General features: G+C 46.6%; 48 protein-coding genes and 1 tRNA gene (2 of these 49 running past the window's edge). 27 read left to right on the top strand and 22 right to left on the bottom strand.

Going from position 1 to position 57,671, the window contains the following annotated elements; all coding sequences use genetic code 11:
* Together QUB68_RS15370 and QUB68_RS15365 are read left to right on the top strand one after the other, a co-directional pair.
* On the top strand, positions 1-331 hold the end of the coding sequence (locus QUB68_RS15370; protein WP_332993888.1) for a C40 family peptidase. Its footprint begins 497 nt before the window's first position; only the last 331 of its 828 coding nucleotides appear in the window; the start codon falls outside the window, past its left edge; its stop codon occupies positions 329-331.
* Positions 332-540: 209 nt separating this feature from the next.
* Entirely contained in the window at positions 541-1,545 is a 1,005-nt protein-coding gene (locus QUB68_RS15365; protein WP_332993884.1) for a glycosyltransferase family 2 protein, read from the top strand.
* A gap of 132 nt (positions 1,546-1,677) precedes the next feature.
* Here the strand turns inward: QUB68_RS15365 and QUB68_RS15360 are convergent, their stop codons facing one another.
* Positions 1,678-2,847 (bottom strand): IscS subfamily cysteine desulfurase, encoded by a 1,170-nt coding sequence (locus QUB68_RS15360; protein ID WP_332993882.1) that lies wholly within the window; start codon positions 2,845-2,847, stop codon positions 1,678-1,680.
* A gap of 96 nt (positions 2,848-2,943) precedes the next feature.
* Here QUB68_RS15360 and QUB68_RS15355 point away from each other — a divergent pair, with 96 nt between their 5' ends.
* The 11 genes from QUB68_RS15355 (at position 2,944) to cheB (ending at position 21,568) form a co-directional block, all read left to right on the top strand.
* A complete protein-coding gene (locus QUB68_RS15355; protein ID WP_332993879.1) occupies positions 2,944-3,591 on the top strand; it encodes a hypothetical protein in 648 nt (215 codons plus the stop codon).
* A 204-nt stretch (positions 3,592-3,795) separates the two neighbouring features.
* Positions 3,796-5,127 (top strand): four-carbon acid sugar kinase family protein, encoded by a 1,332-nt coding sequence (locus QUB68_RS15350; protein ID WP_332993876.1) that lies wholly within the window; start codon positions 3,796-3,798, stop codon positions 5,125-5,127.
* Positions 5,128-5,507: 380 nt separating this feature from the next.
* Positions 5,508-6,659: a circadian clock protein LdpA gene (gene ldpA, locus QUB68_RS15345; protein ID WP_332993874.1), complete on the top strand. Its 1,152-nt coding sequence runs from the start codon at positions 5,508-5,510 to the stop codon at positions 6,657-6,659.
* 164 nt (positions 6,660-6,823) lie between these two features.
* On the top strand, positions 6,824-8,596 hold the full coding sequence (locus tag QUB68_RS15340; RefSeq protein ID WP_332993872.1) for a R3H domain-containing nucleic acid-binding protein: 1,773 nt from the start codon (positions 6,824-6,826) through the stop codon (positions 8,594-8,596).
* 336 nt (positions 8,597-8,932) lie between these two features.
* A complete protein-coding gene (locus QUB68_RS15335) occupies positions 8,933-10,597 on the top strand; it encodes a CheR family methyltransferase (protein WP_332993870.1) in 1,665 nt (554 codons plus the stop codon).
* 117 nt (positions 10,598-10,714) lie between these two features.
* Positions 10,715-11,812 carry a chemotaxis protein CheW gene (locus QUB68_RS15330; protein WP_332993869.1) on the top strand — a complete coding sequence of 366 codons (1,098 nt, stop codon included), beginning with the start codon at positions 10,715-10,717 and terminating at the stop codon, positions 11,810-11,812.
* Between the two features lie 394 nt (positions 11,813-12,206).
* Positions 12,207-13,667, top strand: coding sequence for a methyl-accepting chemotaxis protein (locus QUB68_RS15325; RefSeq protein ID WP_332993867.1), 1,461 nt, complete (start codon positions 12,207-12,209; stop codon positions 13,665-13,667).
* A 171-nt stretch (positions 13,668-13,838) separates the two neighbouring features.
* Positions 13,839-15,635, top strand: coding sequence for a methyl-accepting chemotaxis protein (locus QUB68_RS15320; protein WP_332993864.1), 1,797 nt, complete (start codon positions 13,839-13,841; stop codon positions 15,633-15,635).
* Between the two features lie 4 nt (positions 15,636-15,639).
* Positions 15,640-17,637, top strand: a complete 1,998-nt coding sequence (locus tag QUB68_RS15315; protein WP_332993860.1) for a methyl-accepting chemotaxis protein — start codon at positions 15,640-15,642, stop codon at positions 17,635-17,637.
* Between the two features lie 151 nt (positions 17,638-17,788).
* Entirely contained in the window at positions 17,789-20,278 is a 2,490-nt protein-coding gene (locus QUB68_RS15310) for a hybrid sensor histidine kinase/response regulator (protein ID WP_332993858.1), read from the top strand.
* A gap of 201 nt (positions 20,279-20,479) precedes the next feature.
* Positions 20,480-21,568: a chemotaxis-specific protein-glutamate methyltransferase CheB gene (gene cheB / locus QUB68_RS15305; protein ID WP_332993856.1), complete on the top strand. Its 1,089-nt coding sequence runs from the start codon at positions 20,480-20,482 to the stop codon at positions 21,566-21,568.
* Positions 21,569-21,930: 362 nt separating this feature from the next.
* Here cheB and QUB68_RS15300 read toward each other — a convergent pair whose 3' ends face one another.
* Positions 21,931-22,320: a response regulator gene (locus QUB68_RS15300; RefSeq protein ID WP_332993854.1), complete on the bottom strand. Its 390-nt coding sequence runs from the start codon at positions 22,318-22,320 to the stop codon at positions 21,931-21,933.
* Between the two features lie 880 nt (positions 22,321-23,200).
* On the opposite strand from QUB68_RS15300, the gene QUB68_RS15295 reads away from it, so the two are divergent.
* Both QUB68_RS15295 and QUB68_RS15290 read left to right on the top strand, forming a co-directional pair.
* Positions 23,201-25,858, top strand: a complete 2,658-nt coding sequence (locus tag QUB68_RS15295) for a GAF domain-containing protein (protein WP_332993851.1) — start codon at positions 23,201-23,203, stop codon at positions 25,856-25,858.
* A 101-nt stretch (positions 25,859-25,959) separates the two neighbouring features.
* Positions 25,960-26,031: transfer RNA gene (locus QUB68_RS15290), tRNA-Gln, on the top strand.
* Between the two features lie 158 nt (positions 26,032-26,189).
* On the opposite strand, the gene QUB68_RS15285 is transcribed toward QUB68_RS15290, so the two are convergent.
* Positions 26,190-27,293 carry a serine hydrolase gene (locus QUB68_RS15285; RefSeq protein WP_332993849.1) on the bottom strand — a complete coding sequence of 368 codons (1,104 nt, stop codon included), beginning with the start codon at positions 27,291-27,293 and terminating at the stop codon, positions 26,190-26,192.
* Between the two features lie 586 nt (positions 27,294-27,879).
* On the opposite strand from QUB68_RS15285, the gene QUB68_RS15280 reads away from it, so the two are divergent.
* Positions 27,880-28,986: an N-acetylmuramoyl-L-alanine amidase-like domain-containing protein gene (locus QUB68_RS15280; protein ID WP_332993846.1), complete on the top strand. Its 1,107-nt coding sequence runs from the start codon at positions 27,880-27,882 to the stop codon at positions 28,984-28,986.
* A 165-nt stretch (positions 28,987-29,151) separates the two neighbouring features.
* Here the strand turns inward: QUB68_RS15280 and QUB68_RS15275 are convergent, their stop codons facing one another.
* The 3 genes from QUB68_RS15275 to QUB68_RS15265 all read right to left on the bottom strand — a co-directional run bounded on the left by QUB68_RS15275 (position 29,152) and on the right by QUB68_RS15265 (position 31,593).
* Positions 29,152-29,571, bottom strand: a complete 420-nt coding sequence (locus tag QUB68_RS15275; protein ID WP_332993844.1) for a ribosomal maturation YjgA family protein — start codon at positions 29,569-29,571, stop codon at positions 29,152-29,154.
* Positions 29,572-29,705: 134 nt separating this feature from the next.
* Entirely contained in the window at positions 29,706-31,061 is a 1,356-nt protein-coding gene (locus QUB68_RS15270; protein ID WP_332993841.1) for a D-alanyl-D-alanine carboxypeptidase, read from the bottom strand.
* Positions 31,062-31,248: 187 nt separating this feature from the next.
* Complete coding sequence (locus QUB68_RS15265) at positions 31,249-31,593, bottom strand: ribbon-helix-helix domain-containing protein (RefSeq protein ID WP_293181586.1); 345 nt, start codon at positions 31,591-31,593, stop codon at positions 31,249-31,251.
* Between the two features lie 569 nt (positions 31,594-32,162).
* Between QUB68_RS15265 and QUB68_RS15260 the strand changes: the two genes are divergently transcribed.
* Positions 32,163-32,678 carry an HNH endonuclease gene (locus QUB68_RS15260; protein WP_332993837.1) on the top strand — a complete coding sequence of 172 codons (516 nt, stop codon included), beginning with the start codon at positions 32,163-32,165 and terminating at the stop codon, positions 32,676-32,678.
* A 286-nt stretch (positions 32,679-32,964) separates the two neighbouring features.
* Positions 32,965-33,363: an alr0857 family protein gene (locus QUB68_RS15255; RefSeq protein ID WP_332993834.1), complete on the top strand. Its 399-nt coding sequence runs from the start codon at positions 32,965-32,967 to the stop codon at positions 33,361-33,363.
* Between the two features lie 117 nt (positions 33,364-33,480).
* Here QUB68_RS15255 and QUB68_RS15250 read toward each other — a convergent pair whose 3' ends face one another.
* On the bottom strand, positions 33,481-35,574 hold the full coding sequence (locus QUB68_RS15250; protein ID WP_332993832.1) for a ShlB/FhaC/HecB family hemolysin secretion/activation protein: 2,094 nt from the start codon (positions 35,572-35,574) through the stop codon (positions 33,481-33,483).
* Positions 35,575-35,779: 205 nt separating this feature from the next.
* Positions 35,780-36,640, bottom strand: coding sequence for a DUF928 domain-containing protein (locus tag QUB68_RS15245; protein WP_332993830.1), 861 nt, complete (start codon positions 36,638-36,640; stop codon positions 35,780-35,782).
* A gap of 197 nt (positions 36,641-36,837) precedes the next feature.
* Here QUB68_RS15245 and QUB68_RS15240 point away from each other — a divergent pair, with 197 nt between their 5' ends.
* The 4 genes from QUB68_RS15240 (at position 36,838) to QUB68_RS15225 (ending at position 40,417) form a co-directional block, all read left to right on the top strand.
* On the top strand, positions 36,838-38,082 hold the full coding sequence (locus QUB68_RS15240) for an RNA-guided endonuclease InsQ/TnpB family protein (RefSeq protein WP_442923088.1): 1,245 nt from the start codon (positions 36,838-36,840) through the stop codon (positions 38,080-38,082).
* Positions 38,079-38,255, top strand: coding sequence for a hypothetical protein (locus tag QUB68_RS15235; protein WP_332993826.1), 177 nt, complete (start codon positions 38,079-38,081; stop codon positions 38,253-38,255). Before QUB68_RS15240 ends, QUB68_RS15235 begins: the two co-directional genes overlap by 4 nt.
* 212 nt (positions 38,256-38,467) lie before the next feature.
* Positions 38,468-40,153, top strand: coding sequence for a transglutaminase domain-containing protein (locus QUB68_RS15230; protein WP_332994134.1), 1,686 nt, complete (start codon positions 38,468-38,470; stop codon positions 40,151-40,153).
* Positions 40,154-40,276: 123 nt separating this feature from the next.
* Positions 40,277-40,417 (top strand): hypothetical protein, encoded by a 141-nt coding sequence (locus QUB68_RS15225; RefSeq protein ID WP_332993823.1) that lies wholly within the window; start codon positions 40,277-40,279, stop codon positions 40,415-40,417.
* A 250-nt stretch (positions 40,418-40,667) separates the two neighbouring features.
* Here the strand turns inward: QUB68_RS15225 and QUB68_RS15220 are convergent, their stop codons facing one another.
* The 4 genes from QUB68_RS15220 to QUB68_RS15205 all read right to left on the bottom strand — a co-directional run bounded on the left by QUB68_RS15220 (position 40,668) and on the right by QUB68_RS15205 (position 42,962).
* On the bottom strand, positions 40,668-40,862 hold the full coding sequence (locus QUB68_RS15220) for a hypothetical protein (protein ID WP_332993821.1): 195 nt from the start codon (positions 40,860-40,862) through the stop codon (positions 40,668-40,670).
* An 80-nt stretch (positions 40,863-40,942) separates the two neighbouring features.
* Complete coding sequence (locus QUB68_RS15215; RefSeq protein ID WP_332993819.1) at positions 40,943-41,548, bottom strand: anti-sigma factor family protein; 606 nt, start codon at positions 41,546-41,548, stop codon at positions 40,943-40,945.
* A 144-nt stretch (positions 41,549-41,692) separates the two neighbouring features.
* A complete protein-coding gene (locus QUB68_RS15210; RefSeq protein ID WP_332993816.1) occupies positions 41,693-42,352 on the bottom strand; it encodes a sigma-70 family RNA polymerase sigma factor in 660 nt (219 codons plus the stop codon).
* A gap of 118 nt (positions 42,353-42,470) precedes the next feature.
* Complete coding sequence (locus QUB68_RS15205; RefSeq protein WP_332993814.1) at positions 42,471-42,962, bottom strand: molybdenum cofactor biosynthesis protein MoaE; 492 nt, start codon at positions 42,960-42,962, stop codon at positions 42,471-42,473.
* Between QUB68_RS15205 and QUB68_RS15200 the strand changes: the two genes are divergently transcribed.
* Positions 42,961-43,116, top strand: coding sequence for a hypothetical protein (locus QUB68_RS15200; protein WP_332993811.1), 156 nt, complete (start codon positions 42,961-42,963; stop codon positions 43,114-43,116). The genes QUB68_RS15205 and QUB68_RS15200 overlap by 2 nt on opposite strands.
* Before the next feature lie 453 nt (positions 43,117-43,569).
* Positions 43,570-43,947: an SH3 domain-containing protein gene (locus QUB68_RS15195; protein ID WP_332993809.1), complete on the top strand. Its 378-nt coding sequence runs from the start codon at positions 43,570-43,572 to the stop codon at positions 43,945-43,947.
* A gap of 141 nt (positions 43,948-44,088) precedes the next feature.
* Here the strand turns inward: QUB68_RS15195 and QUB68_RS15190 are convergent, their stop codons facing one another.
* A complete protein-coding gene (locus tag QUB68_RS15190; protein ID WP_332993806.1) occupies positions 44,089-45,069 on the bottom strand; it encodes an aspartate carbamoyltransferase catalytic subunit in 981 nt (326 codons plus the stop codon).
* Between the two features lie 631 nt (positions 45,070-45,700).
* Between QUB68_RS15190 and QUB68_RS15185 the strand changes: the two genes are divergently transcribed.
* Entirely contained in the window at positions 45,701-45,919 is a 219-nt protein-coding gene (locus QUB68_RS15185) for a DUF4327 family protein (RefSeq protein WP_006631282.1), read from the top strand.
* A 132-nt stretch (positions 45,920-46,051) separates the two neighbouring features.
* On the opposite strand, the gene QUB68_RS15180 is transcribed toward QUB68_RS15185, so the two are convergent.
* From QUB68_RS15180 to QUB68_RS15155, 6 genes are all read right to left on the bottom strand, one after another.
* Complete coding sequence (locus tag QUB68_RS15180) at positions 46,052-47,293, bottom strand: protein kinase domain-containing protein (protein ID WP_332994133.1); 1,242 nt, start codon at positions 47,291-47,293, stop codon at positions 46,052-46,054.
* A gap of 624 nt (positions 47,294-47,917) precedes the next feature.
* Positions 47,918-48,208 carry a hypothetical protein gene (locus QUB68_RS15175; protein ID WP_332993804.1) on the bottom strand — a complete coding sequence of 97 codons (291 nt, stop codon included), beginning with the start codon at positions 48,206-48,208 and terminating at the stop codon, positions 47,918-47,920.
* A gap of 7 nt (positions 48,209-48,215) precedes the next feature.
* On the bottom strand, positions 48,216-50,501 hold the full coding sequence (locus QUB68_RS15170) for a serine/threonine phosphatase (RefSeq protein WP_332993801.1): 2,286 nt from the start codon (positions 50,499-50,501) through the stop codon (positions 48,216-48,218).
* A gap of 310 nt (positions 50,502-50,811) precedes the next feature.
* Positions 50,812-53,379: a single-stranded-DNA-specific exonuclease RecJ gene (locus QUB68_RS15165; protein WP_332993799.1), complete on the bottom strand. Its 2,568-nt coding sequence runs from the start codon at positions 53,377-53,379 to the stop codon at positions 50,812-50,814.
* Between the two features lie 238 nt (positions 53,380-53,617).
* Positions 53,618-54,505, bottom strand: a complete 888-nt coding sequence (locus QUB68_RS15160; RefSeq protein ID WP_332993796.1) for a PD-(D/E)XK nuclease family protein — start codon at positions 54,503-54,505, stop codon at positions 53,618-53,620.
* A 175-nt stretch (positions 54,506-54,680) separates the two neighbouring features.
* Positions 54,681-55,178 (bottom strand): pentapeptide repeat-containing protein, encoded by a 498-nt coding sequence (locus tag QUB68_RS15155; protein ID WP_332993794.1) that lies wholly within the window; start codon positions 55,176-55,178, stop codon positions 54,681-54,683.
* Positions 55,179-55,287: 109 nt separating this feature from the next.
* Between QUB68_RS15155 and QUB68_RS15150 the strand changes: the two genes are divergently transcribed.
* Positions 55,288-55,653 (top strand): phage holin family protein, encoded by a 366-nt coding sequence (locus QUB68_RS15150; RefSeq protein ID WP_332993792.1) that lies wholly within the window; start codon positions 55,288-55,290, stop codon positions 55,651-55,653.
* Positions 55,654-55,660: 7 nt separating this feature from the next.
* On the opposite strand, the gene QUB68_RS15145 is transcribed toward QUB68_RS15150, so the two are convergent.
* Entirely contained in the window at positions 55,661-56,503 is an 843-nt protein-coding gene (locus QUB68_RS15145; protein ID WP_332993789.1) for a cobalamin biosynthesis protein, read from the bottom strand.
* A gap of 121 nt (positions 56,504-56,624) precedes the next feature.
* On the opposite strand from QUB68_RS15145, the gene QUB68_RS15140 reads away from it, so the two are divergent.
* Positions 56,625-56,990: a hypothetical protein gene (locus tag QUB68_RS15140; protein WP_332993787.1), complete on the top strand. Its 366-nt coding sequence runs from the start codon at positions 56,625-56,627 to the stop codon at positions 56,988-56,990.
* A gap of 8 nt (positions 56,991-56,998) precedes the next feature.
* Here QUB68_RS15140 and QUB68_RS15135 read toward each other — a convergent pair whose 3' ends face one another.
* Entirely contained in the window at positions 56,999-57,520 is a 522-nt protein-coding gene (locus QUB68_RS15135; protein ID WP_332993784.1) for a GNAT family N-acetyltransferase, read from the bottom strand.
* Positions 57,521-57,618: 98 nt separating this feature from the next.
* On the bottom strand, positions 57,619-57,671 hold the 3' end of the coding sequence (locus QUB68_RS15130; RefSeq protein WP_332993782.1) for a TetR/AcrR family transcriptional regulator. It continues 562 nt past the right edge of the window; 53 of the gene's 615 nt are visible here — the last part of the coding sequence; its start codon lies off the right edge, out of view; the stop codon is at positions 57,619-57,621.

Genomic DNA, 57,671 nt, shown 5'->3' with positions numbered 1-57,671 from the left:
CATTCTTAGCAACGGGCAAGATGCCCGTTCCACAACACATCAAGTTTCTTGTGGGGTGGGCATCTTGCCCGCCCATGAAAAACCTATTGACAATGGTGCAAGATGTCAGTTAGAACCGGGGGACTTAGTATTTTTTGGTACGCCAGAAAAAGCAACTCATGTAGGATTATATCTCGGAGATAATCGCTACATTCACAGTTCGGGACAAGCACAAGGTCGCAACGGTATCGGTATCGATGTTTTGTCAGAAAAGGGCGATGCAGTCAGTCAAGCTTATTATCAGCAATTGCGCGGATATGGTAAAGTTGTGGCAAGTTATCAACCTAGTTAGTTGATTCCTGGATACACTACCAACTAAGAAACCGGGTTTTTACCGAGATTGAGGATTTGAGCGAAGTATTTTCGTAAAAAACCCGGTTTCTGGCCACCACGCCTAAGTTCTGTAGTTGTTCATCAATGACTCATAACTAATGACTAATGACTAATGACTAATGACTAATGATTAATGACTAATGATTACTGATGTTATCTAACAAAACAATGGACGCTGCATTATTTTTGGAAAAATTGGCTGCACAGCAGGCTGCCGATCAGATTGTTCTCGATGTTTCGGTGGTAGTGCCGGTGTATAATGAGGTGGAAAGTTTACCTCATCTGATTGAGGCGATCGCCTCTGCTATTCAACCATCTGGACTCAGCTATCAAATTATTTGTGTAGATGACGGTTCTAAGGACGGTTCTGCTGACCTTCTCAAGCAATTAGCCAGCAGTCGCGATGACCTTTGTGCTGTGCTTTTGCGCCGCAATTACGGGCAGACTGCTGCCATGTCAGCGGGTTTCGATCGCGCGACTGGTCGTGCTATTGTTACCCTAGACGGCGATTTGCAAAATGACCCTGCTGATATTCCGATGTTGTTGGAAAAGTTAGATGAAGGCTACGATTTAGTTAGCGGCTGGCGCAAGAATCGGCAGGACAATACTATCAGCCGCTTGATTCCTTCTAAAATTGCCAATTGGTTAATTGGTCGCGTTACAGGCGTAACTTTGCACGACTACGGCTGTTCTTTGAAAGCTTATAAATCCGAGTTGGTGGCAGACTTGAATTTGTACGGAGAATTGCACCGATTTTTGCCTGCTTTGGCGTTTATTGAAGGGGCGAGAATTGCAGAACTTCCGGTGCGACATCACGCCCGCCGTTTCGGTCAAAGTAAGTATGGCATTTGGCGGACTTTTCGGGTGTTGATGGATTTGTTAACTATTTCTTTTATGAAGAAGTTCCTAACTCGACCGATGCACGTTTTTGGACTTTTGGGTATGATTTCGATGGCGTTCGGAACGGTTTTAGGGATTTATTTGACTTTCGTGAAATTGGGTCTGGGTCAAAGTATTGGTAATCGTCCTTTGCTGATTTTGGCTGTGGTTTTGTTGTTGACTGGTGTGCAGTTATTTTGTTTTGGTTTGCTGGCGGAAGTGATGATGCGGACTTATCATGAGTCGCAGGGAAAACCGATTTACCGGGTGCGTGAGGTGTTTGGTTCTAAATAATAGGAAATCGGCGGTTTCAACCGCCCCTTGTCAAAGGAAGTCGGCGGTTTCAACCGCCCCTACACACACGAAGTCCGCAGCAGAGGGGGACTGAAGAATAAAGGATGTATTTAGACGGACGCGATCTAACTCTTAACTCATGACTTTTTGAGCTTGGCGGAGAGATTGAATAGTCGCTATTGCGTGTTGAGACACTGCATCTATCTCTGCTTCGGTATTGAACCGTCCAATCCCAAACCGAATTGAAGCGTAGGCTAATTTGTCCGATCGCCCGATCGCTGCTAAAACATGAGATGGAGATATTTTCGCCGAAGTGCAAGCAGATCCCGAAGAAACTGCCGCCGCCGATTGCAAACCCAACATCAACGCTTGACCGTCAACGCCGCCTACACTAATATTCAGATTCCCAGGTAATCTCTTCGTCGCGTGACCGTTGAGAACAACATCACCCAATTCACTCAAATTTTCCCACAAACGCTGCCGCAAATTCACAACTCGTGCTGTTTCCGACTCCATTTCCGCAATTGCTAATTCTACTGCTTTGGCAAACCCGACTATTTGCGGTGGGTAGAGAGTGCCCGATCGCATTCCCCGTTCATGGCCTCCTCCGTGCATTTGTGGCGCTAGTTGCACCCTCGGTTTGTTGCGGCGGACGTAGAGAGCACCAATGCCTTTTGGCCCGTAGATTTTGTGCGCCGTCAAGGACATTAAATCAATGTTCATCTCCTGTACATCCAGGGGAATTTTGCCGATCGCCTGGGCCGCATCTGTGTGGAAAAGAATGTCATTTCCGCGACAAATTGCTGCAATTTCGGCGATCGGCTGAATCACACCAATTTCGTTATTAGCCGTCATCACGGAAACTAAAATTGTCTCAGCCCGAATCGCTTTGATCAAATCGCCTATATCAATCAGTCCGTCGCTTTTCACTGGTAAAACAGTAATGTCAAACCCCAATTTTTCCAAATATGTACAAGGGTCAAGAATTGCATTATGTTCGGTTTTTACTGTTATAATGTGCTTCCCTTTGCTGAAATACGCTTCAGCGATGCCTTTAATCGCTAAATTATTTGCTTCCGTTGCACCGCTGGTAAAAACAATTTCTTCTGGGGAAGCGTTGATCGCTTCTGCTATGATTTGTCGCGACTGTTTTACCGCTGCTTCTGCTTCCCAGCCGTAAATGTGGTTGATGCTGGCTGCGTTGCCGAATTGTTCGGTGAAATACGGCAGCATCGCATCAACTACCCGTTGGTCTACGGGGGTTGTGGCGTGGTTGTCGAGATATATAGGACGTGCGGACATAGTGGATTTTTGGTTGAAAAAGGTGTTAGGTTTATTGTAGACGAACCCTTTGTTCTACCACAAAACTTTATATTTAACAAATATTTGTGAAGATTTATGCGAGCTGACATTCAGGGATTAGAAATTACTGTCGGTGAGCTCAAGCACCTGTGCGGCGCAGGGCCCGATCGCGTATACCGGCCCGCGAGTGCGACTAAGTTTGCCCACGAAGCTTTGAAAACAGTCGGTTTAATTGTTTTGGTTCTAATCAGTTGTTGGCTGCTGGTGGCGATATTTCCTAGAGCTTATTTGGTGTGGTTGGCCCTCCACCTCGCTGCGATCGCCGGTTTGATCTTTGAGGATGCTTGGAAAATCTGGTGCAGCCAAAACAAACATTTAGTCAATCTTTTTGATGATGTCGATCGCTATAATGGTATAATTAGGGCGGTGGAAATTAATGACAAGATCGAAGATGCTGGCAATGCGTTCGTCAAAATAGGCGATCGCTCAAAAGTCATTCAAGCCTTGAAGCTGATTAGAGAGGATTTAGTTCGAGCTTTGAAAACAGAGAGAATTCTCAGGGAAAACAAAAAATTTGTCGCTACTAACTCAGAACTGTTTGCAAATAATTTGACAACTTTGAATGCCCTCCAAATTAGCGATCGGGCTACCGAACAAGGGCGATTACTCAACGAAGCTTTGCAGTTAGCTGTGGGAGTTCAAGCAGAAATGAAAAAGTTACAAGATCGAAATACTGCCCATTAAAAAAAATCGCAAATATTAGTAGGGTACTCAGGAGCGTACCTGATTTGGTAGCAACGCGCACCAACCGCGAACCGATCGAACTCCCACACATTTTTAAATTCATGAATTATGAGAATTGTTAAGAAAAATCATAATTGTAAATTTTTTCCTGTTGCGTAACAGGTAAGGATATCTTGGAAAGGTGACGTTAACAACCAGGTCAGTATGTCTTCTACCAAACCCAAGATTATAGTTCTCGATGACGATCCGACAGGTTCTCAAACCGTGCACAGTTGCTTGCTGCTGACACGTTGGGACGAAGAAACCCTGCGTTTGGGACTGCGGGACAAGTCCCCGATTTTTTTCATACTAACAAATACTCGATCGCTAACTCCCGAAAAAGCAGCCTCCGTCACCCGCGAAGTGTGCCAAAATCTCAAAAGGGCGATCGCGATCGAAGAAATCGAAGACTTCCTAATAGTTAGCCGTTCCGATTCTACCCTGCGCGGCCACTATCCGATCGAAACCGACGCGATCGCCGAAGAACTTGGCCCCTTCGACGCCCATTTTCTAATTCCCGCCTTTTTTGAAGGAGGCAGAATTACCCGCCACAGCGTGCACTACCTAATGGTTAACAGCGTCCCCACGCCTGTTCACGAAACCGAATTTGCCAAAGATTCAGTCTTCGGCTACAGTCACAGTTACCTGCCAGACTATGTAGAAGAAAAAACCAAAGGTCGCATCCCCGCTGATGCAGTCGATCGCATTTTACTCGCAGACCTACGCCACGGAAGTTTAGATCGGCTGATGGACATGACAGACAACCAATGTGCAGTTGTTGACGGCGAAAGCCAAGGCGATTTAGACACATTTGCCAAACACATTCTCAATGCAGTCAGTCAAGGCAAAAAGTTTTTATTCCGCAGCGGGGCGAGTATTTTAACATCCTTAGCTCACCTCGGCCACCAGCCAGTAGCAGCCGACGAAATGGCAAAATACGTGAGAGACCGCAAAGCGGGTGCAGTAATAGTTGGTTCCCACGTTAAGAAAACTACTGAACAATTGGAGCGCTTGTTAAAAGAACCCAATATAGTTAGCATTGAAATAGATGTATCTCACTTGCTAGAAGATTCACCAGAGTATCGCACCCAAATGCTCGATGAAATTCTCGAAAAAGTCCACAATGCTCATGACGAAGGCAAAACACCTGTAATTTTTACCAGCCGCAAGGAACTACAATTTGAAAACGCAGAAATCCGCTTAAAATTTGGCGCTGCTGTTTCTGATTTGTTGATGGATGTCGTGCGGGGAATGCCTGCGGATATCGGGTTTTTGATTAGCAAGGGCGGCATTACTTCCAACGATGTTTTGAGTACCGCTTTGTCGCTGAAAAGTGTCAGACAAATCGGTCAAATTATCGCAGGTTGTTCGGTGGTGAAAACCGAGGCTAATCATCCTCTTTTTCCCAATTTACCAGTAGTTCTGTTTCCGGGAAATGTGGGAGATAGCAATGCTTTGGCTACGGTTTACAAGCGCCTGAGCAAGCATTCTAGCTAGTAGAATCCCAGATTAACGCAGATGAATTTAGTTCTAGTCAGGGAGGACAATATTCATCTGCGGTTGGTCGTGAGCCACTCGACGGCAACTTAAAAAAATTCTCATCTACTTTTTGATTGCCAAAACCGCCAAAATATGCTAGTGTAAAAAGTCTGCCTTTAAATAAGACCATCGTCAAATAGCCAAATCGCCCCTCAGCAGCCACTCTCAAAAAAATGAAATTTCCAAAATAAAAATTAAGCCCGATCCTCTACATATAGGGCATCCACGGCAACCCCTACTGCTACCAGTAGCGTTTGTTTGTTGTACCCGCCTAAATTTTCAAATTAAGTAAAAATTTTCACATAGTAATTTTTAGCTGAAAGGATTAGCATATAAGGGTGACAGAACATTATCATCCACTAAACTCATTAAAAAGCGGCCATTGGTTCAAGCTGATCTGTGGGGCCAGTTTTCAACACCTGCCGTCGGTTCGGAATCTCACATTGGCTTACACCTTAGCAGGTGCTGACTGTATCGATGTCGCGGCAGATCCCGCCGCCGTCGCAGCAGCGAAAGAAGCCCTACAAGTTGCCAGCGAATTACAGGCAAAAACTCAAAACCGCAGGTTTGGCGGCCAAGGGTTGCCGCTGCTGATGGTGAGTTTAAACGATGGAGAAGACCCGCATTTTCGCAAGGCCGAATTCAACCCAGCCGATTGTCCGGCGGACTGCTGGCGGCCGTGCGAAAAAATATGTCCAGCCTCCGCAATAGTTTTTCAGAGTGCTGGCGGTGGTTTTTCCGGGGTGATAGACCAGCAGTGCTATGGCTGCGGTCGCTGTCTGCCGGTTTGTCCGAGCCAGTTAATTTACACTCGTTCTTACGTGTCTGCTCCCGCCGCGATCGCACCTTTAATCTTGCAATCCGGTGCGGACGCCCTAGAAATCCACACGCAAGTAGGCAGAGAGGCAGATTTTGCGCGACTTTGGTCGAGCATAGCTCCCTGGGTAGATCAACTCAAAGTAATAGCAATTAGTTGCCCCGATGGAGATGGTTTGATTGACTATTTGCGGACACTCTATCAAATAATTTCCCCCCTTCCTTGTCCCCTAATTTGGCAAACCGATGGTCGGCCAATGAGTGGAGATATCGGAACAGGAACTACTAGAGCCGCTGTCAAACTCGGTCAAAAAGTTTTGGCTGCCCAGTTGCCGGGATACGTGCAACTTGCAGGCGGCACTAACGATCGCACTGTCAGCAAACTCAGAGCCGGCGGACTGCTGTTGGAGGGCGGGAAAAATTTGTCAGTTCCCCCTGTCCAATATATTGCAGGTGTAGCTTACGGCAGCTATGCCAGGGTTTTGCTGTCGCCAATTTTAGAACAATTAGAAACCATGCAGACCGATCGAGCTTATGCCGTTCCGGTGGCAGCCGCTTGCAGCGCAGCCGAAGTTCCAACACCTCGGTTGACTCAGCTCGAAGCCGTCCCAGAACTTCTCTCGGAGGCCGTGAGTTTAGCTCGTTCTCTAGTTTCCCAGCTCAAAGAATTTTAGGCTGTTAACAGCTAACAGCTAACAGTTAACAGCTAACAGTTAACAGCTAACAGTTAACAGTTAACAGTTAACAGCTAACAGTTAACAGTTAACAGCTAACAGTTAACAGTTAACAGTTAACCGACTAAAAAAGGTTAAAAACGTCACCGAACACACCGAGGCGAATGCAGATTACAGACGACCTCAACAGACTATTAGACATCGTGCCAGATGAGATCCGGCAGCCCTTAGAGCAGCACCCGCAGCGCAACAATCTCATTGAGGTTGTGATGGATTTGGGCCGCCTACCAGAAGCTCGTTTTCCATTGTCGGCCGAATATCTTTCCCAAAAACCAGTTTCCAAAGCAGACATCAGCTATTGCATCGATCGAGTCGGCAGCTTCGGCGGCGACAATCGAGCCGGTATCGAGCAAACCCTGCACCGAATTAGCGCCCTTCGCAACCGCAGCGGCGAGATTATCGGCTTGACTTTGAGGGTGGGCCGCGCTGTGTTCGGGACGATCGGGATTATCCGCGATTTGGTGGAAACCGGTCAGTCAATTTTGATGCTCGGCCGCCCCGGAGTTGGCAAAACCACGGCTTTGCGGGAAATTGCCCGCGTGCTCGCCGATGACTTGGAAAAACGGGTGGTAATCATCGACACCTCCAACGAAATCGCCGGAGATGGAGATATCCCGCATCCGGCGATCGGCAGAGCTCGCAGAATGCAAGTTTCCCGTCCCGAACTCCAGCACCAAGTCATGATCGAAGCAGTGGAAAACCATATGCCCGAAGTGATCGTGATTGACGAAATCGGCACGGAATTGGAAGCTTTGGCCGCTCGGACGATCGCGGAAAGGGGCGTGCAGTTGGTCGGTACCGCCCACGGGAACCGGCTCGAAAACTTGATGAAAAACCCGACTCTGGCCGATTTAATTGGGGGCATCCAAGCGGTGACGCTGGGAGATGACGAGGCGAGACGGCGCGGTTCTCAAAAGACAGTTTTGGAACGCAAATCACCGCCAACTTTTGAAATTGCGATCGAAATGTTGGAACGCCAGCGCTGGGTGATCCACGAACGAGTCTCAGATTCGATCGACACTCTGCTGCGAGGACGCGAACCCAACCAGCAAACCAGAAGCATCAGCGACACTGGAGAAGTCATTATCGAGCGCGAGTCAGCCGCTCCCCCCGCCCGGTTTCCAGGGATGCCAGCTTCCGCCTCAGCCCCCGCTGCGGTATCAGGAATGCGGCCAGTCACACCGATTTCTGGGTGGCGGAGTGCCGGCAAAATGGTGCCGATGCCTCCTCAAGGCGAGAAATTCGCTGCTAACAGCGCGCCCGTGACTGAGACTCGGTATTTCGAGCAACTCCTCGAAGAATCCCTCTCCGTCGAACCGGTACCGCAGCACCGGGGACGTTATTCCCAGAATGTCGGCCCTAACGGCGAAGATTTGCCCCTCCACGTTTATCCTTACGGCATAGCTCGCCACCAGCTCGAACAGGTGATTTCGACCCTGAACCTGCCGGTGCAGTTGACGAAGGATATTGAAAGTGCTGACGTAGTGTTGGCTTTGCGATCGAACGTGCGGAACCAGTCAAAATTGAGGCAGTTGGCAAAAACTCGCCAAGTTCCCCTGCACACAATCAAAGCCGGCACCATTCCCCACGTAGCGAGAGCTTTGCGGCGTCTATTGGACATGGATGACCCGGGCACGCCGGAAGTGGCAGACCTCGCCTTATTCGCCCGCAGCGGTTCTTCTGACGAGCTCGAAGCTCTCGAAGAAACCCGCTTGGCTGTCGAGCAAATTGTCATTCCCAAGGGACAGCCGGTGGAACTTTTACCCCGTTCTCCCGACGTTCGCAAAATGCAGCACGAACTTGTGGAACACTATCACCTGAAATCCAACAGTTTTGGGGAAGAGCCCAACCGCCGCCTGCGGATTTTTCCAGCTTAAAAAGTTCTATACGCAGCATCTCTATACGTAGGGTGTGCCTGGACGCACCCTACCGCTAGAAGGCAGAAGGTAGAAGGCAAACGGCAGATTTTTTGGATGCTACTTTCACTTTTCTACCTTTTGCCTTTGATATCATCTAAGCTAAATTAACGATCGTTTTTGTAGTTGGGTTCACTGCCTCGACCCGAATCTTGCAGTCGAGCGACCGGACAGGATATTATTTCCATGGCTAAGATTTTTGTGTAAGTGCGATCGGCTTAATCCCCCATTACCAATACCCCATTACCAACGCCCCATCATAACAGATTATACCTGAGTTAATTTACCAGATTTGACATGAATGATGCACAAATTCAGCTATTTATTCAATTAATTGCAGCTCACACAGGTTTACAAATTCGCCCGCAAGATCGATCGGCTTTGTCTCAAAAACTTTTGAATCGGATGAAAGCTGTAAAAATAATATCACCCGAAAAATACTATAAAGTTTTAACCGCTCCGAGTCATGAAACTCAAACCGAATGGCGAGAATTAGCGCTGTTGCTAACAACGAACGAAAGTTATTTCATGCGGGACAAAGGACAGTTCTCGCTTCTGGAAAAAGTGATTTTCCCGGAATTGATAGCACACAAAATAAAATTGTACGAAACATTGGGAATTAAGCCAACACTGCGCATCTGGAGTGCCGGCTGCTCGACAGGTGAAGAACCTTATTCTTTAGTGATTCTTTTAAAACAGCTAATTTCTGATTGGGACAAATGGAATATTTTAGTTTTAGGTACTGATATCAATCAACAAGCAATAGAAAAAGCTCAGCGGGGAATTTATAGCCCTTGGTCGTTTCGCTTAGTTGACCCGGAACTGCAAAGGCAGTATTTCGATCGGCGGAAAACCGAGTGGCAAATCGACCATAAATTGCGTCAATTGGTGAGATTTAGCGGTGTAAATTTAGTGACAGATAATTTTCCTAATATTTACACAGATCTTCATAACATCGATTTGATTTTGTGCAGAAATGTTTTTGTTTATTTTGAAAATAAGTATATTTTACAGGTCTTGAAAAAGTTTGCCAAGACGCTGAGATCTGGAGGATATTTAATGACGGGTCATGCTGAAGTTCACAGTCACGTGATGAACGAGTTTCAACCAAAGGTTTTCCCGGAATCGGTTATTTATCAAACCAAGAATGTCCTAGGCGAGGAACAAGCTAAAATAATTTTTTTTATGGAGCATAAATTCCAACCAAAATCGGCATTTGGAGGATATAGAAAGACAGGAGAATTGGGCGAAAATAGCGGTCAGTTGCTAGGGGAGGATACGCTACCAGCTAGTTTTGGTAACGGCTATTTTGGGCAAAGAGAGTCGCTGTTGACAGCAGGTAGCGGGCTGGGAAAGATACTCGGAAATGGCTATGTCGAGGGCGATATGGTGAGCAACAAAGTGTCTGGTTTACTGGCCGAACCCGCAGCAGAAAAAGCCGCTCGCCCAACCTCTGGGATACTGATTTTAGAGGCAAAAGCTTGTTTTAAAAATAAAGCTTATCTTGAGGCGATTCAGAAAGCAAAACAGGCGATAGACCTACAAGCTCATAATTTTGATGCTAATTATTTGCTGGCTCAAATTTATGCAAATTTGGGCCAGTATTCTCAGGCGATTGAATACTGCAATCGAGCTAGCAAAGTAGATACAATGTCAGTATTTCCTTATTATTTGCAAGCTCAAATCGCTGAAGAACAAAATGATTTGGAAGCAGCTAAATTTTTTATAAAAAAAACGATTTATCTTTGCCCGTCTTGTGTTTCGGCTTATCTAGAACTCGGGAATATATACAATAAAGAAGGTAAGCTAAATAAAGCTATTAAAATGTACAATTCATCTTGCGAAATTCTCAAAAAACTACCGCCCCATACTCCGATCGAGCAACAGGGAAAAATGACAGCGACTCAATTATTGATGGAGATCAAAAAAAAATTGGTAAAATTGTACAGCCAACCAAACTGACGCGCCGGGAGAATCTAAACACCGGGTTTTTTTTGTAAGTGCCTCCGTGGCAAAATCTATACGATCGCAAAAACCAGTTTTTTCGCAAGTCCTACTAGATAAAGTGTCAGAATAAATATGGAAACTAAGCCGTATCTTATCTTTGAACAGAACGGTTTGCTGTGCGGTGTAGAAGTCGGCTGTGTTCGGGAAATTTTCTTTTTGCCGGAGTTGACACCGATCGCCCAAGCGCCTCAAGATATTGTTGGGGCGATCGATCTCAGGGGCGAAATTCTGCCCGTGATGGATCTAAATCTCCGCTTTGGGTACGTTTGGCAGGAGTATTCTGTGACAGATAGTGCGATCGTCATAGAATGGCAAGAGGTTCGACTTGGCATCATTGTCGATCGAGTTACCGAAGTTAAGCAGATCCCCGCAGAGTCAATAACTCCCCAGCTATCTTACGGGCGAGAGCAGCCATTCGCGCCCGATCGTTTTTTAGCTGGATTCGCCCGCTGTGACACCGATATTATCATGCTGATCGAGCTCGATCGCCTAATTCGATATTCTCCCGACAAAACAGAGGCCCAAATCCCAGTTTCTGCGGTAGGAAGCCAGCTAGAAGCGCCTGTTTTGCAGTTAGAAATAGAGCCAAAATTGTTAGCGGAAAATGCTAAACTTTTAAGCAACCCTCATGTTTTTTGTGCGAATGCTACGCCTGAAGAAAAGGCAATTTTTAGAGAGCGGGCTCAGAATTTGAGGCTCCAAGGCGATCGCGAAAATTCTGCCGCAATTAATATGTCCCTAGCCGTGGTTGCTTTAAATGGCGAATACTTTGGTATTAATCTAGCAGTAGTGCGCGAATTTACTGACATTAGCCAAGTAACTCCGATTCCTTGCACTCCCGATCGCATTATTGGCAATATGAATTTGCGGGGCGAGATTCTGACGCTAGTGGACATTCGGAATGTTTTAAATATGTCGCCGGATACAAAATCTCTATCTCAGGCGATCGTTGTAGAAATTGAAGATTTGGTCGCCGGTATAGTGGTTGACGAAATATTAGATATTATATATTTAAATTTATCGGATATTGCGACTATTCCTGCAGCACTCTATTCTGCCAACCGCGAATATCTGCGAGGAACCGCTTTTTACGAAGAAAAAATTATTGCTGTTCTCAACTTGCAAAAACTGCTGACAAAAGAAGGAGTTGTTGTCGATGAGGAGGTGTAAAGCAAGATTTTATGGCGAAATTGGGTTCGCACCTGCACAAACCATATTAGCCCCACCAGAAACTCAAGAAAAGAGGTTCATTCAGTTGACAGTTGACAGTTGACAGCTTGCCCGCTCGCGCAGTCGTTGGGTTGACAGCACTTGACAAAAGAAGGAAGAGGATTGGAGTAATGAATAGTCTGATTTTAATTTCTCGCCTTTAGGGCTTGGGGCTTTAAACCAATTCTTTAGGGTAAGAGAACAGAATTTGCTATGATCATATTTGCTACTGTCACTGCACGGCATTGATCCCAGAATTTTCCGGCTGGTTTCTATTGCCAAGGCGGGACTCCCAACGACTATCGCGGCGTCACAAAATTACTACAGAAAATCCTATCTTAAATTAAAGAAAAAAATGTTTGCTAAAATTAAAAAATTAAACATTAGAAACAAGATGCTGCTCGGATATCTAGCCCCAGCAGCTATCTACTTAGGATTGCCTGTCCTAGTTCTCGCAACTACAAGTGAAGTTTTTAACACTTTCAAAGAAGTGGAAAGGGTAGAAAATGTCATCGAAGAAACAAGTAATATGTCCGTAGGCACGGAGCAAATGGTACGGGGGATGCGCGGGTATTTAATTAATAAAAATCCGCAGTTTTTAACAGATTTTAAGACAGGTGCAGAGTTGGCTCGCCAGTCGGCGAATAATGTACAGCCAATTGTTAAAAATCCCCAACAGAGAATCCGTTTGGAGAAGATGTTAGAGCTAGTTAACGACTATTATGATGGTTCCAACGAAATAGTTCGCTTATTTCAGCAAAATCAGAAAACAGAAGCCCTTGCTTTATTTAATACAGGTAAGTACACAAAATTTGTGAATGAATTTGTGGAATTAAACCGGGAATTTCGGGAAACAGAATTAAAGATGATTAAGCAACAAACGCAAGTCACGAAAGCAGCTTTAAGCTTTTTGGTATCGATGCTGGTGATTGGTTCGATGCTATTAGTGGTGTTGGGTGCGACTGTTGCTTGGCTGATTTCGTCAGGAATTGCTGGATCGATCGATCGCGCAATTAGTTCGATCGCCAGTTCTTCCGCCGAAATTGCCAGCACAATTGAAGAACAGGAACGCATGGCCAGCCAGCAAGCAGTTTCAGTCAATCAAACCACTACAACAATGGACGAATTGGGCGCATCTTCTAGGGCGACTTCACAGCAGATAGAAACAGCAGCATCTCAAGCAATGCAAGCTTTAACTTTAGCTGGCGCAGGTACAAAAGCTGTAGAAGAAACCTTAGAAGCAATGGCAACGCTGAAAACCAAAGTGCAAGATATGCAAGGGCAAATTATGCAGTTGAGCGAGCAAACCGATCGCATTGGCAATATCTCAACTGTAGTGAGCGATTTGGCAAATCAAACTAATATGTTAGCGCTAAATGCTGCGGTGGAAGCAGTGCGGGCGGGTGAACACGGCAAGGGTTTCGGCGTTGTGGCGTCAGAAATTCGCAAACTTGCCGATCGCAGCAAAAAATCTGCCGCCCAAATTAATCTCTTAGTTGCTGATATTCAGCGGGCGATTAACTCAACGGTAATGGTAACAGACGAAGGAACTAAAACTGTGGACTCTGGCGTAAATATTGCGGAGGAAACCGCAGCGGCATTTGCCGGAGTAGCTGATGCAATTAACAACGTGGTTTTGAGTTCTCAGCAAATTTCGCTGAATGCCAAACAGCAAGCAATTGCGATCGAACAAGTGGTGGAAGCTATGAACTCCCTCAACCAAGCAGCAGCACAAACGGCTTGCGGAATCACTCAAACTAAGGTCGGCACACAAAAATTGAATGAAGCTGCTTTAGATTTAAAAGCAGTTGTTTAGAAGAGTTAAGTAGGTAAGCCCAAAAAAACAATCATATTTTGCCATAAATTGTAGGGGCGGGTTGAGCGCAGGATCTATACTAGGAGTAAGTTGACTGTTGCAAAACCCGCCCTCTCCCCATGTAATGTTTATTTACTTATCAGTTAGAATTTATCAGTTATGAGCAAAAAAATGAAAAAATGGTCTTTAAGAATTAAAGCGATTGTTTTTGCGATCGCCCTCAGTACCCTCCCAGTTCTATTGACAGGAGCGATGACTTATTTATTTGCCAGCGAGAACCTGACTAACTGCATAATTAAGTATCAAGAATCACGAGCGATCGCTACAGCAAATGAAGTCAGCAACTTTATTTTTGAACGCTACCTAGACGTTAAGGAATTAGCTAATTTAGGTATACTGAACGACCCCAGAGTCAGCGAAACTACTTCAACCAGTCAAAAACAAGCTCTGTTAGATAAATTTGTAAAAGAAGGGGAAGGCTACGACAGTATTGCAGTCGCCGATCTCCAGGGCAATACCATTTTACAATCGAGCGGAGAGCCAATTGTAGATTTGGGTAAACGCGAATATTTTCAGGAAGTAATTAAAACTAATCGTCCTACAGTTGTGCAGCCCAGAAAGTCATTGATCACTGGCAAATACGCCATTTTTGCTGCGGCGCCGGTTGTCGATATCAATACAGGAAAAACTATCGCCGTCATCAGAAGTCGCACGCCTACTACTTATTTAGAGCAGGCTTTTCACGAAAACACAGATAAATTAACCAGAGACTCGGAGGCATTAAAACAAGAGGAATACCATTTGATTGATGGCAATGGCAAGTTTTTCTCAGCAACAGAAAGCGCTCAGGTGAGCAGAGATGCACGGTCAGACTTTAGTGTTTTTGCCAAAATGCAAGCCAACAAAAAGATTAACAGTGCCATAGATATCGATCGCATTGATGGAGCTAAGCAACTGATTACTTACGCTCCTATTGATGAAACATTAAAAAATATGCCCGAATTGGGTTGGAGCGTGATTATTGCCAACGATACAAAAAATGTATTTGCTCCGCAAAAAGAGCTGCTGTATGCTCTGATAGTAGGAGTGGGAATGACGGCTGCTATTGTGAGCGCGATCGCCATTTCTTTGGCTAGTCGAACTACTCGCTCGGTAAATGAAATTGTGCGGGCGATCGCCTCTTCTTCCTCGCAAATTGCTGTCACCGTCGAACAGCAGGAACGCATCGCCAGCCAACAACTATCTGCTGTCGATCGCACTGCTACTACAATGGACGAATTGGGCCAATCAAGCCAAGCTTGTGCCTCGCAAGCCGAAGCCGCTGCTTTCGGGGCAGCCCAGGCTCTTCAACTCACGGCAGGAGGCAGTCAAGCGGTAGACAACAGCTTGAAACAAATGGCAAATTTGACAGCAAATGTAGGAGCAATTCAAAAGCAAATTTTGCATTTGAGCGAGCAAACCGATCGCATTGGCAATATCTCCAGTTTAGTCAGCGATTTAGCCAACCAAACAAATATGCTCGCCCTCAACGCTGCTGTCGAAGCAGTTAGAGCCGGTGAAAGTGGCAAAGGATTTGCTGTTGTTGCCAGCGAGATTCGCAAATTAGCCGATCAAAGCAAGGAATCTGCCAGCAAGATTAATGCTTTAGTTGCAGAAATCCAGAAAGCGATTAGTTCGACAGTAACCGTGACGGATGACGGCACAAAAACAGTGGAAAATGGAGTAAAAATTGCCCGAAAAACCGCTGAGGCATTTGCTGGAGTCGCCGGGGCGATCGATCGCATTGTTGTCAACAGCAAACAAATTTCTGTTACAGCGAAAAATCAGGCGATCGCCATTCAGGATGTAGTTGAAGCCGTCAACTCTCTTAACCTCGCCGCTCAAGAAACTGCCTCCGGCATTTCTCAAGTCAAAGTCGGCATTTCTCAACTCAACAATGCAGCCCAAGATTTAAAATCAGCAGTGTAGGAAGATGTTGAAGGAAGAAGGAAGAAGGAAGAGGGAAGAAGGAAGATTTATTGCCAATTCCCAATTCCCAATTCCCAATTCCCAATTCCCAATTCCCAATTCCCAATTCCCATTACCAATGATTAATAAGTTTTTCCAAAAATTCCAACACCGACTACTGCTACTCCTAATTTTAAGTACCTTGATTCCAGTATCTCTTGTCGGCTGGTATGGGATTTCTTCTTCGGCAGTAGCACTGCAAAACTTAGCCTTAACCAATCTTGCTGAAAGCGTCGCTTCCAGCGGAGAAAAGATTGTCAACAATTTAGAAAATATCAGTTACGATGTTTTGTTCCTTCGCAAATCTCCCCCTATTCAAGGAATGATTAGAGCCAAAGAGGGAAATGGAATAGACAAAGAAACTAATTCAACTTATCAAAATTCCGTCGCTCGAATGCAAATCATATTTTCAGCAATGATGGAAGTCAAGCCATATTATATGCAGTTGCGTTATATAGATGAAAAAGGTAACGAGATCCTGCGCCTAGATTCTGACGGCAAAAATATCAAAGTTATTCCAAATTTCCAACTACAAAATCAGGCTAATAGGGATTATTTTTACTTAACTATGAAACTAAAACCTGGAGAAATCTATGTGTCTCAATTTAATCTAAATCAGGAACGCGGCAAAATAGAAATTCCTGACAAGCCAACCATTCGCCACGCAACTCCAATTTTTAATATTAAAGGAGAAAGAAAAGGCATTTTGATTGCTAATTCCTTCAGCAGCAATCTGATTGATATAGTTAAAGAGATAAAGAATGAAAAATTAGGCGAAGCTTTTATGTTAAATCAAGATGGTAACTACATCTACCATCCTAATTCTACAAAAGAATGGGGTTCTGATAAAAAAACAGGTGAAAATATTAACAAATATTATTCAGCAGAGATAGTAACTCAAATACTTTCCGGTGGCATAGGCAACATTGATCTGAGCGATCGAGTTATTAGTTATAATACAATTTTTCCCAGGAAAGACAACAATAAAAGATTTTTTGTGATCGTGAAGCAAGTACCTAAGACCTTGCTATTTGATTCTGTTTTTGTTCTCAAAAAAATAGCTGCAATTATTACTATATTGTCCCTAGGTACTGTGCTGGCATTAGGATTATTTATGATCGCAAAACTAATTAAGCTGATTCGGGGACTCATCTACCAAATATCATCATTTTCAATGCAAATATTATCTAATATGAACGAGCAAGAGCAAGTAGTCGGCCAGCAATTTCTTTCTGTCAATGAAACAACTGCAACCTTAGAAAAATTGGGCATCTCTTCTCGGCACACAGCCGAGCAAGCTGAGGCTGTTGCCGCCGCTGCTCGCCAAGCTTTAACGCTGGCCCAAGAAGGTACTCAAATGGTTGAGCAAACTCTCAATCAAATGCTGAGTCTTAGGGAAGCTGTGGCGGCGATTTCTCAGCAAAATCAGCGATTGGGGGATAGCACGAGTCAGATTGGTAATATCTCGACTTTGGCAAATTTAGTTAGTGATTTAGCTAGTCAGACAAATATGCTGGCTCTGAATGCGGCTGTCGAAGCAGTCAGAGCCGGCGAGTATGGCAAAGGTTTTGCGGTGGTAGCAAGGGAGATTCGTAAGCTAGCAGATGAAAGCCAACAAGCGGCGCAAAAGATTAATGATATGATTCCAGAAATTAAGGGTGCGATCGACTCGACGGTGAAAGCAACGGAAAAAAGTCGGAAAACAGTCGCGGCAGGGGTGAAAACAGCGCAGGATACGGCAGAAGCTTTTACGGGTGTTCGGGAAGCTTGCAATCTGGTGTTTGCTAGCAACCAACAAATCTCTTTGAATCTGAAACAGCAGGCGATCGCGATCGGGCAAGTAGCTGATGAAATGAATTCTCTTAACCGCACTGCATCTCAGACTATCAGTGGCATTACTCAAGTCAAAGTAGGTACTCAAAAACTTAATGAAGCTGCTTTAAATCTCAAGTCTATAGTCTAAGAAGTCATTAGTCATTAGTCATTAGTCATTAGTCATTAGTCATTTTAGCCGCTCGCGAAGTCGAAGGCTAGTCATTAGTCATTAGTCATTAGTCATCAGGAAGAGGTAATATTAATTACCGATTACCAATTACCAATCACCCCAAATATATATGATTGAAGATGAAGAGCTCCGAGATGTATTTAAAATTGCTAGTGAAGAACACTTGCAGAAACTAGACGATGGATTGCTGTACTTGGAACAACACCCGGGGGACTCAGCTAAGTTAGAAGAATTGCTGCGGGAAACTCATTCTCTTAAAGGCGATGCTGGGATGCTGGCGGTCAAGAATGTAGCATCTTTAGCTCATCAAATAGAGCATATATTGGGAGCTGTCAAGCGGGGAGAGACTCAACTAAATCGAGAGATCGGCGATCGACTTTCGCAAGGTTTAGACGCCATCCGCAAGCTCGTTGACGAAGCCGTCACGGGCGAAGACTCCGGTATCAATACATTTTACGTCCTCGCTAGCATGATGGGTGCTTCTAACAAGCCCCAGTCAGACACCCTGACAGCAGAGCCAGAATCTGCAAAAATACCAGAACAAGAATTAGTGAAAACGCAATTTACTAATTCAGAAACTGCGCTACCAGAAACAAACAGTGAAACTGCTTCCGCCGCGAATTTAGATAATAATTACTCTTTTTCGACACTACAATCTGAGCAAGAATTGCTGTTGCAAGCTCAAAACTTGCCTACCGCTTCTGCACCCGCCACTGCATCGACTTCCCAACCCACTGTTAGTCGTGCTTCTAATTCGTCTTACCGCATCGAAACAATTCGCGTTGCTACCCAAAATTTAGACGATTTAATGACTCAAGCTGGGGAACTTACTGTCACTAAAACTCGGCTTGTACACCGACTTGCTGACCTGGAAAAACTCACCAATTTGTGGGAAAGTTGGAGCAGAGAAGCTTTTATTAATCGGTTGGCTTTTCATCAGATAGAATCGCATCGAAATGAATCTAAACAAAACGATCTCATTATGCAGTTACAGAATTATTACCAGCGTACAGAAGAACGTTTAGAACGCCTGGGAACTGTAGTAAATCGCTTAAAAAATCGAGTTGATGAAGATACTGCTAGACTCGAATTAATTGCGGAGGAATTAGAATCAGGAATTCGCACTCTTAGACTGCTGCCTTTGTCAACTATTTTTAATTTATTTCCCCGAGCGGTTAGAGAGTTGGCGAAGCGGGAAGGAAAAGAAGTTAAATTAGTCATTGAAGGTGGAGAAACTAGAGCTGATAAACGCATTTTAGAAGAAATGAAAGACCCTTTGATGCACATGATTCGGAATGCGATCGACCACGGAATAGAGACGCCAGACGAACGCGAAAAAATCGGTAAACTTGCCTCTGCTACTCTCCGAATTCAAGGCTATCATACTGCTAACAATATTATCATTGAAGTTGCCGATGACGGGCGAGGACTGAATCTCGATCGCATTAAAAAAACTGCTGTAAAACGTAACATCTGCACGCTGGAAGAACTGGCGGTGATGACAGAAACCCAAGTTCAATCGCTGATTTTTGCTCCGGGTTTTTCAACCAGAACATTTGTTACTGAAATCTCGGGACGGGGGGTGGGCTTAGATGTAGTTAGGACTAATGTTGAAGCACTAAAAGGTAGTATTCAAGTTGAATCTGTATTGGGAAAAGGATGCACTTTCCGGCTGCAAGTCAGCACCTCGCTAGCTACTGCAAATGTATTAATTGTAGCGGTTGAAGGTCTGGCTTACGCGCTACCCATTGAATTTGTTGAAAATGCCAAAATGGTGTCTAAGTCTGAAATTTTTGCCGTTGAAGGTAAGGCAACTATACTTTCAGATTCTCAGCCGCTATCAGTTGCTTATTTGGCTGATTTACTGGAGTTAAATAATAGAGACTTGCTGCCAAAAAATCGGGAGTGGAGACGGGGAAATTGGAGAGAAGTCAACCAAAAAATAGAGGGAGAGTCCCGGAATTCAAATTATCCAAAAATGTCTTGTATTGTGTTAAAAGTTGGGAAGGAAAGATTGGGATTATTTATAGATGCTTTGATCGATCAACAGGATGTGGTGATTAAACCTCAAAGTCAATTGCTGAAACGGGTGCGAAACGTTTCAGGTGCAACAATTCTCGGGACGGGGGAGGTTTGCATGGTACTCAATCCCCACGATTTGATAAAATCTGTACGGAAGCAAGTTTTGTTGGGTGGGGTTGGGAGTGCGCGATCGCCCATGGAGACAGTCAACCGAAAACAAGTTATACTTTTAGCAGAAGATTCGATCGCTACCCGCACTCAAGAAAAGCGCATCCTCGAAGGTGCAGGTTATGAAGTGGTGACAGCAGTAGACGGATTGGATGCTTTCAATAAATTAAAAACTCGCTATTTTGACGCTCTGATTTCTGACGTACAAATGCCTAATTTGGACGGCTTGGGACTGACTGTTAAAATTCGCCAGCAAAAAGAATACAGTGAGTTGCCGATTATTCTGGTAACATCTTTGGCATCGGATGAAGATAGAAAAAAAGGGGCTGATGCCGGGGCTAATGCTTATATTCCTAAAGGTACGTTCAATCAAGATATATTAATCGAGACCTTGAAAAGGTTAGTTTAGTTGTTAGTTGTGGGTTATGGGTTACTTGTTATTGGTTATTTGTTATTTCAAGACTTACGCAAATTTTAATTTTTTACACTACCAATAGTGTAAGGTGCGCAGTGCGCACCCTACAAATAGAGTTTGCACAGGACTGTATTTGTTATTTACTACAAATTAGCAATTGCCCAATGCCCAATTCCCAATTACCTAAAAAAACTGATGTTATCGCCGATTAAAGTATTGTTAGTAGAAGATTCGCCAGTAGCTAGGATCGTCCTCAAGCGCATTTTGGATGCTTCGCCAGAAATTCAAGTTGTCGGAACCGCTTGTAACGGCTTAGAAGCACTAGAATTAATCCCGAAACTTGAGCCGGAAGTAATCTGTACGGATTTAAATATGGCAGAAATGAACGGGTTAGAATTCACGCAGGAAGTGATGAAGAAATACCCGCGACCAATTTTAATAATTAGTGCTTCTGTACAAGCAAAGGATACTCAAAATGTATTTGAACTTATGAAAGCAGGTGCATTAGATGTTTTTCCGAAACCAATTGGCGGGTTGGCGTCAGATTACGCTCGCCTCGCGAATGAATTAATCGCTAAAGTTAAAGTTTTATCGGGAGTTAAAGTATTTACGCGGCATCAAAGGCTGGGATTAATCGAAACAGGATCTCGCCCCATCAAAAAAATCAATCAACTACCAATGCACAATTACCAATTATCCCGCAACAATCTTAATTCTCAAACTATTAAGTTATTGGCTGTGGGCGCGTCTACAGGCGGCCCGCAAGCGCTGCACTCGATTATTTCGCAGTTTCCGGCTAATTTGCCAGTGCCGGTAATTTGCATCCAGCACATCAGCGAAGGATTTTTGCAGGGATTGGTTGACTGGTTGGGTTTTGAATCTAAACTGCCGGTGAAAATAGCTGGTTTGGGGGAGTTGCCGCAAGCTGGTATTGTTTATTTCCCGCCGGAAAAACGTCATTTAGAATTTGATTCTCAAGGGCGATTTATTTATTCTGAAGCTGCTCATGAAGCGGGACACTGCCCCTCTGTAACGGTAACATTTAAGTCAGTTGCTAATTTTTACGGTTCGGCGGCGGCGGGAGTTTTGCTAACAGGAATGGGCAGAGACGGTGCTGAGGGTATGTTGGCGATCGCCCGACTCGGCGGTTTGACAATTGCTCAAGATGAAGGCAGTTGCGTGGTTTTTGGAATGCCAAAAGAAGCGATCGCCCTGGGTGCGGCCCAATATGTTTTACCCGTAAGCGCGATCGCTCCTCTGCTGTTGGCGAAATTAAAAGTTTAGGATTTAGGGAGAATGTGGCGGTTTGTAGTTGAATCAGGTATCGGGGAATTGGGAATTGGGAATTGGGAATTGTAAGATTGTACCTCACTTAATGGAAAAATACGACAATTTTGAGAGGAGGAGGGCGGGTTTTGCAGCAGTAAACTCGCTTGTGTCATAGATCTTTAGCTAAACCCGCCCCTACAAAATACTAGGTTTTTTTCCTAACCTACTTAGAGAGGAGGATGAGGGCGGGTTTTGCAGCAGTAAACTCGCTTGTGTCATAGATCTTTAGCTAAACCCGCCCCTACAAAATACTAGGTTTTTTTCCCTAACATACTTAGTTGAAACCGGGTTGCTAGCAATAGTAGGGCGGATGAATTTTATGATGTGATATCGATAAACTTACCAATTACTTCGCGCAATTTTTCAGCATCAAACGGCTTAGTTAAATACTCCGTTGCTCCCGCCAAACGCCCTTGTACCTTATCAAATGCTCCATCTCGTGCTGTTAGCATCACGATCGGCAAATTCTGAAATTGAGGCAAGCTGCGCACCGTGCGACAGAGTTCCAATCCGTCAATACCAGGCATCGAAACATCGAGCAACAAAACCGAAATTTGTTCGTGATAAATCGTTGACAAAGCATCCACTGCGTTGTCTGTGACGAGAACTCTAAATTCTTTGCTTAAAGCCTGTTTCACAAGTCCTTGCATCACGACGCTATCATCAACTGCCAAAATAGTTGGTACTTGACTGCTAGTTGCAGACATATTCTTCTCCCGGTTTATTTATAGTTCTTGAAAATAGAAAACATAATTCCCGCCGTCAATTTTTGAGAGTGCCTTCTGCGAAATAATTGCCAACTCCGTTGGAGCATTAGTAGAAACGTTACCCCGGTTTTTTTGACATCCAAATCGAAAAAAGGGATTGCCAGAGGGGTCGATCGGCAATTACAACAGTTGCAAAATGTGCATCCCAACCCAGAAACCCTTGATGGTGGAGTTTGAACAACTATTGTTACAAAGTTTAACATTTTGGCAATCTTTTGTACTTCATCTCCTAACTTTAGTTGAGCTGCCTGCAGCACAGCCCGGTAAATCGCACTGGTATTGGGGCACAAACCAATTATTTTAATGTACCAGCAACCCTGCTACCCATGATTAGAGAAGTCTGTTAAAATACCATTAAACTTATTAAAAAATTCTCTGTGTAAGATCGCCATCTATTGTTTAGCATATGCTTCACATCGCGATCGAGGCTCTGAGATTTAGCCCGCCAGAGGTATTTAAAAGCGCAGTCAATAGGAATTATAATTTGTACAGTCTTAGATCTGCGGTGCTCTAACTCCCATAACTCAACAGTTTCAATGTCAGTCAAGAGGTTGGTCTGAATTTGGCGCCAGCAGCCTGCGCGCGACTTGCGCCCACAGTCTCCCGGCACAAAATTCATAGCTCGTTTTTCTGGGCCAGTCTTGAGAATCACAATTGCCAGCAACTAGATGGGCAGTTATACATGACGAAAGCACCCTTGTTTCTTGGTAAAAAAGTATTGGAGTTCCCTAACATCGACTTGTATCAGCTTCTGGGTTCTGCTCCGGAGGCTTGCTTTGACGATTTGGTGGGCTTGGCTGCGAGGATCAGTAGAACTCCTATGGCACATCTGAGCTTGATTGATGCGAACCATGATTGGTGGTTGAAGTCGCAGTTAGGTATTGAGCGCAATTTGGCCCACCGTTACCTGAATTTTTGCGATCGCGCGACGCTAGACCAAACTTCCGAAGAGTTAGCGCTCGACTCAAACTCTCTCTCGGAATTCGATCGAGCAATTCCCCCACAAAAAACGTCGGTTGCTGCCGCAGGAGCGATCGAACCCCCGGCATATTCCTTCCACCAACAGCCACAAACCACCACGATCCCAGACGCTTCCACAGATGTGCGATTTGCGGATCATCCGCTCACTGTTTCCTACCCATTCGTAAAATTTTACGCCGGCATCCCCGTTGTTACCTCAGACGGGCAGATGCTGGGAGTGCTATCTGTCATGGACTCCGTACCTAGAGACTTGACAAAAGAAACGATAAATGCTTTAGAAGCTTTAAGCCGACAAGTTGCGAGTTTGGTGGAGCTGCGGTGGCAGTTAGTCAAAGCCCAGAAAGAGGCAGCAGAGGTAGAAGATATCACATCGGACGGCCAGCAAATCTCGGAGTTAGCTCGATCGAACCAGGACTTCTTTTGGGCAGTGCAGACGCCAGAGAGCGGCACGAGAATATTCCGCAAAAATAAGCTGCCGATGCTCGGGGAAATCGGCAAATCTGAAGGTTTACGGGAAACTTCAGCGCCCATCGAGTGCGATCGCGATACCAAACAAATTCCAGAAATAGCGCCCCTGCGCCAACCAACGGCAGACTTGCTACAGGAGCGATCGCGCTTGGGAGTCCTGCAAGCTAAAGTTGGTGCAGCCCTCGGACAAGGCGGAACAATACCAAGCACCCTCAACCGCTGCACCGAGGCAATGGTGGATTACCTCGACGCCACAGGGGCGAACATCTGGACGTTTCACCCGCAGACAGAGCGGTTAGAATTGCAGGCGGCTTCAGGACTCAGCAGCCAAGAGTGGGAACGGGAAATAGAAGATTTGATGCGAGCCGAACCGGGAAAAATCCCAGCAGCCCCGGTGTTCATGCTTTCGATCCCGTCGCTTTGGGCGATCGCCTATCCGCTGATTGTAGAGGAGCGGCTGGTGGGAGTGATGGCTCTGTGCAGCAGCCAAGCCCTAGCCGTCGGGGCGCTAGAAGTTCTGGGGTGGATGGCTAACGGCATCGCTGTGGCGATCGATCGCCTCAAGGCCCGAGAAGAATTGTTGAGCCGCCGGGAAGGCTTGCTGTTCGGCCTCGCCAGCCAGATGCGGAATTCCCTCGACCTCGACAAAATTTTAGATACGGCTGTCAACGAAATTCGCAACTTGTTACAGGTTGACCAGTGCTACTTTTTGTGGTATTCGATCTCGCGGCAAGGCGAGCCCAGCTTTGCGATGACCCACGAGGCAGCAAATCCCGAACTGCAAGAGCGGCTGGTAGAATATCCGATCGAACAAGTAACGCTGCTGGCTTTGAAAATTCGCCACCGCCAAACGCTCAGGATCGGCGACGCGGCAACAGCACCCTGTATCGAACCGCCCACGCGAGCTTTTTTGACCGATGTCGGGATTGTTTCTAAGCTGCTGCTGCCGCTCAAGACTCGCTCGGGTCAAATGGGGGCGGTAGTTTGCAACCATTACAGCAGCCGCCGTTCTTGGGCCGCGAGCGAAGTGGAGTTGCTGCAAGCGGTGGTGGATCAACTGGCGATCGCGATCGACCAAGCCGAACTTTACGCCCAAACCCGGGCGGCCGCCTTAGCCGCTCAAACTCAAGCCCGCCAACTGACAGAAACTTTGCAGAATTTGCAGCAGAAAGAAGCTCAGCTCATCCAAAACGAAAAAATGTCCTCTCTCGGTCAAATGGTCGCCGGCGTCGCCCACGAAATTAACAATCCGGTTAATTTTATTTACGGCAACTTGACTTATTGCGAGCAGTATGTCAAAGATGTGCTGGATTTGCTGCGGTTGTATCAAAAGCACTACCCCCAGCCTTGTGAGGAAATTCTCGACAAAAGCGAAGAAATCGATATTGATTTTGTAGTGCCGGATTTGCTGAAAATTCTGTCTTCGATGGAGATGGGAGCCGAACGCATCCGCAAAATTGTCCTGTCTCTGCGGAACTTTGCGCGGCACGACGAAGCCGAGATGAAGCCGGTGGACATTCACGAAGGGATAGATAGCACGCTGCTGATTTTGCAGAGCCGCTTGAAGGCAAACGGGCTGATACCGGGAATTAAGGTAATTAAAGACTACGGCGTTTTGCCGAAGGTAGATTGCTATCCCGGACAGCTCAACCAAGTATTTATGAATATTTTGGGGAATGCGATCGACTCTTTGGAAAATCAGCCCGCACCTAAGACGATCGCCATCTCGACGGCGGTGGTGGCTTCTGAGTCGCAGAATGGTGAGTCAGGAAAGTCGATCGGTAAACGTGCGGTGATTCGGATTCGCGACAGCGGGCCGGGATTGGCAGAAAAAGCTAAATTGCGTTTGTTTGACCCTTTCTTTACCACCAAGCCTGTGGGTAAGGGTACCGGACTCGGCTTGTCTATCAGCTACCAGATTGTGGTGGAAAAACACGGAGGCAGTTTGCAGTGTATCTCCCAAGCCGGACAGGGAGCGGAGTTCAGGATTGAGATCCCGCTGTCTCGCCCCGCTGCGGTCAAGGAATAAACCTGCGGGCGATCGGTTGCAAAAAGATTTTTTAAACTTTATTGTCAAAGTGCTTGACAGATTTGGGTGTTAGAGTGTTAATATGATGAAGGTTGAGACGTTGGGGCGTCGCCAAGTGGTAAGGCAGCTGGTTTTGGTCCAGCCATTCAGAGGTTCGAATCCTTTCGCCCCAGTTAAATGTTTTTTGCGATTGTTGATCAAAAAGGACTAAAGTCCTCACTACGAACCAATTTATTAGGTTTGTAGTGAGGACTTCAGTCCTTCTTCATCTGAGGACTAAAGTCCTCACGATCAAACCCATTTGATTGTGGTTGTTCGATCGCACATCATATCACTGCGAACTGCTGGGCCCGCGAGCGTTGAGCCGATCGAACACGTATCGCGAAATTGCCGGAAATACTGTTTCGTCCTTGGCATAAGCCGGATCGTCTGCGAAAACGACTAAGATATAAATCGCGCGATCGTCCAAAGTTCTGACAAATGCCGCTTCGCTGCGGGAAGTAGAGGTATAGCCAACTTTGGAACCAAAATAAATATTAGTTGGCAAAGATTCGCCCAGAAATCCTGCTATCGAGTTACTAGGGTCATTTTTCCAGGCCTTGGGGTCTAAATCTCTCGTCAGCAAGTAAGCCATTTTGCGGCTGGCGGTGCTGGAAACAGCTTGCCTAGTATAGATTTCATATATTAATCGGGCGGCTTGGTCGGTAGTTGCTTGATTGCGAATTGGCTGGGAAGGATCGCCCCGCAATTGCAAGTCCCGACCGATTGGCTGTTCTTGCTTTAAATAGTATATGGGATAATTTTTGGTGGTTATACGAATATCATTGTATCCTGCTGACTGGAAAAAGGTGTTAATTTGATTGCGCTTTTTCAGCCATGTTTGCAACTCTTCTCCTGCGAGCTGTCCGCCAGATTGTGTATCGGTGATTTTGTCTAAAAGCCGGCTGGCTGCATCGTTGTTGGAGACGCGAATCATTTGTTCTAAGTCGTCCTTAAAGGCAGATTCTTTTTGGGAAATTGTACCTTTTTCTGTGGCAGAGTAAAAGGCTGCCATCCAAAATAACTTGGCAACGCTAGCGGGAAATCTCAGAGTTTGATTTTGATATCCGGCAAAACTACTGTGGTTTTGGGAATTACTGACATCAAGCAAGCTAATTGATAGCGGTTCTGCGGGCAGTCCTTTGCTGGTCGCAATCTTCGCAGCTTCATCCACAATCCCTTGCAATTCTTGAGAGTAAACTGGATTGGGAGGTGTTTTGATGTTGTAGGTGAAGGTAGGCTCGCTTTGACGATCGACTAAATTTTCCGAGGTTTCAATTGTCGGCGGCGACATGGCTTCTTGAGTCAAAATGACTGGGGGTTCTGGGAGAGGACGACTTCTGAAGGGTATGGTGAGAATCCAACCGATCGCGATCGCCCCAGCAATTAAACACACGATGTTACGGTATTTTAACCGAGAAAAATTCGTCCTGACTCGGCGACGAGATGGGACGGGATGCTGGCTGCTTTGGCGTTCGCGCTGGACTGGGCGCTCGTTGCTTGGGCGTCGGGGCCCGACTGGACGGTTGCTTGGGCGTCGGGATTGGATGAGACCTCTTGCATTAATCTTTGATTGATAGGTCAACCGCAGATACAAGGCAGATGAACGCAGATCAACCCAGATAATTTCAAGAATAGCGAGCGACTTTTGCCAGATATCTATTAGTCGGGGCCCGATTGGGCGACGAGATGGGACTGGACGGCTGCTTTGGCGTCGGGATGGGACTGGACGGCTGCTTTGGCGTCGGGGCTGGATGGGGCGTTGGGGCCCGATTGGGCGGCGTCGGCGGTCTACTTGCATTACAGTGGGTGTGATATCAAACTCGCAGGATCAGTTTATAATAGGGCGGCGTCTAAATGACAAGTATGTCGATCGAGTCCGAGTAGTGTCAATTTAATCTGTCTAGTAGGCTGATTGAGACTTCTAGCAATTGTAAAAATTTCAGGATAGCACTGAGTTAAAGCAAAATCCTTTGAGAAACATGAGAAATTTTTGGAGTCTGGCTGTTTTGGGATTTGCGATCGCTGGCGTGAATATTTTTCTGATACCTGATGTTTGGGTATTTCAGTCTCAACCTGCTGCGGTCGCTATTGTCGATCGACAAACAGAAGCACACGGCGCGGATGTGACAACTCAGTTGACGGCAGAAAGCGAAAATCGGGAAGCAACAAACAAGCAAACTGTTTCCAGTTTTCCGAGTTTGTTTTGGGATTTGAACAATTTACCTGAAATTTCCTATTCCCAATTGCTGGAAGTGCTGGCGAGACGACCAGAATCCAATAATACTCCGGGAGAAACCGCTGCACAACCCGAAGACATAGCACGTTTTGATGAGATTGTACAGTATGCAAAACAGCAAAATTTGCCCGATCGCCCGATCGGAGAAATCGTACAGGCGATCGCCGATAATTTCCAAGGATTGCCCTACGCCGAGGGTTTGCTGGACAAATCCGGCGAAGAAAAATTGCTCGTAACGTTGAGTAAATTTGATTGCGTTTTGTTTGTAGAAACAGTGCTGGCTCTTTCGCGGGGCGTAGCAGTAAAAGATTACGACTATCAAAATTTTGTAAATCGCATAGAAGAGCAGCGCTATTTAAACGGTAAACTCAACGGTTATTGTAGCCGATTGCACTATTTTTCCGAATGGATTAACGACAATCAAAAACGGCAAACCGTAGAAAACATCACCGTTGAATTGGGCGGAGTACCCATGAATAAAACACTAAATTTCATGAGCCAGCACCGCAGCAGCTACCCGCAAATGGTGAAAGACGAAGCGACTTATCAGTGCATTGTGGGTGTTGAAGCAGACTTAGCAAAAACTGCTGTAAATTACATCCCCACAAATCAGATCAAAAGTATTTATTCCCAGTTAAAACCGGGGGATATTGTGGCGGTAGCCACCGATGTCAAAGGACTGGATGTCACCCACACGGGTTTTGTGTACAGGAATGCAGACGGGAATCTGGGCTTGATTCACGCTTCGCCGGCTGGGGCTGTGACGGTGGCTTACGACTTGCACAGATATATTAGCAGAGTCGAAAGTGCGATCGGCATTGTAGTAGCTAGGGCAAAAACACCAAATTAAATTGGTTTATAGTCGTAGGGTGCGTCAGCTTGAATTATTTTAGCTGCAAATTCAAAATGTCTATGCTGACGCACCCTAGCAACTAATTAAATTGGTTTATAGTCGTAGGGTGCGTCAGCTTGAATTATTTTAGCTGCAAAATCAACATCTATCTGCTGACGCACCCTACAAACTAATTTTTCGTTTCAGCCAAACAACCAAAACCCACCCCAAAGTACATCCGAAAATATAGCCAATAAAATCCTCCCAAGAAAAACCGCTACCGAGAAACAAACGTCCAAATAATGTAGCGCGAATAGCTTGTAAAAAAGCAGGCCGCCACAGTTGGCTAAATTCTATGATACAGTTAAAAATGAAAACTCCCCAGGCAATTTTAGTCGGATAAATTTGGGGAAATATGAAAACAATTAGCAGAATCAAGAAAATTTGGTAGAGAAAATCACCAAAATAATCGTTAAAAAACTCTCGCCCCGGCCCAGAATAGAATTCGCTACTGAAACCGACAATCAAAATGGGGATGATACTCAGAAAAAGAGCAACTCGATAGTTGAAAAAGGGATGCGCGCGATTAAAAGGTGATGCCATTTTAGGTATTAGTAGTAGGGTGCGTCAGTTGGCATTATTTTACCTACCCATTGAAAATCTCTGTGCTGACGCACCCTACAAACTATTGGCTATTTGCCCAGAATCGAACATGATATTATTCATCAAATCTGGTGTTATTGAACAATTTCGCTGCGAGAGACCTTACTACTTCTGGCAGGATTTGGGGTTAATTCGGGCGGTGAGGCTTGAACACTTCCCCAATCCTTCAAAAAGCTTTTCAGCAAAACCTCTTGCTGAGTGCGAAATATTTCGACATTTCCCCCACGATTCATAATCGCAAACCACACAGTTTGTTGTTTTTTAGTGGGCAGCGCTCCGCCCAAAGAGCTAACATTATCCAAAGTACCAGATTTGATTACTGCTAATTTTGGCAGCGGTCGTTCTGACAGTATTCCTTTATCTTTACCAACTACAGTTAAGACATCAGCAACTGTCATGTTGTAAGGTTGAAGATAGCGTTCTAAAGCGATAAATAACCCGCACGCAGCCCGGGGAGAAATGCGATTGTCTTCGCTCAATCCCGAACCGTTGACGAGTTGGATTTCTGCGGGAGGAACTCCCGTTGCTGCGGCTGCTTTTTGCGCGACTATTTTGGCGCCTCCGACAGTATCAGCTAGCATATCTGCCATGAGATTGTTGCTGTACTGATTCATTTTTTTGATCAGTTCGGCGAGGGGCAAAGAATAATGTTTAGCTAAGGGTACGGCGCTGGGACGTGCTTGGGAAACTTTGACAGCACCGTCAATTACTATTTGGGGTTTCGGTGTATTGGGAGGTAGTGTTTGATATTGGGCGGCGGCTTCGCTCGGCCAGATTTGACTGTTCAATGCTTGTTTGAGCAATTCTCCTGATTTGAGGGGATTTAATTCAAAATTCATGTAAAATTTATCGACAATTATCAAACTGCCAGTGACTCGCTTGATGCCTTTTTGATTTAAGATGTTACCCAGGGCGATCGCCTCTTCCCAAACAAATAACGGATCTTCGCTTCCCTGAACAATTAAATCGCCTTTTAACACGCCGTTTTTGATTTTACCGTTTGTGCCAATTAAGGTGATAAATTGATGTTCCGGCCCAAATTCTTGCAGCGCTACCAAAGATGTTGCTACTTTGGTAATTGAAGCGGCTGATAGAGGAACTGTACCTTGATGATTGGCTAGCAAAGTATTGCCAGATTGCATCCAGATTCCTTGGTCTTCTTGGGCAAAACCTTGGGTTTTCAACCCGTTGAGATATTGCTTGATTTTGGTGTTTGTAGCGGTTTGGGGATTGTTGACAGAGACTGTTAACGGCTGACTTGGTTTAACTGATGGCGCGGAAGATTCGGCTACAGGAGAGGGAGTTGCAAGTTGGGGCGATTCAGTCGCGGCGCATCCGGCGATAATTGTCAGGAGGACGATCGAACTTACAGCAGTCAAGTAGCGGTTTTTCAGCATTACCTTAATTTTTTCCATCAAATTTACCATCATCTTTCCGCACACCCAATGGAAAGTTTAGCATTAGCCCGCGCGTCTTCCTTCTGGGATCTTCCTTCGCGCACTTCGCGTCTTCGCGGTTAATTAAAATAGATATCTTGGAAATGCTTCATTTGATATTCAGCGCCTGGGGCCTTCACCCCAGGCCGATCGCGATCGACAAATTCAAGGGTAGACTGGTTTATCCAGCCATACTTCCCATACTCCCCATACTCAGCGGCACCATTTCGCCGTGCATCGTCAGGCCTAATAACATCGGCTCATTAACTCGGATCAACTCTCCTGTAAGCGCGCAGCGTTCTTCCTGCTGTGCTGTGGCATTAATGCTAGCTCGAATATCCGATCGACAAAACATCTGACGATACTCTCCAGACTTCTGCTGTACGTAATTCCAGAGCAAATCTCGAATCAAAGCTTGATAGCCTTGATTGCCGGCTAGCTCTTTGAGTCTCTCCTTGAGCTCTCTTTCCAGTCGAATGCTGGTGACTTCCATTTCGGTGGTTGAGGTTCTAGGTAGGGTATGCATAATTTTTCTCCGTGACGGGTGGACATATCTGTAATATCAGTGTAGTATGTTTAAAGCTAGATTTAAAGGTCTCTTACTACTTTCTGCCTGCTGTGAAATTTATCCCCACCTACTCCACATATCAACCGAAGTGCGATCGCCCCAGAGGTTGCTCTGACTCGTCACGGCACGTTTTTAGGACGGGTTTGCATACCGTCATAGCGACCTCGTGGGCGGCTACAAGCCTAAATAAACCCGGTTATAGTGGATTAGGACAAAATGCAGAAATTAATTACAACGAGGTAGACCGGGATGGTCTGCCAGTGGCACAGCCACACCAAGATAGGCGAAGCGGGAGGTACAGCTAAACGACTGTACCGACACAGGATGAAAATTTGCCCCTAGCAGTTTTTCTAGCCCCCGCTTTTAAGTAAGAGAAGCGGGGGCTTTTGATTGGATATTTGAGCAATTTGGAAAGGCTTGGGGAACTGGCAAAAAACCCGATTCAGCCAATGCTGGCGAAACACCCAAAATCCCAAATCCCAAATCTAAAATCCCAAATCTAAAATCCAAATGAGGAGGAGCAAGCCGTGACCGTAGTAACTGATGTATTGAGGCAATCTGTGGTGGTGTTTTCTCAAAATTACCTACCGATGAGCCGTATCAATATTAAACGGGCGATCGTACTTTTGGTAACAGGCAAGGCCCAACCTCTGGATTTTAGCATCGGCAACGGCTGGCTGGTGCGATCGCCCAGCACCAACATCCACGTACCCGAACAAATCCGCTTGACTTTTGGCAACAGGGAGCGCGTTTGGAAAGTGCCGCCAGTCAATCGCCGGGAAGTGTTGCGCCGAGATGCCCATGCTTGCCAATACTGCGGCAGCAATCGGCATTTGACGTTGGATCATGTGATGCCTCGATCGAAGGGCGGGCCGCACACTTGGGACAACGTGGTGACTGCTTGCGAACGGTGCAACTCTCGTAAGGGCGATAGAACTCCCATAGAAGCTCAAATGCCTCTGCGAACTAAGCCGAAGGCTCCCATGCACCCCACTGTTGCTTTTGCCGAACTGTTTTGGCACGAATACCAAATTGGGGAATAGGGCATGGGGAATCGGGAATTGGGAATCGGGCATCGGGCATCGGGCATCGGGCATGGGTAATTGGTAATTGGTAATTGCTAATTGGTAATGGCTAATTCAGTCCTGTAATTGGAAAGGATTCTAGGGTTAAATAGCCAACTTTTCATTCCTTCATACCGCTTCCCAATTCCCAATTCCCGCTTCCCAATTCCCAATTCCCAATTCCCGATGCCCGATGCCCAATTCCCAATTCCCAATTACCAATTCCCAATTTTCAATTTTCAATTCCAAATTTAGGGCTGTCAATATGCTGAAGTTGACTTACACTGAAACGGGCTTTAACCTGGAGCGTTTAGCTCAATCTCCCGAACAGTTAGTGGCGCTGCGAGTTGTGCTGGCTATGCGAGTTGGTCAAAACATCAGCGTCGAACCGAGCACTGCGGCATTTTTGCTGCCCGCGAATTTGCCGGCGCTGTCTCTGTTGGAATCTGAGGCCCGCCGAGATGATACTGATTCGATCGACCTTTGTGTTGCTGATGCTGATTTTATCGAAGTGACTCTGCGCGGTACGTGGATTTCTGGGGCGTCTGAGGGCGCTGATGGTGTGTTTGCGACTGTTTTGGGCGATCGGGCGGAGCGATTGCTGCTCAAACTCTGGCTCGAAACTCAGGCTGCTGCGGAGGTTGTCGGGGAAGTTGGCGATTAATATCCGACGATCGAGTTATTAGTCATGAGTCATTAGTCATGAGTCATTAGTCAGATGTTGAAAGAAATATTTTCTTCATCTGACACTCCCTCCCCATCCCACTCTCCCCCACTCTCCTTATGGTGTATAAATTAGGTTGAAGTAAATGCCGTTATCTTGCAGATTGTCGCCTTTATCGCTAATTCTCACCAAAGGAAAAGCGTAATCTACGCGCAAGTTGATCCGCTGTATCGGTTGCCAGATTACCCCCAAACCCAGACCTGCTAAAAATGTCTGATTGGTTAATTTATTAGGATTGTTGGGAGTATTCCACACCGTACCCGCATCGAAAAAAGGAGCTAATTGAAGTTTGGGATTTCCCGACGCATCCCGCTGCAAAGTAATTCGATCCTCGATCGAAACTCGGAAGCCGTTATCGCCGGAACGGACATTTTGGCGGTAGCCGCGCAAAGATTGCCCGCCGCCAATTACAAATTGCTGCGAAGGCAACAAACTATTAGCTGAAAGCTGCAAGTCTGACTGCAAAATTAATAAATGTTTGTCATTCAATCGCTGTACTCGCTGCACTTGACCCAGCCAATTCAAAAATTGTCCGTCGGGGACAGAACCTTCATTTTTAGTAGCATCAAATAAGCTAGTGCCGATCGTAAATTGCGATCGCAGGGCCCAAGCACCCTGGGGGTCGCGCCGAATGTAGTCCTGTCCCAGCTTAATTGCACTCGTAGTGGTGACACCATTGGCATCAGGGCCGATGCCAAAAGGAAACGGTTCGCCGGCGAGAAAAGTTCTGCCTGTCTGATAAGTAAAACCGGCAGACAAGGCAAATTCTTCGATCGGCGTTCTCCGCAGCGGCTGGCGGTAACTAACTTCAAATAAATGTGATTTCCCCGAAATGTCAAAAGTGTTGAAAGGTGCTTGTACGATACTGTTGCGGTTCGGCGCCGCCCTCAATTGCAAAGTGCCGTTCATCGCATTTAGCGGGAGGCGGTAGCTAAAATCGAACACGTCTGAATCGCCGAGCGATCGGTAATAAGCAGCCGCAAGTTCGTCGCCATTTCCTGTGACATTGCGGTGCCGCAAACTAACTCCCAATCTTTCGGAACCGACGCTGGGAGGCGAGTAATTGTCAAAGCTGAAACTAGATTGAAACGGATTAGCTTCCGTGACTCTGACGATCAGAATGCTCTCGCCTTCATTATCCCCAGCCCGCAGGCTGGCTTCTACATTGTCAAATAAAGGATCGACTCGCAGCAGCCGGAGTTGGTCTTCTAATAAAGCTGTGCTTAAAGGCATTCCGGCACCGAGTCGAATCCGGCTGCGGATGTAACTTTTATGCACTCTTTTATTTCCTTCTACCTCAATTGGGCCCAGCTTGCCTTCGAGCACTTGAATTTCGATTACCCCTGCGGTGATAGTTTGGGCTGGCAAGACTGCTCTCGAAGTGATGTAGCCACGATTAAGGTAAATTTCGGTAATTTTGTCGGCGATTTGTTTGAGCTGTTCTAGGGTGGCAGAACGGCCCTCAAACGGCTTGATTAAGGCATTAATTTCGTCTTGGGTTAAAATTGTGCTGCCAACTACTTGAATTTTCTGCACCTGAATTACTGTATTCGGCAGCGGCAGGGGAACTGGCGACGGGGGCTGGGGCTTTACTGTTGGCGGTACTTGGGGAGGTTCTGGCGAAGGTTGGGGGGCGGGTTGCAGAAATCGATCGCGATTTGGATCTGGTTGAGTCGGAGGCGGCGGCAGGTTTGGAGGCGCCGAGGGTGGGTTCTGGGCTAAAACATTGCAATCTAGCTGGTTCTGACATTTTTGATCGTTGTCAACCAGATTTTTTGCTTCGGGCTCCGGGCTGGCCTCACAATCCGTTTGATTAATTGTGGAACAGATATCAGGTTTGTTCCCGATCGCGTTGTTTTCGGGAAAATCGGGGAGTTGATTGAAGTTGGTTGCAGTTTCATCCTGCTTGATTTCCAGTTTTTGCAGTGTTAATACGGCATTGGCCGAAGCTGCTGAGTTGTCAGCGGCGACAAGCAACGGAGAAATATCGTTTGTTTGGGATATGGCTTTATTGGTATAAAAGCAAGCGATCGGGATCGCAGTTAGAAGTGAAATCCCCAACCGAAATATGGCAATATTTGCTCTCGGGCGCATAATTAATATTTTTTGTAAAATAAGTTGCTCTGCTGCTTCACTCTGCCAGTTTATCATTTAGCATCAGGCACAATTTGACTATAAAAATTTCAACAATCCGGCTTTCAAGAGGTAAGCGAACTAGAAATGCCCGCTCCGCACAAAAATTTTATTTGATTGAGGACGATCGACCAAAAAACCCTCTCACAGGCAAAAATCATCTGTGGCGCTGCCCAACACCGCGCTCGCCTGCGGGTTTTTGGTACTTGCGGCTGGAGTCCAATTATTTTTTGGTTATGGGTGTTAACACGCTTGGCACTAATGGTTCTTGAGAGATTTTGCCGAGTTCGACTGAACTCAACACTTCTGACCACTTGAGCGCTAAACTGGCATCGCTGGGAGACTCCCTACGCAATTGAGCTAGAGTTGCTAGATACTCGTACCAGAGACCTTGTTGGGCGAAGATACTGAGCTGGGCGCGACGATCGGGCGATCGATCCAACTCTGTTTTCACGGTTGGGGCGATTGCGGTGCGGTTGATCCACCCGGAAACGAGAACATCATCTGTATAGCTTTTTGGGTTGCATTTGATCGTAAAGTACCATTGATAGTTTTTGCCAACTTTCAGGGCTGGCGAGTTGCCGTCGGAGTCGAGGCTGACGCTAACGATACCAGCACGGCTAGTTACCATCCGAAAACTTTTTTTGTATACTGTTTTGTCGTTTTCGTCCGCTAACTCAAACTGAACTGTTTTGTCGAGGGCTAGCGGAACGTAGTAAAAAAATGTCGGCTTTTCTGATATGGTTTGCCCCATAGTTGATTGGGGAATCAAGGCCGTTGTGGCAGTGGGGCAGGCTAAGCCGCGGGTTCCTCCCCCTTCCCGCCTTCCGGGTACTCCCTGCTCCGGCGGTTGAAAGTTATTCCACGTGGCAGCAGATGGCTGACTGTTCGGTCTGCTTCCGCTGAGTTCGGGGGGTTGAACTGTTTGCCAGTTGAGGGGTAGCTGCGGTCGTGAGGGGGGGTGAACGCTGTTTGCCGGGCTGTTGAGAGCCTTTGCTGGTATTAAGAAACTACCAGCGGCAACTGCCTCTAAAGACAGAATTAAGGAAAGGGTACCGATGTTTAGAGCAGACTTCCAAGCCATGACGAACCTGCCTTCTGATGAACCTAAGAACTCGATCGCACATTTTTATCTTAGCAGGCGGGAAGACGCGCGCTCTATTTCCAGATCAGCGACGGGATGAAAGCCGCGTATATTTAGTAGGCTCAATACCTACTAAATATACATTTACTGGAATACTTATCGCAAGTAAACCATGTTATAATAACTCTATGCTAACCATGACTTACCGCTATCGCATATATCCAGATGCCACCCAACAGGAAAAACTGTCTGGGTGGATGGAAACGTGCAGAGTGGCTTATAACTATGCGTTAGCAGAGATTAAAGACTGGTGTAATAGTAGGAAATGCTTGATTGATCGATGTTCCATAAAACATGAATACATCATGCCTGCCGAGCGGCCATTCCCTAACGAGATCAAACAACTTAACGCATTGCCAAAAGCCAAGAAAGTATTTCCCCGATTAGGTGAAGTCCCTTCTCAAGTCTTGCAGCAAGCCGTAAAGCAGTTACATCGAGGATGGGAAGCTTTTCAAGCAAGAGGGACTGGGTTTCCTCGGTTTAAGAAGTATGGGCAATTTAAGTCTCTACTATTTCCACAGTTTAAAGAATCTCCTATAGCGGGCAATACGATTCTCTTGCCTAAGATTGGCAATATTCAAATTAATTTGCATAGACCGATCCCAGATGGTTTCGCAATTAAACAGGTACGCATAATCAAGAAAGCTGATATCTGGTATGCCAGTATTAGTATTCAGTCTGATGTTAATGTACCCGCTCCCATGCCTCATGGTCATCCGATTGGTGTAGACATTGGCTTAGAAAAGTTTCTGGCTACCAGTGATGGCGTTCTCGTAAAACCGCCCAAATTTTTTAGGAAAATGCAAAGCAAGCTGAAATCGCTGCAACGCAGACTATCTAGGAAAAAGAAACGGTCAAGTAATTACGAGAAGCAACGCATCAAGGTGGCGCGGATGCACCACACAATTGACAATACCCGCAAAGATTTTCACTTTAAACAAGCTCATGCTCTGTCTGAGTCTGCTGACATGATATTCATGGAAGATTTAGACTTTCGGATCATGGCTAAGGGGATGCTTGGCAAACATCTGCTTGATGGTGGATTTGGACAATTTCGTTCTATAGTCAAGTATGTTTGCTGGAAGTTAGGAAAATTCTTTGCAGAAGTCAATAGCCGAGGCACAAGTCAGGAATGCCCTGAATGTGGTGCGACAGTTAAAAAATCCCTGAAAGTAAGAGTTCATCACTGCCCTGAATGTGGGTTCACCATTGACCGAGATGTTGCTTCAGGTTTAGTAATTCGTAACCGAGGGATTGCCCTCATTAGTACCGATGGATGGTCGGGAAAGGAAACTGTCTGTGCAGGCGATCTAGCGGGGGCTCAAAAGTCTAGCCAAGTGCCGAAATCCCGTAAGGGAACAACCAGAAAATCTAAGAAGTGATTCTTGGAAGCCAGCACGCGATCCGCCCAAGCGGTCAGTGTCTGGAGATGTCACATCTTGAGGCAGATACGATTAGTTTGGCTGCTGCGGGCGAGATAGAATTCTGTGTAGCGTTTTGGCGCGGTGGTTTAGTAGTTATACTTAGCTGCATTCAAAGCAGAAAGTTGGGTTGACCTTGTTACACCCAATTTTGACCATAACTAATATTACGGGTTTTTTAACTACGGCCACAGGCTAGAACTCGTATTTTCGTAAAAAAACCCGGTTGATGCGTCAGTTTTGGAGATCGAGAATCTCGGTAATGAAAGCGGGTGGATCTCATCTCAAGCGATCGGCTACAAGTCAAAAGTCAAGTTTTCTGTACAATACCGGCAAGAAATTTAGCATGAACCTCGATTCACCAGTTATCTCGGACAAACAGCCTTCGGGGCTGCGAATGGTCAGACCGATCGGTGTATCTGCACTGCACGGCATTGCTTTTTTGGGAAATAGGTTGTTCGCGGTCGATCGCGCCGAAGGGCTGCTATTGGAGATCGATCGAGAAACTGACAACACTACTGTTTTGAATCCTTGTCAAACGGCCAAGTTTGCGAGCGCAACCGGGCTGGCTATTTCTGAGGATACTCTCTGGTTTTCGCGGGATCAGGATATTTGTTGCTGTCCCCAGGCAATTCGGGACGGGGCGATGGGTGAACTCACACCGGAACATTTTGTTTCGCTTCCTTATCCTGCTGACGGGATTGCAGTTTGGCAATCTACGCTTTACGTGACTTGCCAGAGATTGGGCTATATTCTGGTTTTTGACGTGAAAACTGGTCGAGAAATTACTCGGTTTTGTGCTCCGGGTATTGGGGTGGAAAATATCACTGTCCGGGATGAGGAAATTTGGGTTTGCGATAAGACTGAGCAAACAGTTTACTGTTTGGAGAGGGCAACTGGGGAGATTAAATTTAGTGTTTTGACTCCCTTTGAGTGGCCTTCTGGTTTAGCTTTTCACAAGGATGCCCAGACGGGGGAAGAGACTCTGTATGTGGCTTATGCCGGGGATGAACTTTACATTCGGGATGACCCGAATGCGGAAGATCCTTTTAAGTTGACGAAGCGCGATCGCACTTTTATTCACCCTTTGTATTTTCACTACAATGAAGCCGACAGCTACGCTCTGTCAAACGGTTATTTGATGGAAATGTCTTATGTGGAGGAACTGTCTCCTCTGGATGAGGTAGAAATCGAAAATTTGGAGTGGCGGATTGCTTTGCCTTCGGAAACTGCTCGGCAAAAGGTCAGGAAAATTACGCCGATCGGAATGCCTTTTACTGAGGAAATTCAGGAAGGGGAACGGGTGGCGGTGTTTAAGTTCGATCGCCTCCAGAAAGGTGAACGCCGAATTTTTGGCTGGAAGGCTTTGTTAGAAGTTCGATCGATCAAGTATCAATTATCGCCTCGGGATGTCGAAAAAATTCCACAACTGTCGCCGGAGTTTGCCGCTAAGTATTTGGTGGACAATGATAATTTGGCGATGGATACGGAGATTGTGCGATCGGCTGCTGTGGCCTCCATTGGCACGGAAACTAATATTCTGAGGCAGTTACTGAGCATTCGGAATTTTGTTTACGATCAACTTTCCTACGGGATTAGGCCTCACATTGACACTCCCGATATTGTACTGCGTCGCGGCATCGGTTCTTGCGGCGAGTACGTGGGGGTGTTGTTGGCTTTAGCCCGGTTGAACCGGATTGCTTGCCGCACAATTGGGCGTTACAAGTGTCCGGCTTTTGCTGACAGAAAAGGTTTGCCGCTGGAACCGGATTTCAATCACGTTTGGCTGGAGTTTTACATTCCTGGTTTTGGCTGGGTGCCGATGGAATCTAATCCTGACGACATTCAAGACAAAGGCCCTTATCCTTTGCGGTTTTTCATGGGTTTGGCTTGGTATCACGTAGAAATTGGCAAGGGAGTTCGGTTTCAAAGTCTCACCAGCGGGGGTCTTCCTTTAAATAAGGAAGATGTTTCCGTGGGTAGTCTGGCAATTAATCATGTCCGGTTTACAATTTTGGAAGAGTTGCTGTAAGGTTTGTAGTGAGGACGAAGAGTCCTCTAAGTTTTATGACGACTCTTCGTCCTCACTACAAACCAATTTTATTGCGGTTGTGCGATCGCACATAATCTCAAGTCTAAGTTTGCAGGAGGGGTTGTGGAATTTTCTATTGCTAATTTTCTGGTTTTGGTAGCCTTTGTACTGCTGGTTACTGTGACTGGCGGGGTCGCTTATTTGACGGCCGTTGAGTGGCGCGATCGCAGGCGGTTAGATAAGTCTAAACGGAAAAAACAGTAGCTGTTTGCTGTTGACAAAGTGCCTTTTGTACGATCGAAAACAAGGCGTCCCAACCAGGTCGCCTTGTTTTTTTATTTGAAGTATGTTCACCGCAGATCAAATCGAGTTTGGTAACATAACCGCGATCAATTTGTAGTGAGCGCCACCCTCCAAATAGTTCGATCGAGACTGGCATTCCTGACTACCAACGAATTTGATTGCAGTTGTTCGATCGCCCAGAATATACCTTGATTCCATACGTAGCGACAGTTTAACAGCCCGCCCATAGGTAGCTAGAAGCGCATTTGATTGAGGAGACATTGATGTTGGCGATCGCCAACAGCAAAAAAAACAGGTGACAAGTGCGATCGCCCGCTCTAATTCCACTAGCTACCCGCTCCGATATTAAGATGTCGCCCCACAATTCGTCATTCAAAGCCGGGAGATTATCAAAGGATATATCCATTAAAAAACTGGGAAAAATCGGAAAAAGCCCCCGTTTTTTAGGGAGCTTAAAAACTTGTGTTATTGCTAAAAACAGAGATTCTACTGCGCTTTTGGCAATGACTTGTGAGGGCTTGGTAAAGCAGCTTTCGGAATATCCATCACAGGTGAATTCACCCCAAGCATCAAATCGTTGGGATTAACAATCTCCACCACAGGCTCGTTCAAAGCCACAATCAAACCGTCATATTCAGCAGGAACCAGCGATCGAGCAAATTGGGGAGCAAACAGTTGCCGGCCACCAGCGACACCAGACACCACCGCAACCAACAAAGCTGCGATCGCACCTCCACCCAAAACCCAAGTCCGTTTCGACTTGCGTTCCACCCGCTGCAAAACCTTCGCCGCCAAATCCTGTGCAGATTGTTGCCCAGCAGGCACAGGCATTGACTGAAAACTCTGCTGCATCATCATCAGTCGCGAGTACAAACGCTTCGTAGTGGGGTCATTTGTCAGCCATTCCTCAACTTGCCGGCGTTCTGTAGCAGTCACTTCGCCGTCGATGTAGGCACTCAGTAATTCAAAGCGATCGCGCATCATAGTAGTTACATTTCCCGGCGAATAATTGTTGTTAGTTTGATTTGGGGCCAGCGAATCCTCAAGACCTTGCTGATTCTGATTTTTATCCGATTCAAAGTTATAATTCATATTTCACATCACTTGCTCAATTTTAGGGGAAGTACCCGATCGCTATTAGGATAATTTACTGCTTATTTATATTGTAAAATAGAAGTTTTGATGTCACAGCAAACTTCATCAAATCTTCTCGTTCCGCCTCTGAAATCGCTCTTGCTAATTACCGTCGAGGTATTTTTGCAATTGCAACTGCAATCTTTGGCGAGCTCTAGCAATTCTCGACTTGACAGTTCCCAGAGAAACTCCGGTCATTTCCGCTATTTCCTCATAGGCTAAACCTTCAATTTCTCTGAGCACAATTGTCGTGCGGAATACTTCCGGCAAATCGGCGATCGCCACTCGCAACTGCTCGTAAAATTCTCTAGTCGTCAAATCTTCATCAGGCCCCGGACTGTCGGCCGGAAGTTCCCAATCAATCTCCCCATCTTCCAGAGCACGGGGTACGTCCAGCGACAGCGGAGTTCGCACGCGCTTGCGCTTGCGTAACTCATCGTAAAACAAATTAGTGGCGATGCGGCTCAGCCAGCCCCGAAATTTAACAGGCTCTTGCAAGCGGTTAATATTGCGGTAGACTCGAATCCACACTTCCTGAGCCAAGTCGGCTCGGTCTTGCCAGTCAGGGGCCAAGTGATAGAGAACTCTGTCTACGTGGGACTGATACCGCTTCAACAGTTCGGTAAAATCTGTGCCTTCAGGTCGATTTCCTTCCTGACAACGCAACACCAAGTCATAATTAGAGAGTTTTTCGGCTGGCAATTGCACTCTTTGAACGGTCGCCACAACCGCAGACCAGGACACGGAAATAAAGTCGCTCATGGGTGGAATTGGCTCATCGAACATTCCACAGTTGTTGACGCTGGCCGATCGCCATCGGTTCCCGCACTCAGAAACTGCGATCGTCGGCTGCTGCCATCATCCAGTCAATGAGTTCTGACTAATGACCCGTAACTTCGCACGCTCCAATACTAACCCAACTGCTAGAACCATCTGCCCAATGTTCCTTTTTCCAAATCGGTACATTGTGTTTGAGCGTATCTATGGCGTACTGGCAAGCTGCAAAGGCTTCGCCCCGGTGGGGACAGCCCACAGCCACCACTACGCTAATTTCCCCCACCTGCAAGTGTCCGACGCGGTGGTGAATGGCAATGCGATTGACATCTGCCCACTGGCGGCGGATTTCAGTAGCGATTTGCTGGAATACTCGCACCGCCATCGGTTCGTAGGCTTGATATTCTAGGGAAACTACAGCTTGACCGTCTGTTTGGTTGCGGACTGTACCGCTCATCAACACCACGGCTCCGTTAGCGCCGTCATCTACCAAAGTATAGACTTCCTCTACAGATAAAGGAGCTAAAGTAATGGCGAAGCTGTCTGATTCATGGCATTGAGGTATTGTGCCGATCGAAAGTGCCGCGAAGGAGTTCATGGCGAAACAAGTGGTGGAGAACTCGATCGATCTTGACACAAATCAAGTCGCGATCGATCGGGCATCCTGGTTAGGAAGACACAAAGGTCAATCTTTAGCAAAATGTCGATCGGCACCATACCGCCCAAGCGCAGTGCGATCGGGTAAAATATAACTCGCCCCAACCAAATTCCGACAGTGGTTAAGGATGAGCAGCCGGTTTGTGCGATCGAATAGCTGTTGTTAGCTCTGTAGCAAATCAATAAGTAAGCACACCAAAAAAAGTAGTGTCATTCCCAACTTGCGGCACGCAATCTCTCATCCCAAGCGATTGCGGCATTCGCTTTTTCATGACACAGTTAAGTTAAATTCTGCGCTCCTAAGACTGGGGGCAGTCCCAATTTTTAGCAGCAGATGTAAAGTTTATTTTTTTTTTGTTCCGGAAAGCTGATTCGATGACATGATGTACTTGTGCAGGATTCAGGCAAATTGCCGAATACTCGGCAAAAACAAGACGGTAACAACCTCTTGTGGCTTTTCTGACACATAAGTTAATGGTTTCGGCTGTTAATCGAGGTCTTGACCTGAGCCTGCACCAACAAATGTTAACAACAATCACGAGGAAACTATGGAAGCACTAGCATTGAGCCACTCTTTTGTTGCTTATGAATCTCCAGAATCCGAGCTCCAACTGGAATTGAAAATTCCTAAATCGGCAGTGATAGGCGTTGCAGGTCTGGCAGTAGCCCTGTCTGTTCTGAGTGTCAGTGGCGAAGCCCAAGCAAGTTGCCACTACAAGCGCTGCGGCGGCGGTCACCGCCATCACAGCTACGGCGAAGTTGCCACCAACGGCGGCCGACTGAATATCCGCCACCGACCCAATGGCTGTTCTCATGTCATCGGCAAGTTATACAATGGAGACAATGTGGCATTGACCGGTCGTTACAAACACGGCTGGGCGCAACTGAAAGGTGGCGGCTGGATATCCAGTGCTTGGCTCAACTAATTCTTAACTAGAACAATTTACATTTCTAGAAAGAGTTTTAATCGTTACCAAGCCGAGCTTGGTAACGATTATTTTAAAGAGGCGGGCGATAGATGTTGAAAATAATCGAAGAGCCGAAATTAATCACTAACAACTCACAATCTAAACTTTACCGCCACCGATCAGATAGAGTAAGGCCATCCGCACCGCTACGCCGCTGGTAACTTGCTGAGAAATCAGGCTAAACTGAGGATCGTCCATCAAATCCGAGCTAATTTCCACGCCGCGGTTAACCGGGCCAGGGTGCAAGACCTTCACATCCGGCTTGCAGAGTTTCAGCCGATCGCGCGTCACCCCATACAAAGCATGATACTCTCTTAAACTCGGCAGCAAATGCTGGCTCATCCGTTCCTTTTGCAGCCGCAAAGTCATCACAAAATCAGCATCGGCCAAAGCAGGTTCAAGCTGCCAGTGCAAAAATAACTTACCTTCCCTACCCTCGCCGCACTCAGCAAACAACAGTGGCAGCAAAGTCGGCGGCCCGGCCAAATGAACCTCTGCCCCAGAAGCCGTCAAACTCCAAATATTCGACCTAGCCACCCGCGAATGCAAAATATCTCCCACCACAGCAATTTTTTTGCCCGCTAAAAGTTCCAGCCGCGGACGTTCGGAATCTAACAGAGAACAAATAGTAAATAAGTCTAGCAAACCTTGCGACGGGTGTTCGTGCTGGCCGTCTCCAGCATTGAGAACGCTCACTCTCGAACCCAAGCGCTCCATTTCCGAAGCAATAGTGCTCGGGACTCCAGCTTGTTCGTGCCGGATCACCATCAAATCGGTTCCCATCGCCAGATAAGTCTTAGCCGTATCCAGAATAGTCTCCCCCTTGGTCAGAGAAGAACTTCCCGGTGTAAAATTCAGTGTATCCGCCGACAGCCGCTTTGCCGCCAACTCAAAACTGTTGCGAGTCCGGGTAGAAGGTTCAAAAAACAAATTCGCGACCACTTGACCCTGCAAGGCGGGCACTTTCTTGGTGCGGCGCCCGAGCACCTCCCGAAAACTGGCCGCAGTTTGCAGCACCGTATCGTATTCGTCCGAGGTAAAATCAGCCAGAGTGAGAATGTGTCGCCTTTTCCAAGTCATACAATTTTAAATTTGAGATTTGAGATTTGAGATTTGAGATTTAGGACAATGGGTTGGGAGCTTGCTGGCACGCCTGCGTTGGGCGGCCCAGAATGTTCGATCGACAGTCGCGGGGATTCAGATCAACAGTATCCAACAATTTTTGACCACCTTTGCCGTCACTAGAGCTATAATTAGTTTATGCAGCTCAAACCCCACTCGAACAGCGAACCCAGCCTCGAAGCTGAAAAAAGTGCGGTTTACGCACCAGAAAGCGGAAATTAAGCTTTCGCGACGGTTCGAGCCGTAGTTGCAGTTTCTCCCAGACTCAGCCTTGTTAAAGAGCAGCTTTTCTGGGCCATGGCATCTGCCACTTTGTGGAAACAATCGAGGCGCCAAACCTCCCACCGCTGATCGACAGCACATAGCGGGACATTTTAAAGATGATTAATTCTTTGAAGTCAGTCTTGAATCTTCAGTCCTGCTTATAGGCCCTTGTCAAAACGAACTGTGTTAAGATACAAGTTGAATATGTAGCTTCCCGACAAAAATCTACACGTATCTTGGCGAGACTGTTCTTGGCGAAACTGCGGTAAAAAGTAAGAGCTGGGAAGTGGTAATTAAACAAGATTTAAACAATTCAAGAGGTATTATGAGCCAGCAGGTTATACAGCCGATGGTTAAGTTCCAGCGTCAGGTGCATTCTCTCGTCACGTCTGACATTATCAAGCCGACAGACAGCATTTGGAAAATTGCTCTGCTTTATGGCGACGAATGGCCTTACTGGAAACAGCAACTCCTAGAGTTTGATTTTTCTATGCAAGACCCGGTAAGCGAGTTGATAGCTGTAGAAGCTTGGGACGAGGAATAGGGCTATGGGCATAGGGCTATGGGCATAGGGCATAGGGCATAGGGCCTAGGAGGCAGAGCCGGAAAGGTTATTGGTAACAAATAACAAATAACCAATAACAACAGTCAACAGTCAACTGACAACTGACTTCCCTTAAAGGCAAGTTGCTAAAGCTCGAGCTAATTGTTGAGCAGTTTGAAAGCGATCGCCAGGCTTAGCTGCCGTGGTTCGCAAAATGGTCTCCCGCAACGAAGGTGCGATCGTCGGAATATTTTCGAGCTTAAAGCCGTAACCTCGAGCCATTTTCCCGTAAAACTTTTGAGGGCTTTGGGCTGTCAGCAAAAAAATCAAAGTAGGCCCGATAGCATATAAATCCGACTGAGGGAGAGGCTGTCCCCGGTCTTGTTCTGGTGCGGTGTAGCCTTCAACGCCGATGCGAGTGCCCGGAGGAGTGCCGATTTCTTTAACGGCGCCAAAATCCAGCACTGTAATGCCATTGTCTCGATGCCGCACCAGCAAATTAGCAGGTTTAATATCCCGGTGGACGATCGGGGGTTTTTGAGAGTGAATGTAGTCCAAAATCTCACAGGTTTGGATCATCCACTCGATCGCCTGTTGGGGAGCAACAGGCCCGCGGTTGTAGATGCGTTTTTCTAAATCCTCGCCGTGGAGCATTTCCATCACCAAGTATTTTTTGCCCCCTTCCACAAAAAAATCAAAAAACTGAGGAATTCCCGGATGGTGGAGGGCCTTGAGAGTTTTAGCTTCACGTTCAAACAGTTCTTGAGCCTTGACTATTTGAGCCATGTCAGCATTCATTTCCTTGAGGACTACCAGAGAAGCTGCGGGGGAACTGCCGGGTTTTTGAGCTTTGGCGAGCTCTCGATCCCAGGCTAAAGTCGTTGTCCCCATACCGCCTTGGCCCAAAGTTCGCAGCACTTGGTAGTGACGGACTGTGCGATCGACTTTAATCGGTTCGCCGCAGTGGATGCAGAATAAATTCCCCGGCGGGTTTCCCGCGTGGGTACACCTCGGGGCGGCGGCGCTGAAGCTAGGGATCGCCTCAATTTTGCCGCCAACTTCAATCGTGACAACTTGGAAATGCAAAGTTGGGCCGCCCCGCGCCAACTGGATCAGGGCACCGTCGGATATCCAACCCTGAGACATGAGAGTACCGTTAACAAAAGTGCCATTTGTTCCGGAATTGACTAAGTACCACTGACCTGAGGTGCCGCTTTTAACTCTTTGCAATTCCAGGTGCTGTCGCGACACTAGAGCATTGGGAATCACAACGTGATTTTCAGGAGAGCGGCCGATCCGCACAATCGACTCGCTCTCGAAACTCCACTGTTGCAGGGGGGTATTTTTTTCGGGATCTAAAAGAGTCAGCAGCATTTTCGATTCATGTGGTTGAATTCCCTGATTTTGCATTGAGAGTTGGCGGGAATTTACAGATTTGGGGCGTGAGCTTTGAAAAATTAGAAATCAAAAATTACTTATAGCAATCCTAAATAATTTGTACATATGTAGGGGTAGTGCCCCGCCGTGCCTACCTAAGAGCGTAAAGAGGGCAACCACGGGCCGATCGGCCCCTACAAGAATTACACAACTGATTTAGCACTGCTATAGGAGCTTTAGACGTTAGTTTCAGGAGAACTTTATAATATCCTGATTCTGATTAAAGATTCCATAAATTCAGTAATAAATAGTTTGTTGGGAACTATTATTCGTAATATTTCTGAGCGGTCGATCGAGCCTAAAAAACACAGTCGATCGATTTAACACTTGCAACTACAAAAAGTAGGTAAATTTGCGGTAGCAGCAGGTTGTGATTTAGGCCCCACATCTATATGTAGGGCGGGAACTTCCCGCCTCATCCCACCATGTGCCGATCGCGATCGAGTATAAAACCGTTTTCGCATTAGCCCGTTAGATGCCTCACTTCATTTTAGTTTAATTTTTTTTGATTAGACTAACTGTTTCTGTCAGTGAAAGCTGTTTCAGCTTTGATGAATCCACTCACGATGGAGCCAGCTTTTCCCGCAGATTCCCAAAACAGACTCTAAAAATTAAAGCTACTGATAAATGGTTTGTCCTCAACAGCTTTTGTGCGATCGTATTGGGGCTGCAATCAGTTTTTGAGCCTTCAAGCGGAAGCTGTTTCAACACCGGATACCTAATAGCAGAGCGAGCCGTCAAGCCTTGCGCGGAAACGGCAGAAGCTGTTCGCTTTCCCTGCAACAATTGCAGGTTTAAGTCGGGCGGTCGCCGACGGATGGCGCCGCCTTTGAAAAAGTTGGCAGCAAGCATCAAAATTCTAAAATCGAAATGCGCCTACCTGGGCCCGAATGATAATTGCCGTGATATTGTCGTGACCGTTGCGTTTGTTGGCCAGTTCAATCAACTCGGCAACTCCCTGGTCGAGATTAGCTTGGGGATTGAACAGAGGTTCGAGAGTGTTCCGCCAGTGAGTTTCCAACAAATCATTATCTGTCAGGCCGTCGGAGGCCAAAATCAATAAAGTATCTTCGCACAAGTCTAAAAACTGCACGTCAGGCTTGAGAAAATTACCGTCTCGGGGGCCGATGGCTTGAGTTAGTTGATAGGCGTCAGGACGAGAATAAGCTGTTTCCGGGTCAACCCCGCGCTTAATTTCGCGCTGCCCTACTTCGTGGTCTGAGGTGATTTTTTCTAGAGTCTGTCCCTTTCTGAGTCGGTAGAGGCGGCTGTCGCCGACGTGGACAACGGCGAACTTGGTGTCTTGAACTAAGACTGCGACTAGGGTTGTACCCATGCGGGCGCTGCCGGAGCGGCCGTCCTTTTGATTGATTTCAAAGATGGCTTTGTTGGCTAGGAGCACTCCTTCGCGGATGGTGTCTGCTTGGGGCAGTTGATTTTCCCAACTGGTTTGAAAGAATTCTCTGAGGGTTTCAGCGGCTAGTTGACTGGCTACTTCTCCGCTGTCGTGTCCGCCCATGCCGTCGCAGAGAATGTAAAGCCCTTTGGTTTGAAAGATGCGACCGAAGGAGGTTTCGAGTTTGTTGATTTGAGTCCAGATGCTGAAGAAGTCTTCGTTGTGGTCGCGGGTGCGGCCGACATCGGTGAGGCCTGCGTCTTCTAGGCTGTAAATCTGGACTGGCATGGGCTGGGTTAATACCTCGCCCACAACTTCGGGGGAGGTGTTGTCGGGACTGCGGTAATGCTGGCGCTCTGGGGTTGAGGTTGGTAGAGGTGCGGATTGGAGTTCGAGGGGAACGGTTTCTAGGCGCGATCGCAATTCTTCGATTGTGTTAATCTCGCCTCTGTACATTTGTTGCAGCAGTTCGAGCAATGCGCCAAACTGAGTGCGATCGGACTGGTTAAATATCGCCTGCCACAGTTGCCCCAAATTTACAAGTTGCAAGTTCGAGCCGGCGGGTTCGGGATAGAGGTATTGCAGCCGCACGGAGGCAAAGGAAAAGGAAGAGTCGGGGTTGACGCGCAAATTTGTGAGTTCCAACAAGCTTTGCCGGCAGTGCCAGGGTTCTAGGGCAGCCCAGAGTTCTGTCATTTCGTGCAGCCAGTACACAATTTGCTGGGTGGAAGTTTCGGGTTGGCTCCAACGTTCTACTAGCAGCGGCCATTGGGAGCAGTCTTCTAGCAGCAGCACTGCCTGTTGGTTGTCTGACCAGCTATCGTGAATGACTGGCAGGTTGTGAGAGAATTGCCAGCGAAGTGACAGATAAGGTTCAGCTATGCCTTGGCAAAGCTCTGCTAAGGCGGAATTGGTGGCATTTTCTCCGGGTTTGATGGCGGAGGTGTAGGGGGAGGTGCGTTTGGCGACGCTGGCAGAGTTGGCGGCTAGCATTGCTTTGAGCGGTGACATTTGCAGCGGCTGACAGTCTAATACTGTTACTGCTACTGTGTCGGAGGGTTTTCTCGCAGGTAGGGTTTCTAGGAGTTGGTAGCGCTGCTGGGTGTCTAGATAAGCTCCTGCTGGCTGGGAAGGAATTAAATATTCGGAATTGAGGACGGGGATTTCTGGGGATTGGGGAGATGCGCTGTCGGGGCTGTGGGTTGCTTCCTGAGTTGGTTGGGGCTGTGGTGAGGTTGTGAAATTGTTTTGGGATGGGGTTATTTCGCCCTCTGGTGCTGGAGTAGAGGTTTTTTGGTCTGTTTGAAAGGATGCTGGTGCGATCGCCCCTACGACGATTTCAGCGTCAATATTTTCTGGACGGCTGTTGGCGGCGGCCTCGGGCTGTGGAGAAGTTGGGGCGGCTGCTGGGAGTGCGTCGGCGGTGATTTGTGTTTGAATGGCGTCTGTGATTGGTTCGGGGCGGTTTTGGGCTGATGCGGTTTCTGGAACTATGTGTGGTTTTTGTGCAAACTCGGCTGGGGGAATGCTTGACTCGTCTGGCTCGACTGCTGGAAAGTTCGATCGGCCGCAGATAATCGCCCGCCACACTTGACCTGTTGCGACGCCGCAATTCTGACATTCTTTGGCGCTAAAAGCGACTTGGACGCCGCATTGGTAGCAAGCTTTGTAAGTTAGGGAATTGCCGCACTGTTGACAAAACTTGTTGAGATCGGGATTTTCAAATTGGCAGCGGGGACAGAGGAGCATAGGGGTTTTAAATGGGAGATGTGCGATCGAGTGAAAGCAGTGGGGAAGTTTGGGGGTTTGGGGTGGTGAGTTATGGGCTTTGAGTTTTGGGCCTGACTCGCAACGGATAACTCGCATTGCCCTATGCCCTATTTTATCGGCATCAATAGAGAACTAAGATATTTCTTAGAACTGAGATGTTGCACCGGTGTCAGGAATAGGCCCACAAGCCTGCCCCACCTGCGTTGCTCTAAGCCCGCCCCACAAAAAAAGTCAACTCATCAGTGGAACAGGCCAGAAAGCCTGTTACTGAAAAGCTGCAAGATCTCAGTTAGAAGGGAGTTGCTGTATAATCTTCTGGGAAAACGGTGTCTCGGGCGATCGACACAATGGTGGATAGGGGTACTTGACAGAAATATTTCCGCCGGAATTGTTCTTCGGAGACTGCTGCTAGGAATTGCGCTGCATAACGGGTGGCGGTGGCAGAATTGGGCATCCAGAATTGAGTTGAGGGGCTAGAGAATAAGGTTTGGGAGATGTGTTCTCCAATTTCTGTTGTTTGCGGTTGTCTGGTGATGTGGAAAGCTCGATCGCGATAATTGACTTGGAAACCGAGATGTTTTAGGGTTGTGAATCCGAGTTGCAGGGAGGTGTCGCTGATTCCGAGTTTTTGGCTTAGTTGCTGTCTGGTGACGGGTTTGTTGGTGCGGCTGAGGTATTTGGCGATGCCGATTAGCTGTTGGCAGATTTGCTGCGGGGCTACGAGTGGCGGTAAACTGTAGGCGATCGCCAGTTTTTGCTGCTTCTGCTGTGCTTGCCGAAACCAGACGCGCAGTTCGTCCCAGCTTGCGGGGCATTCTTTGAGGATAATCGAGTTTTCGCGATCGACTATTTCTGAACTGTCAACTAGATTTTCTGCCAGCATTGGAGATGCTGAGTTTGTGCTGGCTGCTAACAACTCTTCATCGTTATTTCTGTTTCGCCAGTCTACGATCCAATCTATTTTAGTCGGACAATTAATTTGGCTTTCTTCCGTGCGTTCCCGCACTGCTACCAGACGCACTTCATACCGCGATTTGTAAGTATTAAAATCGAGTTCGACAGTGGCATCGCAGCGGCCTTGAGGAACTTCGTTTTGGTTGTGTCCCCACCAAATGCCGGGAAATCCTGTATCGCTAGATTCATCTCTAATTGTAAATTCTGTTTTGATATATTCTACTTTTTGTCCTTTCAAATCTTTGATTTTTTGATTCCAAAGATTATCAAACCAGCAATTTTTGATTAGCAATTTAGGTGCGGGGTTGCCCATGCCGCAGGGTTCCAGCAGTTTGAGTTCTTGAAATAATTCTTTACCCAATTCGGAAACAGTAATTGTGAGATCGGCTTGAACGGGGGCTGCTGTTAAAGTTTCCGGACTGTATTGTTGTCGCAGTTGCTGATTTACAGCATCGGTAAATAGGGGGATGTTTTCAACTGGGAGACTCAATCCGGCGGCGAAGGGATGACCGCCGAATCTGTCCAATAAATGTGCTTGATCTTTGACTAATTGGTAAAGATCGATTTGATTGGCTGAACGGGCGGAACCCCTGGCAATTTTGGATTTTGAATTGGGGGTTTTAGATTGGGAAAGTGTTTGCGAATCGGGGTTGAAAGAATCAATAAGTTGCGTGTCTGGAAGACTTTCGTTAATTTCTTCGGTTCCTTCTGTGCTGAACAAGATCGCGGGACGGCCGTATTCTTGGGCGATTTGTCCCGCTACTAATCCCAATACTCCTACGGGCCATTGGGGGTCACTGAGGACGATAACGCTAGTAGTTGAAAGGTCTAGTTTGGCTAATTTTTCGGCGGCATCTTTGGCAACATCTTTTTGCAAAGATTTGCGCCGGGAGTTGGCAATTTCGGTTAAATTTGCTAGTTCTTCGCAGTGCTGTTTGTCGCGGCTGGTGAGGAGTTCTACGCAGAAGCTGGCGTCGCCTTGAATGCGGCTGACGGCGTTGATTCTGGGGCCGATGCCGAAGGAAATGTCGGTTGGGCGATCGCCTGTTTTTTTGCACAGTTCGAGCAATTTTGCAACTCCCGGACGGGTGGGATTTGCAATTTGTTTTTGCAGTTGTTCTATGCCGATTTGTGCTAGGTAGCGGCTGTCTCCCGTCAGTTGGACTAAATCGGCAATTAAGCCGATCGCCACTAAGGCCAATAAATCTGCGATCGGTCGCTGCGGAATATCAGGTAAAGTGTGATATAATGCTTCGATTAATTTGTAGGCTACGGCGACGCCGGACAGGTTAAACAGTTGGTGGTGGGGTTCAAAGTAGCGGGGATTGATAATGGCTGTGGCGGGAGGGCGATCGTCGGGTAATGTATGATGGTCGGTGATAATTGTATCGATGCCTAAACTTGTGGCATATTCGATTTCGGCGATGTTTGTACTGCCAGTATCGCAGGTAATAATCAGGGTAATTCCATTTTTTGCTAAGGCGTCTATTCCCGGGATATTGAGCCCGTGAGATTCGGTTAAGCGGTTGGGAATGTAATAAATTAGTTGCTCGTCTTTGGGAAAAAATTCTCCTAGTCCGTCCCACAAAACGGAGGTTGAGGTGATGCCGTCGGCGTCGAAGTCTCCCCAAATTGCGACTTTTTCTGCCTTGTTTCTGGCTTGCTGAATTCTGGCTATCGCCCAGTTCATTTCTAGTCCGAATTCAAAGGGACTTGCTGGTTGGTAAAGTTTGGGGTTGAGGAAACCGGGTATTTGTTCGGGGTTTTGAATTCCTCTATACCAGAGAAGTGCAGCGGCATAGTTTCCAGGGAGTTCGGGCGCGTGGTTTCTGACAGCTTGAATCAGCCAAGCTGGGGGTTCTAGTAAGGGTTGATTTTGCCAGTTTTGAGGTAATTCTGTCATCGGTTATTTCATGAATTCCAGTAGGGGCGGGTTCACCAACAATCTTTAATTCACATCCACAATATCTATAAACCCGCCCCCACCAAGCGACAAAATTTTATAACTCCAAACCTCAGAAACCCGGTTTCTTCCTAGATCTATCGTTACTAAACGAAAAACTTCGTAGAAACCGGGTTTCTTGCCTCCCAATGCGTCCAGGATTGAAACTGTCCGAAGAGTTTGCATAGTAAAAGGTATGTTAAATAGATATTTCATCGATTATAGCAAGATTTGGTAGCCAATTTGCTGAATTTTCTGTGGCAAAATTTGGTGAAGAAGCTGTGGTTTCTTGTCTGCGGTTGCAGCGAGTGGCGAATTGACAGGAATCGCAGAGATTGGCACTAATTTCTACTTGGGGCAAAAATTCTGTGCCTTGGGTATAGCGCTGTCGCCAGTCGCTTAGCTGGTGCAAGAGGTGGGTTAAATCTTGTTTTGTGCGATCGTGCTTTGTTTGGTTGTAGGAAAATGTGAGTTTTTGCGGCGGTTCTTCTCCTCGCAATTGCACGAACCAGTATGTCATGGAAACTTGTTCGGGGGAATAGTCGCTGGTTTCTACTAAGACATATAAATACAGGCGGGTTTGCCAACTTTCGGCTATCCATTTTGATTTTTGAGGGCGGGGATAGGTTTTCCAGTCGAGAATTTGAGCTGCGTTTGGTTCGGCTATTAATAAGTCGTAGATAACGGTGAACAGGTATTCTTGAAAAATTAGGGTGCGGGGGTGTTCGGCTTGGCGGAAAATTTGGTCGTTATGTTCTGAAGCAGCGAAAAGTTCGGGTGCGGTGTTGATAAATGCTGCGACACAGCGTCCTATTTCGGGGTCTTGTTGGGTGATGGATGCGATCGGCAATCCGAGTTCTCGCTGCTGCATCAACAGGTGAAAGCGGCTTCCCCAGGCGAGTTTTTCTTGGTGTTCTGGGGAGGCGGTGGTGGCGAGGAGTTCAAGGTAGCTGTGTTGGAATTTTCGCGGACATTCTTCGAGGTTTTTGAGCTGGGATTGGGAGAGTCGAAACATTTTTTGGTATGAGGTTGTGGGTTTTTGGTAAGGTTTTGTTATACTAATTGTATCAGGTAGGCTATCTGCCATCAAAATGTTTGTAGTGAGGACTAAAGTCCTCAGAATCGGAGGACTGAAGTCCGAACGATCAAACTAATCTTATTATTTATGGTCGTTCGAGCGGACAGGATCTAAAATACTTAAGTTGACAGTTCGGGAAACGCAACGCTGTATCCTTAACTTGAAATTATGGGATTTAGATAAATTACCTGCATCCCAAAGAATCGCGAGTAGAAATCCCTGTTTGAGAATTAATCCCGCTGGCTTTTGTGCACAATTCTTTAAGTTGGGCGCCGTCCATAATTGAGTCGGTAAAATCAGCGCCCGTGATGTTAACTCCCTCAAAAGTAGAACGCAGCAAAATTGTTTCCGCTAAAATTGCATCGCTTAAATCGGCATTTTTAAATTTAACTTGATCGATCATGGCATTAGTTAAATTGGCGCCGTGCAAATTCGCCTGAGTCATCACCGATGCGCTCATAATTGCTCCCCGCAAATCGGCATGAGAAAAATTAGTTAAGTCCATATTAGCGTTAGAAAACTCAGCCGCGCGCAGCATTTGACCGGAAAAGTCGCGTCTTGTCAGTTCGGCGTTGCTAAAGGACAGCGGCGGAGCGTAATATTTAGATTGAGCCTGGGCTGGGCGCGGGAGGATGAAGATAGTTAGCGCCAATAGGAATGCTGCTAGTTGCCGGAGTTTCATAAGTTTGATATTCTCGCAAGGTGGATATTTGGTAGTGTATCCCGAACTTTGGTCGATCGACTAAACGGTTACAATCTCAATTAATAGTGATGGAGATCAAAAAAACGATATGCTAAGCTTTTTCTTAACTTGGATAGTAGCCGCAGTTTCGCTGGTGATTACCGCTAACATTGTACCAGGTATTGTGGTGACGAGTTTTCCGGCGGCGATGCTGGCGGCTGTGGTGATTGGATTTGTGAACGCGGTTGTCAGGCCGATGATTACACTGCTGACGCTGCCTTTGAGTATTATTACTTTAGGTTTGTTTTTGTTTGTTGTGAATGCAATTTCGCTTTCCTTGGCTTCGTGGTTGGCGGGTGCGTTCAGTATCGGTTTTGCGGTTAACGGTTTTTGGCCTGCTTTGTTTGGTTCGATTGTGTTGTCGTTTGTTTCTGGGTTGATCGGTCGATTTGTGTATGCCGACACTTTTGAGTAGTAAGATATTATCCTAGATAGTCGATCGGGCAAACTGCAACCGCTACTGTTACCGCAGAACCCACCTTAACCCCTCCTTGCAAAAGGGGGGGATTTTGACTGCGAAATATTTGTTTGGGGACTAAGAGCCTTTCACGGGCGGGAAGGATGCCCACCCCACAAGCAGATTCACTCTTTGTGGAACAGGCATCTTGCCTGTTTTTGAGAGCAGATTCACTCTTTGTGGAACAGGCATCTTGCCTGTTCTTGACAATGGTACAAGATATCAGTGCGATCGCACAAAGTGCAGCCGCTTCTGCTACGCTGGGCGTACCGACTGCTGTTGCTACCATATTTGAAGGGTTGGGGACTTCTACGGAACTTAAGATATCAGCAGCAAAGGTTTTTAACGGCCAGTTTCGCGCTGCACAAAGTTCCAGCAAGCCAAGTTCACCTGCTTTAGTGTCTATTGTAGCAATACCTGCGATCGCACCTTCAGCTAAATGATAAGCGCGACAGACATTTTGAATCGCAGTTTCGATTAATTCCCGCGGGGTTCCGGCTTCGCAACCAATCCCTATCCACAACACTCTCGGATGCCATTGAACCTTTGGCAAAACAGATTCCGGCGCAAATCTTCTCTGAGTAAAACTAATCCAAATTCGCCCTTTGATAGTTGACAGATTTTCCCCATCCCAATACAAAGAATGTTTTTCAGGCAGACTATTTCGCCACAAAGTAGAACCAACTTCTTGAATTACTTCTACAGTTTCTCCTCTCTTCATAGCTGCCGCCACTCCCATCCAGTCCCCTGTCCCGCGATTCCAACCGCTGGGAATATCTAGCATATCTAACGTAAATTCATCGCTCATGATTCAGTTATGTATTCCGTAGTTTCACTGAGACCCCAATCTTAAAAAAAAAATAACACTCTTAATTGAAAAGTTTTGTATAATATTTCTAGCATAAACTGCCAACAACAAAATATTTAATATGGTAGAACTGAACCAGTTACTGTTAGAGTTTGAAAGCCACCTCACATGGGAAGCCGTGACGGAACAATGGAAACAACGTCGCGACAGTTGGATGAGTGAAGTGCAAGCAGCAGTTGATCCATCACAGCTAGCAGAATTTTTAGTTGAATTGGAATCAGAGATAGAGTGGGAAGCGGTGCAAAATCTATGGAAACAGCGCCGGGAAAGTTGGGTAGAAGAATGTCAGGTAGCCTCGACTCTTGAAGAAGTATCAAGTTTATTGCTGGATCTTGAAAGCAATACAACTTGGGAAGTAGTGGCTGATGAATGGCAGGATAATCGGGAGAATTGGGTACGGCAAATGTACGAGTTTAACGATGAGTAATAATTCACTCAATCAAAATCAACTTTCATAGTCAATGATGTCCCGGCTGTGCGGTTGATTGTCTCGCTTCCCTCAATTACTTTAAATCCGGATCGCTCGTACAAATTCAGGGCCCGATTTGAGCTTCTGACACTCAGGGATGCCGCGGGATAAGATGCTTTTGCTGCTGACAACAAACGAGCCAGCAACTGCGTTCCTACACCCTGATTTGTATATTCTGGAAGAACTGCAATTGCCAATTCCGGGATAGCATCGTCAATCCAGCCAAATCCCTTTTCATCTCCTGTAAACAAACGCAGCCACGCCGCTCCTATGGGCTGGCTGCTGTTTAATTCAATTGCTACGAATCCCGTATCGCCTGCACGTCCCCAATCCTTGACATATCTCGCAATTAAAGGATGATTCACAACAGCTTGCACCGTTGATTCGCCTTCTTCTGCCATGTGCGCCGCAACGTACAGCATTTGCCACAAAAACGGCTCGTCTTCCTGCGTTAAGGGCCGAATATAATAGTCCAAGATTTTGTCCATAAGTAGAAGTTCGGCAACGGATGTAACGGATGTAACGGATGTATGGAAGAATAAAGAAGGAAAAAAGACGCGAACTACTAATGATCAATGACCAATGACTAATCTTTAACTAAAACCCCATTTAGAAAAATATCGGCTAATCCTTCAGCCA

This window comes from Microcoleus sp. A006_D1 (assembly GCF_036702805.1).
GTDB lineage: Bacteria > Cyanobacteriota > Cyanobacteriia > Cyanobacteriales > Microcoleaceae > Microcoleus.
This window is presented reverse-complemented; position numbering and strand designations above follow the sequence as displayed.

Excerpts from the sequence above, each read along its gene's own strand:
- QUB68_RS15365 (WP_332993884.1), top strand. The coding sequence starts at position 541 with ATGGACGCTGCATTATTTTTGGAAAAATTGGCTGCACAGCAGGCTGCC.
- QUB68_RS15360 (WP_332993882.1), bottom strand. The coding sequence starts at position 2,847 with ATGTCCGCACGTCCTATATATCTCGACAACCACGCCACAACCCCCGTA.
- QUB68_RS15355 (WP_332993879.1), top strand. The coding sequence starts at position 2,944 with ATGCGAGCTGACATTCAGGGATTAGAAATTACTGTCGGTGAGCTCAAG.
- QUB68_RS15350 (WP_332993876.1), top strand. The coding sequence starts at position 3,796 with ATGTCTTCTACCAAACCCAAGATTATAGTTCTCGATGACGATCCGACA.
- QUB68_RS15340 (WP_332993872.1), top strand. The coding sequence starts at position 6,824 with ATGCAGATTACAGACGACCTCAACAGACTATTAGACATCGTGCCAGAT.
- QUB68_RS15335 (WP_332993870.1), top strand. The coding sequence starts at position 8,933 with ATGAATGATGCACAAATTCAGCTATTTATTCAATTAATTGCAGCTCAC.
- QUB68_RS15330 (WP_332993869.1), top strand. The coding sequence starts at position 10,715 with ATGGAAACTAAGCCGTATCTTATCTTTGAACAGAACGGTTTGCTGTGC.
- QUB68_RS15325 (WP_332993867.1), top strand. The coding sequence starts at position 12,207 with ATGTTTGCTAAAATTAAAAAATTAAACATTAGAAACAAGATGCTGCTC.
- QUB68_RS15320 (WP_332993864.1), top strand. The coding sequence starts at position 13,839 with ATGAAAAAATGGTCTTTAAGAATTAAAGCGATTGTTTTTGCGATCGCC.
- QUB68_RS15315 (WP_332993860.1), top strand. The coding sequence starts at position 15,640 with ATGTTGAAGGAAGAAGGAAGAAGGAAGAGGGAAGAAGGAAGATTTATT.
- QUB68_RS15310 (WP_332993858.1), top strand. The coding sequence starts at position 17,789 with ATGATTGAAGATGAAGAGCTCCGAGATGTATTTAAAATTGCTAGTGAA.
- cheB (WP_332993856.1), top strand. The coding sequence starts at position 20,480 with ATGTTATCGCCGATTAAAGTATTGTTAGTAGAAGATTCGCCAGTAGCT.
- QUB68_RS15300 (WP_332993854.1), bottom strand. The coding sequence starts at position 22,320 with ATGTCTGCAACTAGCAGTCAAGTACCAACTATTTTGGCAGTTGATGAT.
- QUB68_RS15295 (WP_332993851.1), top strand. The coding sequence starts at position 23,201 with ATGGCACATCTGAGCTTGATTGATGCGAACCATGATTGGTGGTTGAAG.
- QUB68_RS15280 (WP_332993846.1), top strand. The coding sequence starts at position 27,880 with ATGAGAAATTTTTGGAGTCTGGCTGTTTTGGGATTTGCGATCGCTGGC.
- QUB68_RS15275 (WP_332993844.1), bottom strand. The coding sequence starts at position 29,571 with ATGGCATCACCTTTTAATCGCGCGCATCCCTTTTTCAACTATCGAGTT.
- QUB68_RS15270 (WP_332993841.1), bottom strand. The coding sequence starts at position 31,061 with ATGATGGTAAATTTGATGGAAAAAATTAAGGTAATGCTGAAAAACCGC.
- QUB68_RS15265 (WP_293181586.1), bottom strand. The coding sequence starts at position 31,593 with ATGCATACCCTACCTAGAACCTCAACCACCGAAATGGAAGTCACCAGC.
- QUB68_RS15255 (WP_332993834.1), top strand. The coding sequence starts at position 32,965 with ATGCTGAAGTTGACTTACACTGAAACGGGCTTTAACCTGGAGCGTTTA.
- QUB68_RS15250 (WP_332993832.1), bottom strand. The coding sequence starts at position 35,574 with ATGATAAACTGGCAGAGTGAAGCAGCAGAGCAACTTATTTTACAAAAA.
- QUB68_RS15245 (WP_332993830.1), bottom strand. The coding sequence starts at position 36,640 with ATGGCTTGGAAGTCTGCTCTAAACATCGGTACCCTTTCCTTAATTCTG.
- QUB68_RS15240 (WP_442923088.1), top strand. The coding sequence starts at position 36,838 with ATGACTTACCGCTATCGCATATATCCAGATGCCACCCAACAGGAAAAA.
- QUB68_RS15230 (WP_332994134.1), top strand. The coding sequence starts at position 38,468 with ATGAACCTCGATTCACCAGTTATCTCGGACAAACAGCCTTCGGGGCTG.
- QUB68_RS15220 (WP_332993821.1), bottom strand. The coding sequence starts at position 40,862 with ATGGATATATCCTTTGATAATCTCCCGGCTTTGAATGACGAATTGTGG.
- QUB68_RS15215 (WP_332993819.1), bottom strand. The coding sequence starts at position 41,548 with ATGAATTATAACTTTGAATCGGATAAAAATCAGAATCAGCAAGGTCTT.
- QUB68_RS15210 (WP_332993816.1), bottom strand. The coding sequence starts at position 42,352 with ATGAGCGACTTTATTTCCGTGTCCTGGTCTGCGGTTGTGGCGACCGTT.
- QUB68_RS15200 (WP_332993811.1), top strand. The coding sequence starts at position 42,961 with ATGGCGAAACAAGTGGTGGAGAACTCGATCGATCTTGACACAAATCAA.
- QUB68_RS15205 (WP_332993814.1), bottom strand. The coding sequence starts at position 42,962 with ATGAACTCCTTCGCGGCACTTTCGATCGGCACAATACCTCAATGCCAT.
- QUB68_RS15195 (WP_332993809.1), top strand. The coding sequence starts at position 43,570 with ATGGAAGCACTAGCATTGAGCCACTCTTTTGTTGCTTATGAATCTCCA.
- QUB68_RS15190 (WP_332993806.1), bottom strand. The coding sequence starts at position 45,069 with ATGACTTGGAAAAGGCGACACATTCTCACTCTGGCTGATTTTACCTCG.
- QUB68_RS15185 (WP_006631282.1), top strand. The coding sequence starts at position 45,701 with ATGAGCCAGCAGGTTATACAGCCGATGGTTAAGTTCCAGCGTCAGGTG.
- QUB68_RS15180 (WP_332994133.1), bottom strand. The coding sequence starts at position 47,293 with ATGCTGCTGACTCTTTTAGATCCCGAAAAAAATACCCCCCTGCAACAG.
- QUB68_RS15175 (WP_332993804.1), bottom strand. The coding sequence starts at position 48,208 with ATGCTTGCTGCCAACTTTTTCAAAGGCGGCGCCATCCGTCGGCGACCG.
- QUB68_RS15170 (WP_332993801.1), bottom strand. The coding sequence starts at position 50,501 with ATGCTCCTCTGTCCCCGCTGCCAATTTGAAAATCCCGATCTCAACAAG.
- QUB68_RS15165 (WP_332993799.1), bottom strand. The coding sequence starts at position 53,379 with ATGACAGAATTACCTCAAAACTGGCAAAATCAACCCTTACTAGAACCC.
- QUB68_RS15160 (WP_332993796.1), bottom strand. The coding sequence starts at position 54,505 with ATGGCAGATAGCCTACCTGATACAATTAGTATAACAAAACCTTACCAA.
- QUB68_RS15155 (WP_332993794.1), bottom strand. The coding sequence starts at position 55,178 with ATGAAACTCCGGCAACTAGCAGCATTCCTATTGGCGCTAACTATCTTC.
- QUB68_RS15150 (WP_332993792.1), top strand. The coding sequence starts at position 55,288 with ATGCTAAGCTTTTTCTTAACTTGGATAGTAGCCGCAGTTTCGCTGGTG.
- QUB68_RS15145 (WP_332993789.1), bottom strand. The coding sequence starts at position 56,503 with ATGAGCGATGAATTTACGTTAGATATGCTAGATATTCCCAGCGGTTGG.
- QUB68_RS15140 (WP_332993787.1), top strand. The coding sequence starts at position 56,625 with ATGGTAGAACTGAACCAGTTACTGTTAGAGTTTGAAAGCCACCTCACA.
- QUB68_RS15135 (WP_332993784.1), bottom strand. The coding sequence starts at position 57,520 with ATGGACAAAATCTTGGACTATTATATTCGGCCCTTAACGCAGGAAGAC.